This window comes from Paenibacillus sp. O199 (assembly GCF_001636635.1).
GTDB lineage: Bacteria > Bacillota > Bacilli > Paenibacillales > Paenibacillaceae > Paenibacillus > Paenibacillus marchantiae.
Genome location: NZ_LGRP01000002.1, coordinates 348,600 through 406,270, shown reverse-complemented (window position 1 = coordinate 406,270; position 57,671 = coordinate 348,600). Strand labels below are relative to the sequence as shown.

At 45.8% G+C, this 57,671-nt stretch carries 47 protein-coding genes and 1 other annotated feature (2 of these 48 cut by a window edge); of the genes, 11 read left to right on the top strand and 36 right to left on the bottom strand.

The features are described from left to right. On the bottom strand, positions 1–732 hold the 5' portion of the coding sequence (locus tag A6049_RS04985; protein ID WP_063563546.1) for an NAD(P)/FAD-dependent oxidoreductase. Its footprint begins 198 nt before the window's first position; the window shows 732 of its 930 coding nt (coding positions 1–732); the start codon lies at positions 730–732; the stop codon falls past the left edge of the window. 398 nt (positions 733–1,130) lie between these two features. Here A6049_RS04985 and cyoE point away from each other — a divergent pair, with 398 nt between their 5' ends. Then, entirely contained in the window at positions 1,131–2,054 is a 924-nt protein-coding gene (cyoE, locus tag A6049_RS04980; protein WP_371121420.1) for a heme o synthase, read from the top strand. Between the two features lie 102 nt (positions 2,055–2,156). On the opposite strand, the gene A6049_RS04975 is transcribed toward cyoE, so the two are convergent. From A6049_RS04975 to A6049_RS04960, 4 genes are all read right to left on the bottom strand, one after another. After that, positions 2,157–3,926, bottom strand: a complete 1,770-nt coding sequence (locus A6049_RS04975; RefSeq protein WP_063563544.1) for an ABC transporter ATP-binding protein — start codon at positions 3,924–3,926, stop codon at positions 2,157–2,159. Continuing rightward, positions 3,923–5,668 carry an ABC transporter ATP-binding protein gene (locus A6049_RS04970; protein ID WP_063563543.1) on the bottom strand — a complete coding sequence of 582 codons (1,746 nt, stop codon included), beginning with the start codon at positions 5,666–5,668 and terminating at the stop codon, positions 3,923–3,925. The genes A6049_RS04975 and A6049_RS04970 overlap by 4 nt, the downstream gene beginning before the upstream one ends. A 136-nt stretch (positions 5,669–5,804) precedes the next feature. Beyond that, the gene (locus A6049_RS04965) at positions 5,805–6,536 is read right to left on the bottom strand and encodes a Stf0 family sulfotransferase (protein WP_063563542.1); all 732 of its coding nucleotides are present in this window, start codon (positions 6,534–6,536) and stop codon (positions 5,805–5,807) included. 483 nt (positions 6,537–7,019) lie between these two features. Continuing rightward, on the bottom strand, positions 7,020–8,240 hold the full coding sequence (locus A6049_RS04960) for an MDR family MFS transporter (RefSeq protein WP_063563541.1): 1,221 nt from the start codon (positions 8,238–8,240) through the stop codon (positions 7,020–7,022). A 147-nt stretch (positions 8,241–8,387) separates the two neighbouring features. Here A6049_RS04960 and A6049_RS04955 point away from each other — a divergent pair, with 147 nt between their 5' ends. Next, a complete protein-coding gene (locus A6049_RS04955; protein WP_063563540.1) occupies positions 8,388–10,154 on the top strand; it encodes an ABC transporter substrate-binding protein in 1,767 nt (588 codons plus the stop codon). Between the two features lie 108 nt (positions 10,155–10,262). On the opposite strand, the gene A6049_RS04950 is transcribed toward A6049_RS04955, so the two are convergent. From A6049_RS04950 to uvrA, 6 genes are all read right to left on the bottom strand, one after another. Then, positions 10,263–12,902 (bottom strand): PAS domain S-box protein, encoded by a 2,640-nt coding sequence (locus A6049_RS04950; protein ID WP_063563539.1) that lies wholly within the window; start codon positions 12,900–12,902, stop codon positions 10,263–10,265. 200 nt (positions 12,903–13,102) lie between these two features. Then, on the bottom strand, positions 13,103–15,487 hold the full coding sequence (locus A6049_RS04945; protein ID WP_063563538.1) for a polyprenyl synthetase family protein: 2,385 nt from the start codon (positions 15,485–15,487) through the stop codon (positions 13,103–13,105). A gap of 189 nt (positions 15,488–15,676) precedes the next feature. Next, on the bottom strand, positions 15,677–16,474 hold the full coding sequence (locus A6049_RS04940) for a sulfite exporter TauE/SafE family protein (RefSeq protein WP_063563537.1): 798 nt from the start codon (positions 16,472–16,474) through the stop codon (positions 15,677–15,679). Between the two features lie 474 nt (positions 16,475–16,948). Continuing rightward, on the bottom strand, positions 16,949–17,704 hold the full coding sequence (locus A6049_RS04935; RefSeq protein ID WP_063563536.1) for an SDR family NAD(P)-dependent oxidoreductase: 756 nt from the start codon (positions 17,702–17,704) through the stop codon (positions 16,949–16,951). Positions 17,705–17,770: 66 nt separating this feature from the next. Next, positions 17,771–19,300: an MDR family MFS transporter gene (locus A6049_RS04930; RefSeq protein WP_063563535.1), complete on the bottom strand. Its 1,530-nt coding sequence runs from the start codon at positions 19,298–19,300 to the stop codon at positions 17,771–17,773. Between the two features lie 27 nt (positions 19,301–19,327). Beyond that, entirely contained in the window at positions 19,328–21,832 is a 2,505-nt protein-coding gene (gene uvrA / locus A6049_RS04925; RefSeq protein WP_063563534.1) for an excinuclease ABC subunit UvrA, read from the bottom strand. A 209-nt stretch (positions 21,833–22,041) separates the two neighbouring features. Here uvrA and A6049_RS04920 point away from each other — a divergent pair, with 209 nt between their 5' ends. Beyond that, positions 22,042–22,479 (top strand): MarR family winged helix-turn-helix transcriptional regulator, encoded by a 438-nt coding sequence (locus tag A6049_RS04920; RefSeq protein ID WP_170867822.1) that lies wholly within the window; start codon positions 22,042–22,044, stop codon positions 22,477–22,479. A 144-nt stretch (positions 22,480–22,623) separates the two neighbouring features. Here A6049_RS04920 and A6049_RS04915 read toward each other — a convergent pair whose 3' ends face one another. Continuing rightward, positions 22,624–23,100 carry a DUF6376 family protein gene (locus tag A6049_RS04915; protein WP_063563532.1) on the bottom strand — a complete coding sequence of 159 codons (477 nt, stop codon included), beginning with the start codon at positions 23,098–23,100 and terminating at the stop codon, positions 22,624–22,626. Between the two features lie 141 nt (positions 23,101–23,241). Between A6049_RS04915 and A6049_RS04910 the strand changes: the two genes are divergently transcribed. After that, positions 23,242–24,210: a bile acid:sodium symporter family protein gene (locus tag A6049_RS04910; RefSeq protein WP_063563531.1), complete on the top strand. Its 969-nt coding sequence runs from the start codon at positions 23,242–23,244 to the stop codon at positions 24,208–24,210. An 82-nt stretch (positions 24,211–24,292) separates the two neighbouring features. On the opposite strand, the gene A6049_RS04905 is transcribed toward A6049_RS04910, so the two are convergent. The 12 genes from A6049_RS04905 to A6049_RS04850 form a co-directional block, all read right to left on the bottom strand. Further along, positions 24,293–24,553, bottom strand: coding sequence for a hypothetical protein (locus A6049_RS04905; protein WP_240321307.1), 261 nt, complete (start codon positions 24,551–24,553; stop codon positions 24,293–24,295). A gap of 280 nt (positions 24,554–24,833) precedes the next feature. Continuing rightward, positions 24,834–25,505, bottom strand: a complete 672-nt coding sequence (locus A6049_RS04900) for an SGNH/GDSL hydrolase family protein (RefSeq protein ID WP_063563530.1) — start codon at positions 25,503–25,505, stop codon at positions 24,834–24,836. 203 nt (positions 25,506–25,708) lie between these two features. After that, positions 25,709–26,725, bottom strand: a complete 1,017-nt coding sequence (locus A6049_RS04895; protein ID WP_063563529.1) for a sugar kinase — start codon at positions 26,723–26,725, stop codon at positions 25,709–25,711. After that, positions 26,718–27,470, bottom strand: a complete 753-nt coding sequence (gene dagF / locus A6049_RS04890) for a 2-dehydro-3-deoxy-phosphogluconate aldolase (RefSeq protein WP_063563528.1) — start codon at positions 27,468–27,470, stop codon at positions 26,718–26,720. Before dagF ends, A6049_RS04895 begins: the two co-directional genes overlap by 8 nt. Further along, positions 27,463–28,575 (bottom strand): DgaE family pyridoxal phosphate-dependent ammonia lyase, encoded by a 1,113-nt coding sequence (locus A6049_RS04885; RefSeq protein ID WP_095205967.1) that lies wholly within the window; start codon positions 28,573–28,575, stop codon positions 27,463–27,465. The genes dagF and A6049_RS04885 overlap by 8 nt, the downstream gene beginning before the upstream one ends. Then, the gene (locus A6049_RS04880; protein WP_063563629.1) at positions 28,553–29,653 is read right to left on the bottom strand and encodes an amidohydrolase/deacetylase family metallohydrolase; all 1,101 of its coding nucleotides are present in this window, start codon (positions 29,651–29,653) and stop codon (positions 28,553–28,555) included. Before A6049_RS04880 ends, A6049_RS04885 begins: the two co-directional genes overlap by 23 nt. A 187-nt stretch (positions 29,654–29,840) precedes the next feature. Next, a complete protein-coding gene (gene asd / locus A6049_RS04875) occupies positions 29,841–30,926 on the bottom strand; it encodes an aspartate-semialdehyde dehydrogenase (protein WP_063563527.1) in 1,086 nt (361 codons plus the stop codon). Between the two features lie 117 nt (positions 30,927–31,043). Further along, positions 31,044–31,321, bottom strand: a binding site (T-box leader). 191 nt (positions 31,322–31,512) lie between these two features. Then, complete coding sequence (locus A6049_RS04870; protein ID WP_063563526.1) at positions 31,513–32,358, bottom strand: class I SAM-dependent methyltransferase; 846 nt, start codon at positions 32,356–32,358, stop codon at positions 31,513–31,515. 149 nt (positions 32,359–32,507) lie between these two features. Beyond that, positions 32,508–33,380: a UTP--glucose-1-phosphate uridylyltransferase GalU gene (gene galU, locus A6049_RS04865; protein WP_063563525.1), complete on the bottom strand. Its 873-nt coding sequence runs from the start codon at positions 33,378–33,380 to the stop codon at positions 32,508–32,510. Between the two features lies 1 nt (position 33,381). Then, positions 33,382–33,819: a GtrA family protein gene (locus A6049_RS04860; RefSeq protein WP_063563524.1), complete on the bottom strand. Its 438-nt coding sequence runs from the start codon at positions 33,817–33,819 to the stop codon at positions 33,382–33,384. Continuing rightward, entirely contained in the window at positions 33,812–34,798 is a 987-nt protein-coding gene (locus A6049_RS04855; protein WP_063563523.1) for a glycosyltransferase family 2 protein, read from the bottom strand. The genes A6049_RS04860 and A6049_RS04855 overlap by 8 nt, the downstream gene beginning before the upstream one ends. Before the next feature lie 33 nt (positions 34,799–34,831). Beyond that, positions 34,832–37,081 (bottom strand): glycosyltransferase family 39 protein, encoded by a 2,250-nt coding sequence (locus A6049_RS04850; protein WP_063563522.1) that lies wholly within the window; start codon positions 37,079–37,081, stop codon positions 34,832–34,834. Positions 37,082–37,284: 203 nt separating this feature from the next. On the opposite strand from A6049_RS04850, the gene A6049_RS04845 reads away from it, so the two are divergent. Beyond that, entirely contained in the window at positions 37,285–37,968 is a 684-nt protein-coding gene (locus A6049_RS04845; RefSeq protein WP_063563521.1) for a response regulator transcription factor, read from the top strand. Further along, positions 37,968–39,494, top strand: coding sequence for a sensor histidine kinase (locus tag A6049_RS04840; RefSeq protein WP_063563520.1), 1,527 nt, complete (start codon positions 37,968–37,970; stop codon positions 39,492–39,494). The genes A6049_RS04845 and A6049_RS04840 overlap by 1 nt, the downstream gene beginning before the upstream one ends. Before the next feature lie 149 nt (positions 39,495–39,643). On the opposite strand, the gene A6049_RS04835 is transcribed toward A6049_RS04840, so the two are convergent. From A6049_RS04835 to A6049_RS04800, 8 genes are all read right to left on the bottom strand, one after another. Further along, positions 39,644–40,234, bottom strand: a complete 591-nt coding sequence (locus A6049_RS04835; protein WP_063563519.1) for an HAD-IA family hydrolase — start codon at positions 40,232–40,234, stop codon at positions 39,644–39,646. 43 nt (positions 40,235–40,277) lie between these two features. Then, the gene (locus A6049_RS04830; protein WP_063563518.1) at positions 40,278–40,853 is read right to left on the bottom strand and encodes a GNAT family N-acetyltransferase; all 576 of its coding nucleotides are present in this window, start codon (positions 40,851–40,853) and stop codon (positions 40,278–40,280) included. A gap of 64 nt (positions 40,854–40,917) precedes the next feature. Beyond that, a complete protein-coding gene (locus A6049_RS04825) occupies positions 40,918–41,466 on the bottom strand; it encodes a hypothetical protein (protein WP_063563517.1) in 549 nt (182 codons plus the stop codon). An 82-nt stretch (positions 41,467–41,548) separates the two neighbouring features. Further along, positions 41,549–42,124 (bottom strand): GNAT family N-acetyltransferase, encoded by a 576-nt coding sequence (locus tag A6049_RS04820; protein ID WP_063563516.1) that lies wholly within the window; start codon positions 42,122–42,124, stop codon positions 41,549–41,551. A 46-nt stretch (positions 42,125–42,170) separates the two neighbouring features. Then, on the bottom strand, positions 42,171–42,620 hold the full coding sequence (locus A6049_RS04815) for an NUDIX hydrolase (RefSeq protein WP_063563515.1): 450 nt from the start codon (positions 42,618–42,620) through the stop codon (positions 42,171–42,173). Between the two features lie 182 nt (positions 42,621–42,802). Then, the gene (locus A6049_RS04810; protein WP_063563514.1) at positions 42,803–43,108 is read right to left on the bottom strand and encodes a hypothetical protein; all 306 of its coding nucleotides are present in this window, start codon (positions 43,106–43,108) and stop codon (positions 42,803–42,805) included. A gap of 97 nt (positions 43,109–43,205) precedes the next feature. Beyond that, a complete protein-coding gene (locus tag A6049_RS04805; RefSeq protein WP_063563513.1) occupies positions 43,206–44,957 on the bottom strand; it encodes an ATP-binding cassette domain-containing protein in 1,752 nt (583 codons plus the stop codon). Continuing rightward, a complete protein-coding gene (locus A6049_RS04800) occupies positions 44,942–45,787 on the bottom strand; it encodes an ATP-binding cassette domain-containing protein (protein ID WP_161490547.1) in 846 nt (281 codons plus the stop codon). Before A6049_RS04800 ends, A6049_RS04805 begins: the two co-directional genes overlap by 16 nt. Before the next feature lie 130 nt (positions 45,788–45,917). On the opposite strand from A6049_RS04800, the gene A6049_RS04795 reads away from it, so the two are divergent. The 3 genes from A6049_RS04795 (at position 45,918) to A6049_RS04785 (ending at position 49,350) form a co-directional block, all read left to right on the top strand. Then, positions 45,918–46,508 carry a biotin transporter BioY gene (locus tag A6049_RS04795; RefSeq protein WP_063563511.1) on the top strand — a complete coding sequence of 197 codons (591 nt, stop codon included), beginning with the start codon at positions 45,918–45,920 and terminating at the stop codon, positions 46,506–46,508. Positions 46,509–46,704: 196 nt separating this feature from the next. Then, complete coding sequence (locus A6049_RS04790) at positions 46,705–47,712, top strand: ABC transporter substrate-binding protein (protein WP_161490546.1); 1,008 nt, start codon at positions 46,705–46,707, stop codon at positions 47,710–47,712. 90 nt (positions 47,713–47,802) lie between these two features. Then, positions 47,803–49,350 carry a helix-turn-helix domain-containing protein gene (locus tag A6049_RS04785; protein ID WP_063563510.1) on the top strand — a complete coding sequence of 516 codons (1,548 nt, stop codon included), beginning with the start codon at positions 47,803–47,805 and terminating at the stop codon, positions 49,348–49,350. A gap of 70 nt (positions 49,351–49,420) precedes the next feature. On the opposite strand, the gene A6049_RS04780 is transcribed toward A6049_RS04785, so the two are convergent. The 3 genes from A6049_RS04780 to A6049_RS04770 all read right to left on the bottom strand — a co-directional run bounded on the left by A6049_RS04780 (position 49,421) and on the right by A6049_RS04770 (position 54,084). After that, positions 49,421–51,310, bottom strand: a complete 1,890-nt coding sequence (locus A6049_RS04780; RefSeq protein ID WP_063563509.1) for a beta-glucoside-specific PTS transporter subunit IIABC — start codon at positions 51,308–51,310, stop codon at positions 49,421–49,423. A 214-nt stretch (positions 51,311–51,524) separates the two neighbouring features. Continuing rightward, on the bottom strand, positions 51,525–52,355 hold the full coding sequence (licT, locus tag A6049_RS04775) for a BglG family transcription antiterminator LicT (RefSeq protein ID WP_063563627.1): 831 nt from the start codon (positions 52,353–52,355) through the stop codon (positions 51,525–51,527). Between the two features lie 286 nt (positions 52,356–52,641). Beyond that, positions 52,642–54,084 carry a 6-phospho-beta-glucosidase gene (locus A6049_RS04770; RefSeq protein ID WP_063563508.1) on the bottom strand — a complete coding sequence of 481 codons (1,443 nt, stop codon included), beginning with the start codon at positions 54,082–54,084 and terminating at the stop codon, positions 52,642–52,644. A 622-nt stretch (positions 54,085–54,706) separates the two neighbouring features. On the opposite strand from A6049_RS04770, the gene A6049_RS04765 reads away from it, so the two are divergent. Continuing rightward, positions 54,707–56,431, top strand: coding sequence for a cellulase family glycosylhydrolase (locus A6049_RS04765; RefSeq protein ID WP_095205964.1), 1,725 nt, complete (start codon positions 54,707–54,709; stop codon positions 56,429–56,431). A 137-nt stretch (positions 56,432–56,568) separates the two neighbouring features. Here A6049_RS04765 and A6049_RS04760 read toward each other — a convergent pair whose 3' ends face one another. Further along, positions 56,569–56,964: a hypothetical protein gene (locus A6049_RS04760; RefSeq protein ID WP_145921896.1), complete on the bottom strand. Its 396-nt coding sequence runs from the start codon at positions 56,962–56,964 to the stop codon at positions 56,569–56,571. Positions 56,965–57,385: 421 nt separating this feature from the next. Here A6049_RS04760 and A6049_RS04755 point away from each other — a divergent pair, with 421 nt between their 5' ends. Then, positions 57,386–57,671: the 5' portion of a hypothetical protein gene (locus A6049_RS04755; protein WP_063563505.1), read on the top strand. Its footprint extends 161 nt past the window's final position; 286 of the gene's 447 nt are visible here — the first part of the coding sequence; its start codon is at positions 57,386–57,388; the stop codon falls past the right edge of the window.

The window sequence follows — 57,671 nt, the reverse complement described above, 5'->3', positions numbered from 1 at the left end:
CTCACAGCCTATCGTCTGCGGAAGTTCTGATCCAGCCGTTAGTTTCGGTCCAAAGAAAATCCCTGTGCACGAGATTTCGGTACCATCTTCTAACACCACTTGCTGCACCATGCCATCGCTTGATTCAATGGATTGAATTGGAGAGTCCCATACCGGAACTCCATGCTGCTTCAATTCCTCCCGCTGCTCATCCGTTAATTCATCCGGTCCATTCGTACAAATGGTAAACTGGCTTGTCCAGCCGGAAATGGTCTTGGCCATATGAACTGCCTTCGCTCCATTCACAATGATGACAAGCCGTTGATCTCTTAATTCCCAACCATCGCAGTAAGGGCAGACAAAAGCACTCTTGCCATATACCTCTTTCAACCCGTTAATATCCAGTGGAAGATCTTTTTTCCCGACTGCAAACAAAATTTTCTTCGTGCGATAGACGACTCCTTGGGCCGTTGTAACTTGAAAATCACCATCTGTTCCTGTCACTGAAGTCGCTGTGTCCCCTACAAAATGAACAGACGGGTAAGCGCTAATCTGTTCTTTCGCAACCTTCCGAAATTCACGTGGACTTGCTCCATCTCTCGTCAGAAAACCGTGCGTTTCACGCGTAACCCAATTGCGCGGGCGTTCATCATCTATGACCACAACATGTTTGCGAGCTCGTCCTAGTACAAGTGCAGCATTAAGACCCGCTGGTCCTCCGCCTATAATTAATACATCCATCTTTTGATCCATATTTAACACCCTTTCCAGATATTCAATGTCCTTTATTGTTACAAAAAAAAGCCTATACTGATTATACCTTGCCGCTTGCAGCTATTCTCTAATAGCAAAAAACGTAAGAGGAAATCACTCGATACCTTTAAAGATCTCTTATGTCTACAATAAACAAAACAAACTCAACATGCAAGAAAAATATTCTTTTCTTGTTATCGCTGCTATTTGGTTTCAATGACCTGTATCACAGAAAATCATTTTTAACAATTAAAAAAAACCGTGTTTTTAAATTGTTCACAATCAAATGACATTATTTTAAAACCTAAATCGTTAATTAATTCACATAGTGTATTGGATGCTATAATAAGACCACGAGATATATAAGAATAGATATAGGAAGTGAGTTCTTGAAAACATTGAATAAAGGGTCACGGCCCGAAATCAGCCTGGAGTATACTAGCTCGATTCCGAAAGTATTCTTTGATACGATCAAGATCGGAATTATCAAATCCAATCTGATCGCCATGTTTGCCGGTTTAAGTTTGGCTTTGTATGTATTTGATGCATCCATTTTAGCTAATATTGTACCCATTATCCTCTCTGTCATCGGGTCTTCCCTGATTATCGGAGCGGCCGGGGTGTTTAACAATTTATATGATCGGGATATTGATGCGATCATGGAACGCACCAAAACACGTCCGACGGTAACAGGTCGTGTAGATACCAAAACAGGTTTAATCCTCGGTATTGCCATTACGATTATCGGGGGCATCATGTTGTATATCGCTTCCCCTTCGGCTGCCGTATTCGGCATATTGGGACTGTTGTTGTACGTGTTCCCTTATACGATGTGGACCAAGCGGACAACGGTATACAATACGGAAGTAGGAAGTCTTTCAGGCGCTGTTCCTCCACTCATTGGTTGGGCAGCCATTTCGCCAGAACTGGGTCATTATGAAATTTGGGCTTTGGTTGTTACCATGCTGTTGTGGCAGATGCCTCACTTCTATGGCATTGCCATCCGGAGATTTGACGAATACAAAGCGGCTGGCGTTCCCATGCTTCCTGTTGTAAAAGGAATCAGACGGACATACATCCAGACGAATGTTTATCTGGTATTGTTGTTATTCTCCAGCTTCTTGTTCTGGCCGCTGAGTCCGTTCATTGCCATTGTTGCGTTTCTGGTAAGCTTGGCGTGGCTTATTCTTAGTGTGGCAACTTTCGATAAGAAAGAAACCAAGAAATGGTCACATAAAATGTTTATTTTCTCCATTAACCACATCACGATTATCTTCCTGGTTATCATTGCGTATTCATTGATTGCACAGCTGATCAAATAAAGATTGACCCAATGAGGAATAATAAAGCCGTACAGATCTTAACTCTTTCAAAAAGAGTTGTCTGTACGGCTTTTTTCATTTTTATATATCGTATATCTTATCTTATCCCACTTTAACCGGTGTTTGCTCACCTTGCCATAGTAATTGCATCTCTTCATTTGTAGCAAGCAAATCTGATAAGCTGCCCTCGGCCTCAATTCGTCCATCCTTCATGACGATGATATGATCTGCCTTCGCAAGTGCTGCTCTGCGGTGAGACACCGCAATACATGTAACATCCGGCTCCTGGAACAAACCTTCCCAGACCTGTTGCTCGGTTTCCACATCCAGTGCACTGGACAGATCATCGAAGATGAACAAGTCCGCTTCCGTCATCAGCATGCGCCCAGTTGCTGCGCGCTGGATCTGACCACCAGACAACATGACACCTCTTGGACCTACGGATGTTTCGAGTCCTTGATCCAGGTTTTGAATATCCTTATCCATTACAGCCAATCGTATGGCTTTTGCAAGTGCGACTTCCGTACGGCCCTGTTTGCCCTGAACAATATTCTCTTTCAGCGTATCACTGAACAGTCGAGGTACTTGCGGCGTATATGCTGCTCTGGGCGGCATCAGGAAGGTAGCGGGATCTACATCTTTACCATTCCAGCGAATCGTGCCCTCTTGTTTGGGCAGCAGTCCCAGAAGTGTGCGGACCAGAGTCGATTTGCCAGAACCGATCCGTCCAGTGATGACCAGAAATTGTCCCCGCTTCACACGGAAGCTGATATCCTGTATTCCATTTGCAGAATGTGGATATTGGTACGCCAGATTGCTGATCTCCAGCTCTCTTAGCTTCTCTTTGGGATCTCTCTGTTCATTAGGAAGCTCAGGCGGATCTTCATTCAGATAAGTCTCTCTGAAATCCATGATCCGGTCTTCCTCACCAGGACGAAACAGGGTTCTCATCCGGTCAAATGATACTTTGAGCCGTTTATGCTGAAATACCATATAGCCAAACAATGAGATACTAAAGCCAATATTCGCTAGATAACTGGTGAACAAGGCAAAATTACCTACGGTGAAATTTCCAGATTTCATCTCAGCTGCACACATCAGGAGAATGAGACCTGTACAGATACTGAGCACATGCTGATTAAGTGATCTCATCCACTGCTTGAACAGATTATCCCGGAGTGCGGCTTGACGACGTTCTTCATTGAGTTTGTTAAAACGAGTAGAGACATGCTCTTCTGCCTGCCCAAGTTTCAGTGCCTGCACCGCTCCAAAGGTTTCGGCAATGAAACTGGTAATTCTCCCTGTCGACTCACGATTGACCTGAGCATATCGACGAGCCCGATTACCTGACAAGTTATTCAGCAACGTCACGACTACTAGGGGCAATACTGCAACTAGAGTGATTTTCCAGTTAATGTTCGCCATGATGACGATGGATACGATAGCGAACACAAGCCTTCCCCAAAAATCCACCCAGGATTCTACGTACTCAACCACTTCATCTACATCATCCCGAAAGCGACTCATCGCCTCCCCCGGTGAAGCTGGCAGATTACGTCCTGGCCAGCGCATAATCCCAGCGAGCATGTTGGTACGCAGAATGGCCTGAATATGGTAGATATACGTGATCCATGCATAGAATGCGGCAAAAAACGTGCCTACTCTTACCGCTCTGATCAAAGCAATGAAGATCAGCGGAGCAGCCAGCCACATATAATCACTGGAACCCGCCGTTGCCCGGTCAAAGAACCATTGCATGCCGATCCCTATTGCCAGCGGCAAAGAATGAAAGATGCACCATGACAATCCGTTAATCAAAAATAGAAAAGGCCTGAATCGAAACAAACGGCCTATAAATCCTGTTACATTCACGCCAATTCCTCCTCTCGCCCTGTAATCAGCAATCTGGCATAATGTGAAGCCGGATCGCTGGCGAGTGCTTTTCTGGCTCCGAATTCCAGTACCTTGCCATCACCCAGTACCATAATCTGATCGACCTTCTCTAAAGTAGCCAGGCGATGCGCAATAATAATTCCCGTACATTGCTTCATCAACTGATCGATGGCAGACTGAAGCATGCTCTCTGTAGCGGCATCCAGCCGTGAGGAAGGCTCATCAAGAATAACCAGGCTAGGTTCAGTCAGAAATACTCGCGTCAAAGCAAACAATTGAGCTTCCCCAGCGGACAATGAAGAACCACCTGCCTTCAGATGTGTATCCAACCCTGCCGGTTGTGATTCAATCCAATGACTTAATCCTAGTCGATCCGTTGTCTCCTTAATGATCTGATCCGAGACATCCTGGTTGAACAGCGTTAAATTATCTCGCAACGTACCGTCGAACAGCTGTACATCCTGCGTAACCATACCAACCCTGCGGTAGAGTGCAGGTAAGGTAAGCTCTGTAATATCTTTGCCACCCACACGAATTGTTCCGCTATCCAGATTGTACAAGCGTAGAAGTACCCGACTGAGACTTGATTTTCCGCTACCAGTACGACCGATGATGCCCAGCCGTTCGCCAGGTTTAATGGCAAAGTTAATATTCTGCAATACAGGTTTATCCTCGTTATAACTGAAGTTCACCTGCTTGAATTCCAGACCAAGCGGCCCTTCTGGCAGCTGATCCTCTCTTCCGTTTTCGATCTCACTGCGCAAAGACAACAATTCTCTCGAACGAAGCATACCTGATTTCGCCTTCTGAAACTCTTGAACCTGATCACCCAACATCTCAATCGGATCATTAAGCATCTGTGTGTATTGATATATCAGAAACAGCGTTCCGATGCTGATGATGCCTTGCATGTAGTAATGAACACCGAGCAGAAGTACTGCCGTGACTGCAAGGGCGAACAGAATGACCGTCGTATTCCACGGAATAACCCGAAGTAGCCAGGCTTTTCTTCCTTTTTGAAATACAACACGCATCGTCCGATAAAAACGATTCATCACATACGGGACATGCCCGTTCGCTTGAACATCTTCAATTCCCGCAATACGCTCTTCAATTAATCCGAACAAGGATGCACTCGCTTCCCGCTCATTTTTGGAAGAGTTTACTCCCAAATTCCGAATGAACACCATAAACAGAATCGATAATAATGTAAACACCGTCATGACGATCGCAATCGGTACGTTTACGCTGAACATAAATCCGAGGATTCCGGCAAGCAAGACAAAGCTCCCAACCACTTGCACAATGAACATCGCGAAGAAGTTGGAGATACTCGTCACATCACCATCCACCCGTTCAATCATCTCTCCCGGTGTCTTAACATTATGAAACCGCATATCCAGACGCAGACAATGCTTCAGGAGATCTCCCCGTAATCGGTTCGTTGCCCGCCAGGCCACATCGTTACCCAGATAACTTACGGCTACTGTAATCAGTTGATTTACAACGGCAACAACCAGAAACAATCCGGCAAGCTGGAACAGGTTAGAAAGGACTCCCCCACTTGCGGCCGTATCAATGAATCGTTTGATAATTTGTGGATTCAGGAGCTGCAGTCCCGTTGACGTCAGCAACATCACCATAAGCAAGGCCAATCGTCCTTTGACTGGTTTTAGATATTGTAGCAGCCAGGACATGGAGCGTTTCTCTGTTTTGGGCATAGCCCCTCACCCCTTCGTATAACATTTCTATTTTATTTTGTGATTCAAAGCATTTTAGTTCCTCGCTAAGATGAATCATACATAATAACAATAAATGCAACATTTCCAACCCGTGGATGAATCTTACCAAGTGTGTTTACCATTTAACATTCTCCCAATCCCTCTGGCATTCTTCCCGAAATCTTTGCACCCATTGTTCAGAAATCTCGTCTGCGATCGGGTCAAAGAAAGGGGGCGATACGGCAACACCGGCAGATTGAACATCCAAAAACTCTAGCACTTTCAGGACGGTCCCTTCGTAATCTGCTATAAAATCCTCATAAACAATCGTCAGCGGCACAATACCTGACTCGGACAAGAAATCTTCAATTGCTGCTTCGCACATGTTACTCTCCACAAGCAGATGTTTAATCACATCAAAGTTATATTGATCTGCAATATCTTGTAACTGAGGACTGTCCCCATGCTTGCGGTGCCATTCACCCGAGACGATGGCTCTCCACCAAGACACAGCCAATCTGACTTTGTTGCGACGCGTCATGTAAATATGCTTGGTGCAATTAGGGAAACCCGTACTCCATACCTCCGCCCGCGATAACGCTGTTGGCAGACTATAGAGACTGCGGAATACGTCAATCCATCGTTGTTCAAAATTAATTTTGATTCCGAATACTCCGTTCGACGTTGTTCCCTGATCCCAGATCTGCTCCAGATCTTCACGCTTTAATGTGTCTGGGCTCTTATGCTGATAATGCAGCCACTCCCTCGGATATCCTGCCACCCCCGTAGAACTTAATGCTTCACCCAGCAGAGTACTGCCGGTTCGTTGGGAAAACCAAATGGTATAACTTTGAGTAGGTTGTTTCATATCGCTGCCTCTCTTTCTCCCCTTAGGGGTAGTTTCATACCAAAAAGCACTACAAAATCTCCCTTCTATGTGCAATAAATTGGGTGGAATGCATGCAAAAAAGCCATAGATGAACTAATGTTCATCTACAGCTCGTAACAATAAGAGAATCATATGAAATAAGAAGCGTTTCCGGATTTCTCCTCTGCACGCAATAATGATGAGCGTCCACGACAGGGGTGCACAAACATGACTGTCCAAACGCCAACACCAAAAACATTGGTTAAGTCACTTGCTCATGCGTATTCAGTTATCGATTTAGAATTCGCCCTGTCTGGAACATGTTCATCTTAACCACCCGTCACACATATTTGTTGTTTATTGTATTCGCTCCACCGTAATCCGTCAAGATAATATTAACTCAGTTGTTATTTTCTTCATATCACTGAACATCATATGCTGTGATTTCAACGATCATAACCCAAATAGGGAATTTCTCTGAGATTAAACATTAACCTCCCTCTCCCTGACGACAAGGCGTTTATGCGCTACGATAAGAAAAGGCAGTCCAAGTGCAGTGGTCAGTGCCAGCGGTACAAAAACGAACAGGCCATTCCCCGTCCCATATTGAGTTAATAGGAGCCCTCCAAGAATCGGTGCCATGACGCTTCCCAAGTTGTTGAATCCAATTGTGCCAAAGTAGGTCCCTTTCCATTCAGGTTTGGCAATACGGTCAATCAGCACATCCATCATGGTGAACATGAGCACTTCCCCAATGGTGAACAGAATGACACTAATCATCAGCAGCATAACGCCTTCAGCTATGCCAAACAGGAACAAGCTTGTTGCGACCAGCACGTTTCCAAGAATGAGGGGCACAACCGGCGGGAATTTGCTGGCTACCCGCACAATCGGGAATTGGATTACAAGCACAGTCAACGCATTGAGTGAAAGCATATAGGAAAACACTTGACTTCCATGTTCAAAAAGAGGATTCTGGGCCACATACTGAGCCAGGGTCGAGCTAAAATGCCCATACCCGAGCACGCAAAACGTAGTCCCGATAAGTACTGGCAAAAATACACGGTCGCGTCCCGTAGTAGCGAGTGCATCTCGTAAACGAGGTGCACTGACCTGAACATGTTCCGGCAGATTTGCGCGTTGCAATCGAAATTGCAGGAACAAAACGAGGCCGTAAACGATGTATACCAACCCGGAGATCATAAACGGAAACGTAGACTCCGCTGATCCAAGCTGAAGACCGATAATCGGTCCAAACACAACCCCCAGATTAATGGCTGCATATCTGAGGTTGAAGACAAGCAGTTTATTTTGCGGTGGAGTAATATCCGATAGAAGTGCACGTGACGTGGGCTCAAACACGGCGCGGCATAATCCGTTTAACGTATTGGCTACAAAAAATACCCACAGATGCTCAGCTGCTGAAAAGATGAAGAAAACACAGGCCCAGCCAAATACGGAGACCATCATGACCACTTTGCGGCCGATTCGATCCGAAATATAACCTCCATAAAAGCTGACCATGACCCCCGCCAGAGAACTGACCGCGACGGTAATTCCAGTCTGTGTGGGTGTAGCTCCCAGTACCTGAGTCAGATAAATGGATAAAAACGGGATGCTCATGGACGTAACAAGACGTCCAAACATCGTTCCAACAATAATTGTCCAAGCTAAAGGGTGAATTTGACGTAAATGTTGCTTCATGCGTATGGTTCTCCTGTTCTAGATGTTTTTGTCTCAGATGGGCTACCTTTGCCCTATCCCTTTATGTATAATTGTATGGATAAAAGGGGGAAATAAAAGTGTAAGAAAACGTGAGCACATTTCACCCTTTAAGAAGGAGCACTTCATATGGATACAGCAACAACCCATTATCTGCGTCTTGCCACAGCAAAAGAACTTTCTCTTAAATTTCATGAAGCGGTTCCGGTAACGATTGAGAGCCTTTCTGCTGCCCTATGCTGTACTCCACGCAACGTGAAGTTTATTCTGCGCAAGCTGGAGGAACAAGGCTTTATACACTGGCAGCCCGGGCGTGGCCGGGGTCATCATTCTGAGATGACATTGCTGCGCAGTGTGAATGAGGCGCTCGAGGAGAGTTTTTTGGAGCTCATGGGCAGAGGCAAAATGAAGGAAGCGATCGAGTTGATCGGCAGCACAGAGAAGAATGATGCTCTCCGGGAGCGACTGCTGAATTCGTTAAATAAACAGATGGGATTCCACAGTCATGCCGAGAGCTCTTCCGGTCAGGACGTGCTTCGCATGGTGAGGTCACGAAGGTTGGCAGAGCTGGACCCTGCTTTTGTGTATACTGCTTTTGAAACCTATCTGCTTGGGCAGGTATGCAGCACGCTAATCACCTATGACGCCAAAACAGGAACCTTCCTGCCGGATCTGGCGCATATGTGGGAGTACAACGAGGATCAAAGAGTTTGGATTTTCTATCTGCGCAAAGGTGTGCGATTCCACCATGGTCGGGTAATGACATCCCGAGATGTCCAAGCTACATTAGAGCGCTTGCGCACTGTAGACAGTCCATTCATTTGGCTGTACCGGGATATTGAGCGTACCGAAGTTGTCGGGGATTACTGCATTCGTTTTTATCTAAGTCGGCCTAATCGCTTCTTTCTGCACTTGCTTAGTTGTGTCTCCATGACGATTCTCCCCTATGATGTCGATGTAACCCAACAATTAATCGGTACCGGACCTTTTCGGATCAATGAAATAAATGAAACGGTGTTGATCATAAGCGCATTCGATGCCTATTATGGAATCCGTCCTCATCTGGATCGAGTAGATATCTGGTTTGTGCCCAATCTGGGTCCTTATGAACGTCATTATGAGTTACCAGGAACAGACCGACTTAAATTGGCTACAGACGATACGGGGAGCAACAGTGTTGATTATCCAGCAACAGGATGCCGATATATGCTGATTAATTTTCGTAAAGCCGGTATTCACCATCAACTGGAATTTCGGCAAGCCATGCGCATTGTTTTCGATCCAGTCGCTTTGGTGAGGGAACTTGGCAGCAATCGAATTACACCGGCAAACAGCTTTCTTCCCTGGAAAAGCGCAGAGCATGCTTGGCGCGAGTCTTCACTTGAGGATGCCCGTGAGCTCCTGCACAGCAGCGGATACCAGGGAGAAAAGATCATACTTGCTTATACTGTAGCTAAAGATCAAAAAGAAGCAGAATGGCTTAAACAACGCGGAGCCAGCATCGGTTTATGTATTGAGTTGCAACCCTTCGTTGAATTTCCCAATGTGAGAGAAACAAGCGAAGCCGACTTGATTATCGCAGAAGAAGTTTTGGAAGATGACTGGCAATTTGGCATGATTAATTTTTTCATCAACAAACGTAACTATTTTCATATTTGTTTATCACCCGATTTACAGTCCATATTTTATCGAAAGATGGAGAATTTCCTTCAGCAGAATGAAGAGCAAAGGTCTGTGATGCTCAATGAAGCCGAGGATTTGCTTCGCGATAACTGCTGGATATTGTACGGCTGCCACATGAATAAAAAAGCCCTGCTTAATCAAAGTCTCTTTGGCCTTCATACCGCTGAGTTTGGGTTTATGGATATCTCCAAACTATGGATCAAAAATCAGTAATTTAGTCATTCCCGGAATGGGACAATAGCAAAAAGGCCGTTAACTTATCCATGGATAAGTTAGCGGCTCCATTGCCAATCAAGAATCCGTTCCTACGGAATGTTGAATTCAATTGTAAGTAGTGGGATATTTCTTTATTTTGTAGAATTCCTCCATCACTTGCATAATGGATTCACTTTTAATTGGTTTGCTTACATACGCATCCATTCCAGCCTTCAGACATTTGTCCATATCCCCACGAACTGCGTTCGCAGTAACCGCAACAATATAAGGGCATGCCTCTGGCCGCATTAATTCCTTAATGGCTTTGGTCGCTTCGAATCCATTCAGTCGAGGCATGTGCACATCCATAAACACAATATCGTACGCACTTCGTTTGACAGCTTCCACTGCCTCTATTCCATTCACTACATAATCGACAAGATGTCCCTTCTTCTCAATCATCCGACGCAGAACAAGCTGGTTCACCTCATTGTCCTCGGCAATTAGAATTCGAAGTTGATCTGTTTTATTCTTTTTCTGTTGTAAATCGTATCTGTTGAATTCCTCCATGTTGCTGGCTTTAAACGACACCGTAAACATAAATGTAGTCCCCGGATCGTCGGACTCTTCAATCCAGATATCACCGTGCATGAGCTCTACAAGCTTCTTGCTGATGGCCAGTCCAAGTCCAGTACCTTGAGGCTTGCGCGTCATGAAATTCTCCAATTGGTAGAAGGCTTCGAATAAATGCTTTCTTTTCTCCACTGGAATTCCAATCCCTGTATCCTTCACCTTGAACTGAAATTGAACGTCATTGTATTCTTGTCCGGTAACCTTCACCTCGATCTCAATACTGCCTTCCGGGGTGAACTTTACTGCATTACCAATAATGTTGGTTAGGACCTGTTTTAGACGGTAAGCATCTCCGAACAAAGGAACAGGAATGGCTTCATCCAGGCTTAAACGAAGATCCAACTGTTTCTCCCGAATCATTGGCGTTACGATATTAACCGTCTCTGTCACAATTTCCTTAAGATCAAAGGGCTCATCCACCAGATCGGTTTTACCCGACTCTATTTTGGAAAAGTCCAGAATATCATTGATAATCGCAAGCAACGAATCCCCACTTTTTTGGATGATTTCAATGTATTCCTTTTGTTCTCCGCTAAGACCAGGCGTATCCAGAAGCAAATCCGTCATCCCAATCACGCCGTTCATAGGTGTACGGATCTCATGGCTCATCATCGCCAAAAACTCACTTTTGGCCTTATTCATTCGTTCGGCAGTCTCTTTGGCTACAAGAAGCTTTTTCTGTTCTGTTATATCTTTGGCAATCAGGTAGAACCCTACGTTTTTCTCATTAATAATGATTGGCGCAAGCGTTGCCAAAACTTCTGTCTCAGAACCATTTACGTGCTGAACGGCATTGATTTCTTTTTCAGCCATCTCATACTGGCTATTGAGAATAAGTCCGAGATGATACGGTCCGATAAACCGACAGATACTTGTTCCAATCATTTCCACAACCGGGCATCCAGTCATTTTCATAGCTACCGGGTTGGCATTTATGATATTGCCGTCCATATCAAAAGAAATGATGGCATCATGATTATATTTTTTGAGTGAAGTATAACGTTCCACCGATTCCTGAAGTTTAAATTCGACGAGTTTACGCTCCGTAATATCCTGCAAAGTTCCGTTCAGCTGAATCGGTTGTTGATGCTCATCAAAAGTAACTAACCCTCGCAGATGAATATACTTTTCTTTACCAGCTGAGCCCAAATGCCGATATTCAAAATCAAGCGGTTGGCCTGTTTTCACCCATTCAATACAGTCCTTCAACCGCTGCTCCTCCGCCTGTTCCATGAATGCAAAAATATCGCTAGCCATATACTGCTTGTTGTTATCAATTTCAAACATCTCGTATATCTGATCGGACATGGAAACATGGCCACTCAGCATGTTCCACTCCCAACTGCCGATCATGGCTATCCGTTCAGCCTCTGCACTAATTTCCTCATGTTTCTTTCTCTCCGATATATCGCGACCAATGGCAAGGATTTGTTGTTCTTGCCCAGGCTCCCCGATAACCTTATAGGTGGTCTCAAACCAAAGAGAATGCCCATCTTTATGGCGAGCCTGCAGATTCAACATATGACCTGTGCTCAAATCGATTTGCGAGACACGTTCCAGGTCCTGCGAGTGGAAAACAGCGGTATTGTTCTTGCCCACCACCTCTTCTGGTGAATAACCAAGCAGATTATAAATGGAAGGAGAACAATAGCGACAAATCCCGTCAATGGTCGCAATATAGATGATTTCTTGTGCATTATCAGAAATGAGTTTGAACATTTCTTCCGTTTGAAGCAGTTTTAGTTCGGTTGTTTTATGATCCGTAATATCTACAACGTGGCAAATAAAATACAACGGTTCACCGCTGACCTCGTTTCGAGCCAATGATATATGCAGTGATATCCATAAAATATCTCCATTTTTCTGAATATAACGCTTTTCGTATTTGTACTCACTCAATTTACCTTCACACAGTTCGCGCTCGTACATCAGATCCTGTGCTAAATCATCGGGATGGGTGATCTCCTGGTAATGAAGATGGATTAATTCTTGAGCTGTATAACCCAGCATACTGCAAAAAGCAGGATTCACTTTCATCCACTGTCCTGTTGGAGCAACAAGTGCAATCCCAATAGGTGCTTGATTATAAATCTGCTCAAACAATTCGTGATGATCGACCTTTTGAACCTGCATCTTAAGCTCTCCTTTTGGTGTATAAACACAATATTTGCTTAATACCCGAATTTTTAATTGTTGAAACATCTCATTTTCTAAACGTTTGTGTCATTAAAGCAGAATAGACCTGGATTCTATTCGCATGGAATCCAGGCAACTTTGTTTCATTTCATATAAACCATGTTGAACATGGGAATGGGTTTTAGTCAGAAACGATTTTACCGCTCCCGTCCAATGATGTAATCCAACAGATGTCTTAGAAAAGAAATCGGCTTCGGCATTTCGTTCAGCGCATCGGTTGCGAGACAATAGTGCTCCCACATCTCTTTCTTCGCGCCATCTTCACCCAGAATGGATACAAAGGTTGAGCTGTTGTTCCGTACATCCTGACCTGCCGGCTTACCGAGTACCCGATGATCCCCTTCCAGGTCCAGCAGGTCATCCTTAATTTGAAAGGCGATACCCGCATGATACGCAAACTTCTTTAAGGAGGCAATCTCCATTTCCTTCACCTGAGCCAGAATGGCTGGCATCACAAGTGCAGCCTCGAAAGCAATACCTGTTTTGTAGAAACAGATCATGTTCAATTGTTCCAGGGTCAATGCTTTGCCTTTGGCATTCAGATCCATCGCCTGTCCCATACACATATCTTCTGCTTTTTCAGCGGAATATTGAATCAGGGTAAGCACGGTTGCGGCATCAAACTGATTGAGGGAAGATTGCTCGCCAATGGCTTTTTGAATGAGAAATAAACCTGTCAATTCTGCTGTTGCGCTGTTATGCACCTGATGTAAGGTAGAGCGCCCCCGCCTGGTCGAAGCATTATCCTGGGTCGGCAGATCATCAAAGATCAGTGAAGCCGTATGCATGTATTCCAGTGATCTTAGAAGAGGAATGATAGATGATTCATGCAGACCATATTCACGCACACCCATCACCCAGGTCAGGATCGGCCTTAGCCGTTTTCCATCTCCTTGTAAACTGTAATTCGCTGCATCAATAAGTGTGCCTTTCATCTCCGGAAGTCCACCCGGCTTGGATATCTGCAATTCAATATTGATCTGTTCACGAACCGTGCGAATCGTATCCAGAAAATCCTGTTTTTCCTGCTTGTCATTCTGCAATTGAAGGATGACCTGATCCCGCAGCAATTTATCCAGGAAATCCACATCATCGGCTTTTCGCACCATTTGCTGAATGAGGCGATTGAATTCAGGTTGTCCGGAGGCAAAGATGTTCATCACTTCGTTGTATTGTTCTTGACCCAAACGCTCTCTACAACGCTTAAGACCATTAATAGCCCGATCCAGTATGACCTCCTGGGTCTTCGCATCTGAATGGTACACCTCATGAATCAGATAAGAGATAACCGCCCAGTATAGTTCATACGGATTGATCAGATCGGGCCGCAGGTCACGATACTTCAGATAGTAAGTATAAGGAGTTACTGCCTCCTCCTCCATATCGTCAAACATATCAGCGAAATCGTCCGCGAGCTGATTATAAATGCCATAGTAGAATGTCCGCAGATCAAAACCTTCATCCGCAGATGCACTGAGCACGGAACGAACAATGAGTCTGGAGGATGAGGATTTAATAATGATTGGAATATAAAGTTCTTCATTAGAATAATTCGCGTTCGATAGTTTCTTGGCACGGTCTATTTCCTGAGATTGAAAGAATACATAGGATTGCTCGAAGAATGTGCGCTGCGTCTCAGGGCGCTGGTAGTTCTTGATATACTCGAACGCATCACGCAGCTCGGCATGAACATATTGAATGACTTTGAGATTGTCTCCCTTCCATTCGCCGATATCCGGCACAATCCCGGTGAGAAGCGCATTGCGAATTAAGAGAGAATACTGTTCCTTCTCTTGCGCAGTCAACGCCTGCGAATCAAGTAGGTCATCAATAAATGGATAGGTCAATCCGTAAGAATAACCGAGCCTAATCGCAGCGTCCAGCCTCTCGGAACGTTCTACCTGGGGAGTCTCATCATTCATATCATCGTTCACATGCAGAACAACACCAAGAATGATCTTGAGCAGCTTGCGCTGTGCCTGTTCTGCATCCAGTTCTTTGGGAATATTGGAAGCAACATTTTTCAATTTGCTGATGACCCAGATAACAGTTGTTTCCACGTTCTCCTTCTGGGCCCAGCGATACAAAGCGGCCAGACTGATATAATCCGGGCTTCCCTTGCGGTGGGTTGTATTTGAACGCATAAAATACGCTTTGGTATCCTGAGCGACACGCTGAATGCGTGCTTGGGTATCCAAGGAGTCCAGGGCTTTGCCCAGATCTCGCATATAAATGTAAGAAATACTGCGATCCAAGTAATCATCCAGTTTGCCTGTAACATTAAGCCAATGGATATATCTATGAGCATCCCGGGAATCCGGTTTTCTTTGACTTGGTGATAAAAAAGATAACCAGGAAAAAGGTTGAATATGTTTTTTTTGCCACAAGTGAATATCTTGCGTAAGTGCAGTGGTATACGTGTTATTCAGAAGTTGTTCATGAAGAGAAGTAAAATACTGAGCTGCCTTCTGCTCAGCCAACCGATATCCTGCATCAGCCTGATCTGTGAGTACGTTATTCATAGGATGGATACCTCAAGTTCTCATAATGTTAAACATGTATCCATGAAAGGAGTTTGAGGGTGCTCCATGGACGAAAACTGATGTGAATTCATGCAACAACAAATTCGCCAGCTCATGTTCATAACCTTTATACGGCATTCCATCCGTTTGGTTACGAAATCGTCATGGACGCTTCAATCCTATGTGGTTTTACAAAATCGAAGACCATACCTTCACTGCTGTAATGGCGATAAGAACCATCAGTCCATACCGAAGCAGTCTCACATTAATCATTGAACTCACTTTGGAACCGAGTGAAGCACCGAGCAGACTCCCGATAACCGTATAAATGATGGGCTCCAACGGAATGTCCCCACCCAGAATTTTTCCCACCACCCCACCAATGGCGGAGATGAACACAATCGCAAGCGAAGAAGCAATGGTCGTCCGGGTAGGGATCTTAAGCACGGTGAGCATGATCGGAATCAATATAAAAGCACCACCCGCACCGACAATTCCCGACACGATCCCTACGGCAAAAGCCGATCCCGCCGCAACATATGTGTTAAATGTCACCTGACCAGCCGAGCCTTCTGTTCCCTTACCGGGAATCAGCATAAGTACAATCGCGATAATGGCCAGAATGCCATAGATCAGATTGATGACTTCTCCATTCAGGTGACCGGATATGAAGCCGCCAATCAGGCTGCCGACCAGAATACTGGAGCCCATGTAAGCCACCAGACCTTTATGAATGAGAACTTCGCTCTTTTTCCCGTTCCCTGTTCTTCTAATGTAGGCAATCACACCAGCGAGCGAGGCAAAAAACACCTGAAACATGCTGATCGACGACACCTCATGTGCCGAGAATGGTTCCAGCCCCATGAGAGAAGGTACATACAACAACAGCGGGTAATTAATTATGGCTCCACCTATACCCAACAAACCGGAGAAGAAGGAACCGACCAGACCCAGTATAAACATGATGACAAAAAGCAGAGTATCCATCGGTTTTTCTTCCTTTCTTGCGGTGTAAAAAATGATGCAAAAAACAGTATACGCAGTTAAAATAATCGGCTATAATAAAAACCAAGTAAATTAATCCGAAATGAGTGATTAAGCATGTTTAACGTGTTGAAGACTCTTTTTGAAAATAAATGCCCGCAGTGCAACGAAAAATTACAAGTTCACAGTGATGCGTTATGCGCTACAAAAACATGCTCCCAATGTCACTACAAAGAAGAGAGCTATGGCTCTCTCGGTGTGCGTATTGTCTATGACACCACAAAATGATAAAAGACGCATGCCTGCTTATTGTATCATGATCTCTGAACTCCCGGGATGACTATATAGAATTATTTTCATAATAAATACTCTTCTTATATTGATTGCAAAAAAAACGGTGCAGAACGATTTATTCGTTCTGCACCGTTTTTTCTTTTATTTTTCAGAGACGGACTGCACTACCTTACTGCTCAAATCTTATTTTGTTTTGAAGCTGAGGAATCCATCATCTACCGCAACCGTTGTACCATTCACTGCACTGGCAGCGTCACTGAACAGGAAGGCTACAACACTCGCAACTTTCTCCGGTTGAATGAGCTCTCCGCGCATATGTTGGGTGGCAAGCGCATCCTTCATCGCTCTGTCATCACCCAAAATCGGTGTCTCAATAAAGCCTGGCGCTACACCAACCACACGAATGCCATGCTCGGCAAGTTCCAAAGCACCGGATTTGGACATCATCACGACAGCTGCCTTGGCTGCATTGTAGTTAAAGCTTCCCACCGCAGCAATACTTCCATAGATCGAAGCTGTATTTACGATGGTGCCTTGTACATTCAGTTCAACCATTTTTTTGGCGCCATAATACATGCCGTAATACACACTGTGTTGGTCAACATCGATTACTCTGTGATAGGATTCCGGGTCCATCTCCAGAAATGGCTTCACAAGTCCAATGCCCGCGTTGTTGAAAATACCGCTCAATGTTCCGTATTTCTCTACGGTCCAGTCGATCAGGGCTTTGATCTCGTCTCCTTTAGACACGTCCACTTTGTATGCTCCGGCTGTGCCACCACCTGCTTCAATCTCAGATGCAAGCTTTTTGGCACCCTCTTCGTTATAGTCTGCTACAACAATCGTTGCACCCAGATCCGAAAGCTGAAGCGCTGTTTCTTTACCAATACCACTCGCTCCGCCGGTGATAATGATTACTTTTCCATTTTGTTCAGACATAACGTAGGTCTCCTTTGATAAGAACATATTGTCATATCGTGCACACAAATCCATTACATAGTCTTGCTAGTGTGAAGCTAAATATTCATCTGACTCGGATGCAGGGTCAAATTTTTCCTTACTCATAAACCAAGCAGCCAATAGAGCAATAACGGCCGGAATGATGGCCCAGGCAAACGTATGAACGATGGATGAGGACAATGCTTCTGTAATCTTATCCAACATTGGCGCAGGAATATCAGCACGAGTGTCCGGTTTTAGGACTAAGCTAGGATCACTCAGATTCACGCCACCACCCTGCTCACTACCATTACTATTTCCAAAGAAGGAAACCAATTTACTCGCAAATACGTGACTCTGTACGATACCAAATACCGTAATTCCCAACGTCATACCGAGTTCCCTATTGAAGTTAAGGGTTGAGCTGGCAGAACCGCGCTGTCTTGCTGAGAAACCGTGAATGGCTGCATTGCTCAATACAGAGAACGAAGACCCAATGCCCAGACCAACCAGAATCATGAAAATGGTCACCATAAATCGGGAGGAATCCGTCGTTAACGTTGTCAGCAAGGCGATACCAATGACCAGCAGCGCAAGTGTGGGTAACATGATGGAGCGGTATCTGAGCTTGGTAAGCATGGCTCCTCCACCCGCAGCTGTTACAACTGATCCAAGCATCATCGGCAGCAGAACCAGACCGGAGTTGGTAGCTGATCCACCAAGTACGCCCTGAATATAAATGGGGATATAGATGGAAGCTGTAATAAAGGCTGCACCGCTAAATATAGCCATTAGATTGCTGGTGGAGTACAGCCGGTTTTTGAACATGCTGAATGTAATAATTGGTTCTGCCACACGCCGCTCTATGAACACAAATGCAGTTATCAGCACGGCGAACGAGGCAAACAAACCCACGATCATACTGGAATTCCAGGCATATTCCTTGCCTCCAAGTTCAAGTGCAAACATGAGACACACGATGGAAGCTACCAGTGTGAATGCGCCAAAATAGTCAATTTTCTGTTTGGAATGCTCTACGGATTCTTTATAGAAGAATGCAATCATGACAAAGGCGATCAGACCAAGTGGCAGGTTGATATAGAAAATCCAGGACCAATGAATGTAATCAGTGAGATAGGCTCCGAGAAGTGGTCCGAAAATACTGGATAAACCAAAGACTGCACCAAATAGTCCCCCCACTTTACCCCGTTTGTCTGCGGGAACGACATCGAACATAATGGTAAATGCGATCGGCATCAACGCTCCGCCGCCGATTCCTTGAATCGCACGATAAATGCTGAGCTGAATGATAGAATCCGCTGTCCCGCACAATGCAGAACCAATCATAAATACAATGATTCCAAAAATGAAAAATCGCTTGCGGCCATACATATCCGATAGTTTACCGAAGATCGGCATACCCGCCATCTCCGCAACCATATAGGCAGAGGTGACCCACATTAATTTATCAAATCCGCCAAGATCACCCACAATGGTACCAATTGCAGTGGCTACGATGGTGTTATCCATCGAAGCCATGAGAATGGCAAGCAGCAAGCCTGCAAGAATAACGCCTAATTTATTGCTTTTTACCATGATTATTTTTCCCCTTATCCATTCTGATTAAAGCCCCTCGGCTAATATACGCTTCAAAAATTGTCCTGTATGGGAGGCTCTGACCTCCGCCACCTGCTCCGGCGTGCCTTCGGCTACTAGCTCACCACCCGCTGCGCCACCTTCTGGGCCAATGTCAATAACCCAATCGGATTCCCGAATCAATTCCAGACTGTGCTCTACAACGACAACGGTATTCCCCGACTCAACCAGCTTATCCAGCAAAATATGGAGTTGCTTGATGTCTGACGGATGAAGGCCGGTTGTTGGCTCATCCAATAGATAGAGCGTGTGTTTTTTGGTCTTTTTACTCAGCTCTTTTGCCAGCCTGATCCGTTGACCCTCACCGCCTGACAATGTTTTGACGGATTGCCCCCATTGGAGATAACCAAGTCCAACTTCACACAACATCTCGACGAGATCGGCGATTTTGGTCTGACTTTTCAGGACAGGCAGACTTTCGGCTACTGACATATTCAGTACATCGGATATCGAGAATCCTTCGTATTGAACCTGTAACACCTCATCCATGAATCGTCTGCCCTTACAGTCATGACAAGTTACCTCCAGATCAGGCAGGAAGTTCATGTCCACAGACAACACTCCCAGGCCTTGACAGGTTTCACAGCGCCCTCCGGGTGTATTGAACGAGAAATGCTTCGCAGTAAGCTTTCGTGCCTTGGCATCTGGCAAACCAGCGAACAGTTGGCGCAGGTGCGTAAATACATCTGTGTAGGTGGCAACATTCGACCGTTGCATTCTGCCCATTGGCGTTTGGTCAAAAATAACGATATCACCTACGTTCTCCAACCCTGTTATCTCTTCACAACCTGATGGTTTCTGAAGTGATTCCATTCCCTGTGCGAGGATATCAAATACAAGCGTAGATTTGCCGGACCCTGAAACACCCGTTACGGAGATCAGCGTGCCTAATGGAAAAGATACAACCGGAATATCAATGTTGCGCAAATGCGCTCCCCGAATGGCAAGATGCTGCCCCGTACCTGTTCTTCGGTTATAAGAAGGAATAGCCACAGATTCATTTCTCAGATAAGCTCCCGTAACCGAAAGCTCACTTGCCATTAAATCCTCCAGGCTCCCTTCACCAACAACCATCCCTCCATTGACTCCAGCACCAGGTCCAATGTCGATCACATGATCAGCAGCACGCATCATCTCAATATCGTGTTCAATGACGAGGATCGTATTGCCCAGATCACGAAGCTCCTGAAGTACGCGAATCAGGCCAATGGTATCTTTCGGATGAAGCCCTGTCGTCGGTTCGTCCAGAATATACAATACGCCCGTTAAACCAGAGCCTAGAAGCGATGCAAGTCGTAATCGCTGAGCTTCACCACCAGATAAAGTTACGGTCTGACGATCCATGGAGAGATAGCCAAGTCCAACATCCATAATGCGTTTCAACTTGGTGGGCAGATCATGAAGGATTGGATCAAGCAGGTGATGTGCCTCGGGTGAGATCACTTCTTGTAGGCCTACCGTCCATTCCAGCACTTTACTGAATGACCAGTTGGTTACGTCGGAGATGGATGCGCCAGCTACGCTTACCAAAAGAATTTCTTTTTTCAAACGAGCACCCTGACATTCAGGACACTGCTGTTGATGAAAAAAACGTCCGTCTTTTTCCGTTCCGCCACCTTCTCCTTCCTTTTCTTTATATCGTCTCCACAATCCGGGGATCACACCTTCGAACTTGGTTCCCTGAATGGGCTTGATATTAGGGTAATGCTGCTTAAACGCTTCGCTCTCGACGCCGTAGTACAGCAAATCGCGCTCGATTTCACCAAGGTCCTTCAATGGACGATCCGGATCGAATCCGAATCCAAAATGCTGTCCAGCTGCAACCAGAATTCGGATCTGGATATCCCGATGCACACCATTTAACGAAGCAACACCTCCATCCCGCACACTAAGCTCAGGATTGAATACAGCCGCTTCGTTGATTGATGCCACATGACCAAGCCCACTACATACATCACAAGCACCCTCCGGTTTGTTGAACGAAAAGTGTGACATGCCCAACTTCTCAAGCACGGCATTGCAATGTGGACAATGTATAGTCTGATGACCCATGTATTCGTCTTCCTCGGTTAAATGACCAGCCGCTTCCCACGATGGTGATATGGTGCCATTACAGGATGGACATATACGCTCCCCAAGTCTGGAAAAAATGAAACGAACGTAAGTGTAAATGTCTGTCACTGTTCCTACTGTTGAGCGTGGATTCCGATTAGTAATGTGCTGTCCTACGCTGATGGATGGAGAAAGACCTGTGATGGACTCCACTTTCGGTTTGCTGATCGAATCCGATGTTAATCCCATCGATTCCATGTATTGTCTCTGGCATTCTCGCTGAAGGGTATCCATTGCCAGCGTGGATTTGCCGGAGCCGGACGGTCCCGTTAGAACAACCAACTTATACTTCGGAATCGAAAGTGAAATATTCTTCAGGTTGTTCTCCCGTGCTCCTTTAATCATCATTGTTTCTCTCAAAATCGATCGTCCCCTTTGCAAATAAGTACAGAGTTCGTTAAAATAAGTTAAAATTAATCATACGTTAATCTAGTATCTCCAAAATTTATTATCTCGTTAATCTAATATCTCGATAATCAAGATATATGTCATCTTAAGAGGAGGGTTATCTTTTGTCAAGAGAACATCAACAACAACCTACCGAATTACAGGAGAATTTTACGTTGCGAATGCGGAGCCTGGGTACCCGAACCGTTTTATATCAGCAGCATGTGGCTGCCTCTTTGGGCTTGTACAATAACGATTTCATATCCGTGGATATCCTGCGCGAGAAAGGTCCAATCACTGCAGGTGAACTGTCAAAACTTACCGGTCTGGCCACCGGAAGTGTTACGACATTAATTGACAGGCTTGAGAAGAACGGCTTTGTCCGTCGAGAAAATGACCCCAATGACCGCCGTAAAGTCATCATTGTGCCTTTGTACGAAAACAAGGAAGAGGTCAGCAGCACCTACCTCACCCTTCATGCAGCTATGGTTAATCTGGCTTCCACATACACAGAGGAAGAGCTGGAGCTTATTACAGGGTTCCTGAGTAAAGCAGGAAATGTTCTGGATGGACAGATTGAAGATCTAAGCTCCAAAATTCGTGGCAAATCATCATCGTGATCCATGTTTATATTTTGTAAAAAATATGAGTTATATTAGAAAAACAAAAAGGACGATATCCGCAAGTGATCAAAATCACTCCGGTATATCGTCCTTTTTGGGGATGAAGCCGCTTTATACTCAAGGCATTTCCTGGTTTAAATCTTAATTGGCCTCGATTCCAAGACCGCTTAACGGATCTTTTAAACCATTAATATTGGTGATCAATTCAGGAATACCTGTCTTCTCCCAGTTTTCTGCCGTAAAACCCTGCGCTGCAAGCGTGTTCTCAAATTGATCTACAACTTCGGTTAATTGATTGTTGTAACTGACCAGATTTTCATGAATGCTTTCCCCTATCGCTGGTGCTGTCAGCTGAGAAAATTCGTCGGCTTCCGCCTGAATCTGATCTATTTTCTCCTGTACCTGAGTTGTTATTTCAGGGTTACTCACCGCTCCTGATGCGAGTTCCTGCAGATCGGCTCCGGCGTTCGATACTTGCTCTATATAATCAGTAGCCCCACTAACGTAATTCAAACTTTGATTCGCTTGTTCTACAACGGAACAGGCCGATATCATAAGAATACTTGACGCAATGAGGCCTGCCATCATCATTGTGTGCTTTCTTTTCCGTTTAATCATGACCATCTCCCCTTCTTCATATTGAAGTGTTTCTTCCAGATTTATGATAACTGCTCCGTATGCTTCATTGCAAATGGGTCTACATTCAGCGTTATTAACATGTATAATAAAGGAATCATACGGTAAAGGGATGTCATGAATATGCTTCAGGCCTTAAATGTACGCTTGAACCGCATCATGCCACTGATTACTCCAATCAGCATTATTATTGGCGTTCTTTGCGGGAGTCTTCTTTCTTCTTATACCTTTTTGTCGCCATGGCTTTTTGCGTTCATGACGTTTGCGGGAAGCATCAGTCTCGGGATACGGGATTTTGTGAACGTGCTGAAGAAGCCTTTTCCACTGTTCGTTTGTCTGTTTATTCTGCATCTGGCGATGCCTCTGATTGCTCTTGGCATGGGTCACCTGGTCTTCCCAACGGATGCCTACACGATAACGGGCCTTGTTCTGGCTGCAGTTATTCCGACAGGTGTGAGCAGCTTTATCTGGGTCAGTATCTATCGGGGCAATATCGCTCTGACGCTGTCGATTATCCTGATTGACACCATGCTTGCTCCTTTCGTGGTACCCGGCGTATTATCCTTGCTGATTGGCACTAGCGTATCGTTGGATATAGCAGCCATGATGAGCAGTCTGTTCTGGATGATCGTTGTTCCCTCCTTGCTCGGGATGCTTTTGAATGAATGGACCAAAGGGGCCATTGTTCCGGTCTGGGGGCCAAGACTGAATCCGTTCTCCAAATTGTTCATGGCAGCGGTTGTCGCGATTAATGGCTCTGTTGTTGCGCCCTATTTAGCTGACTTTAACTGGCAGCTCGCTGGTCTAGCAGCCATCATTATTTTTCTGGCCTCATTTGGCTATGCTCTAAGTTACTTCGTTGCCCGATTACTCGGTTGGAATGAAGCCGATCAAGTCGCACTTGTATTCAACGGAGGCATGCGCAATATTAGTGCGGGAGCGGTGCTTGCCGTATCGTATTTCCCTCCACCGGTTGCCGTCCCGGTTGTACTCGGCATGGTATTCCAGCAGATGTTGGCCTCGCTTGCAGGATATCTGCTTGGCCGCCGCTCGCAGACTCTTCACAATGCTGATAAGACGTCCGCAGCCTAGTACAAAATAAACAAATCAAAAACGCCGACAGTATTGTCGGCGTTTTTTTGATTAAACTTTATCAAGCTACGTATTCATAAACCTAGTAATCCGAGAGCGAAATTCCAGCTCCAATGATAAGTACGAACACAAGAATATACACAACAATCCCGATTGCTGCCCACAGCAATGCTGCTTTGGCATAATTGGCTTTCGAAGGATTCGAATCTCCAAATGCCCATACAAACAACATAATAATGTTTACAAGCGGAATCATCATAAGGAACAACGTGAGCATCCAACTACCGAAACTTACTGGCTGTGGTCCTGGCTTATGTACTCTTTGACTAGCAACTTCTGACATAATATTTCTTCCTCCTTTCTCCTTCATTTCAATTGCTACCTGCTAAGACAATCTACTTCTACTTTATAAATAAAAGTTTGCCGTTAATAAAAATACCGGAAATATCATGAATTTACAATGTAATATTTACCATATTAGTTTCAGCATAAAATTTTTATAATATATCCTGATTCTGTATAACACAAAGGACCTGCAATAAGTGACACTTATGATTAAAGTGCCTACCCTGCAGATCCCCATTCACTCTATTTCTCTTTTCCTCACACTAATTCACAAAGTATCACAACGATTTCAAAAAGCCCACGATTCTGGAGGCAATTCTTTCATGTCCAGCCTGGTTGGGATGGAGCCCATCCGGTACACCATTATCACCTGTAAAATATAATTCTTTGTGGATTGGCAATAATGGCTGGATTCCAGCAATGTTCCACAGATCACAGACCGGGATGGAGTACAACGACGCGACCTCTCTAATCGCAGCGACATAGTCACTGTATATCCGTCTGGTTACCGTATTGGGCAGGTCTTCTGGGACAGCTTCACTTGATCCATGGGGCGGAGTTAGAAACACGATCAGCTTGGTTGGATAGCGCTGGATCAACTCTTCTGCTATATGTTTAAGCGCCCCATAAAAGGTATCCTTCGAATTGGGCGAAGTGCTGATATCGCCAAATGCAGTCATACCACTGGAGAAGTCATTTCTTCCGCCCATGAAAAAGATAACATCCGCTTCCGCGTGCATCTGCCCAATGCGATTACACATCGGTTCAAACCCTCCGTCCGCCACACTGCTTCCGGAAATGCCATGATTCTCATGGGATTGAAATCCCAATGCGCTGCAAACCAGCTCCGGATACGGATGTTCCCCTTCCTGAAGTCCATATCCGAAAGTTATGCTGTCTCCCAGAAAAACAGCCTTTTGCCCTTCATAGGATGATGATTGTGACGACATGAGCAGATCCCTTCTTCCCTTGTAACAGATATGTATAGTAACGATGTCATCCAAATACCGAAGCAAAACGGCCTTTCCAGCCTTTCATCGTTCGCTACACTATTGTAACAAAAGTTTTCGTGCCACACGATACCGAGACAATCTTAATAGAGAAGAAGATCAGCATCTATCGCTCTACGTTCCAGGCATTCTCCACTAAAATATTACCTTGTTACATCACGCACGGTGCTGTTCCTCGCCTGGATGATGTCTCCAGTGGAAGCCATTGGTGTATCACCTGCTACGGTATGCGCCAGCATTCCGGCTGTTGCAGCAAAAGAGATTGTCTCCGCTGGCATCCACCTCTCCAGTTCACCATACATGATGCCGCTCGCAAACGCATCGCCCGCGCCGATCCGGTCATAAACAGAAAAGGTCAGCGGCTCGGAATAAGCGAACACCCCTTCCTTGAACATATAGCCCTGTAGGCAGTGTCGGTTATCGCTGTATATGGTACGATGCGTTCCAGCAAGGGTACGCACGCCATACCGTTCGGCAACCAGGGGAATGAGCTCAGTCAGTTGCTCTTCCCTTTGTACTTTGTCCGTATTTAACCCCAGAATATGAAGAGCATCCCGCTCATTCATCAGGACGATATCTGACAAATGCAACATTTCCTCATAATGCGGCTTCGCCATGGCATAACCCTGATCCCCCCATAAAGCAGGACGATAATTACAATCAAAAACAACTGTGCCGCCTTGTTCTTTGACCGCCTGTGCCAATTGTTTCATCGCCAGTCTCACCGAATCATTCATCGCCAGCGTGATTCCGCAGAAATGAATAGCGTCCATGCCTGATGCAACTGCCGCAAAGGGATACGTGCCTTCAGGCGCAATATTAAAGCTGCTCTCCAGCCGGTTAGAGTAAGTCACCCGCCCAGGTCTGGCCCCATAACCATTCTCCAGAAAGTACATCCCGATATACTGCCCTCCGCGAAGCACATACTCGGTGCTCAGGCCCAGTCCGCGCAAGTAGGATTCGGCGGCATCACCCAAGGGATTGACTGGAAGCCTCGACACCAGCAGGCCTGCATATCCGTAACGTGTCATCGCCGATACTACATTGACCCCACTGCCCGAAAAGGAGTATTTCAGCCGATTACTCTGAATCAACAGATCATGTCCCGGAACTTCAAGTCGCATCATGACTTCGCCAAAAGCCCCTACGCGTTTAACCATACTTCTTCGCCAGCGTCTTCATTGATGCATATAACGACTGCACATCACTTACAATGGTCAGACCCTCCTGATCAATAATGGAGGAATACACATGTGGAATAACTTGCGGAACCCCCGCCTCCAGTGCGATTTCGAGAATCGCTTCAAAATTATCCATATCGATGCCACCGGTAGGCTCCAAAGCAAAGTCCGCTTCTGCACATGCTTTCGCTACCGCTCGCAGTTCATCTTCCCTTTTTAGCCCCTGCATCGGGAAATACTTCAGTGCATTGCCACCCATATCCCGCACCAATGCAATGGCCGCGTGTACAGGCACCACGGCAAGCTCGGATTGGGCAGCACTCACTGGACCCGTCGAAATATTGACAAAGCCCGGCTGACCAGTCGGGGAGACGAGGCTGTTAATCCAGCTGTCCCGGTCTCCGAGATTCGCTCGGGTAGCGCCAACTGCCGGAAATACCTGATTGATATGACTGCCCGGAAAATGCTTTACGATTTCGGCGACGACAGCAGCCTGTCGATTGTCTCCGGCACCTAGTCCAATTGAAACGGCATTGTCAATTTCCCGCCCATAGGCTTCCATCGCTTCCACCGCTTCAGCCACAGTGGCATAATCCTTGGAAAGAACGCCGACAAGAACATGGCCCTCAGCCGCATCAAAAACCTCTTTTGCATTCGTAATGTCCTTGGCGAGCACATTCAAAGCCACCCGATTGTTATAAAATCGTTTTGCAATCTCAGACATTTCCTTCTCCTCCTGTCAATTGTCGAATTCGATCTTCAATGACCCGCATGTCATCCCCCATCAACGGACGGGGATCGATATCGAAATAACCTTGCCTTACGCCATAATCACGAGTATAAATGGCGATAGGACCGCCTCTCAGCTCCTCATTAAGCTGTTTGGCACTGATCCCCGCCTTCGCTTCGTCGACCTGGATGCGCCCCCTGTAAATCGCTCGGCCCGCTTCGTCCTGGACAATCGATACCTGAATCCCGGCTATCTGATTGAGTGACATTAACTCCTGCAAGGAAGCCTTTTCCTGCTCACTATGGTCAGCTTTGACTGCATATTCATCCAAAGCCTGAAGCAGGCCAAACGTAGTTTCTTTACCAACTTTCATGCTGCGCCCAATCCCGTGAAGCTGAACCTTCAACCATTCGATATAGGTTCGTTTACCTGCCACAATGCCGGAAGTTGGGCCTTCAATGGCCTTGGAGCCGCTGTATATGGCTAAATCCGAATACTTCACATATTTGTGCAGGTCCTCTTCCGCAGCCGCATCGACAATGAGGGGTACCTCACACTTCTGGGCAACCTGCCAGGCTTCCTCTATGGAAATCATGTTTTTCTGTACCGCATGATGGGATTTGACGTATAGGATCGCAGCCGTTTTGTCTGAAACCGCATCCGTAATATGCTCCGCCCGACCTTCATTGGCATATCCGGCTTCGATCAGCTTCCCACCACCAAGGTAAACCATCGTCTCCACGGGTGCTCCGTATTGTACATTGTGGCCTTTCAGCATAACAATCTCATTGTTCGAAATGACTTCCTGATGTAGCTTCAAACTTGCGTGGCGGTTGCCCTTTGTTACCATGGCAGCTACGGCGAGCGCGATGCCACTAGAAGCGGAATTGACAACAACGGCCGCTTCGGCACCGATTAGACGGGATACATAGTCCCCTGATTTGTCTACAAGATCTGCGATCTCCACATAACTCTGCCCGCCTTGCTTCATGGCATCCATGACTGTGTCCGTCGGTGCAGATACGCCGAGGATACTCATCCGCCCGCTGGCGTTGATAACACGTTTCAGTCCATATTTAACATTCAATGAATTGGTCACCCACAATCACTCCTTTTACTTCAATTTGACGGCTGCCTATCTTATTTACTCCCTCGGAGTCCACAAGCGTTACAGGCTTGTCTACTACTTGGAAAAGAGTCAAATTGGCTTCATCACCTGCTTGAATCCTCCCCAGCTGCGGTCTGCCCAGCCACTCTGCTGCCCGTACGGTCACCCGATCTATCGTCTCGTTCAACGAGTAGCCAAGGGCCAGAAACTTACTTAACAGATTAGCCATGCTGTAGACCGGACCGTTCAGACGATTGCCCCTGTAAATATCCGTACTGATCGTATCCGGGTCAATGCCATGCTTCTTGGCAGCTTCTGCAACCTGAAATGAAAAACTCGCAGTCCCATGTCCCACATCCAAATGCACACCGCGCTTGATGGCATCGTTCAATACATCCAGCGGCGCGCCTCTATCATCGAACAAATTATTGTTTTTTCCATTCAAATAGTGAGTGACCACATCACCACCCTGTAAGAGCGGCATGACCTCACGAATATCAGGTGGGGCTGATCCAATGTGAACCATAAGCGGCAGGCCTGTTTCCTGCGAAAACTCTCTTGCCAAATACAGCGGCCGCAGTCCGCTTTTGCCAACCACACTCCCACTGATTCTTGCTTTTAATCCCACGATAAATTCAGAATATGCCCGGGTAGCCTGTAACAGCTTGTCCCGATCAATCCAGTCCAGATTCGACAATTCGTCAGTACGCAGTAAGCCGAGGCAAGATATGTTCAAAAAGGCAAACACCCGTGTAGCCGCCTTATGAGTGCTTATCGCCAGATCGCTAATTCGATCAGCACCGCAGCTGCCTGCGTCCACAATCGTAGTAACGCCCTGTTTTACACCGATTTCATCAATGTCGTCCCCGTAAGGATCAAACTCTGGAAAAGCATGCACATGCATGTCGATCCATCCGCTGGATATGTAAGCTCCAGGCGATTCCCATATCCGATCTCCGGTTGCCGTTCCACCAGGAGCGAATTTCACAATCCTGCCTTCATTGATAACCACATCCACCTCTTCACCACTTGTAAGACGGACTCGACGCAATACCAGCTGACCGTCCATCACAATCCCCTTCCTGTTCTGGAATATTGGATTCACGTGTTCCTGCTTCATATGTATTGATATGAAAATACCCCTCTGTTCAACAAAAATAAATTCATCTTCCCAGATGCTCATACTCTTGTCTACTAAAAGGGGTAGCCTGTCAGTAATATTCTATTACTTCTATTCCTATTTCCACAATGCCTGTTTATTTCGGCTGAATATATCCTTCAGCTTTGAGCAATTCAGCGATCAGAACAGCACCGCCTGCTGCTCCGCGCAGCGTGTTGTGAGACAGTCCTACAAACTTGTAATCATATAGGGAGTCTTCGCGCAGTCTGCCCGTTGAAACGCCCATACCGCGCTCGATGTCACGATCCAGCTTCGTTTGTGGTCTGTTCTCTTCTTCAAAATACGTAATGAACTGTTTCGGTGCGCTTGGCAGACCCAGTTCTTGCGGACGACCTTTGAATTGCAGCCAACGGTCCAGAATTTCTTCTTTGGATGGTTTTTTCTCAAAGGATACAAATACTGTCGCCAGGTGACCATCTGTTACCGGAACACGAATACATTGTGTTGTAATTAATGGTGAGGACGCTTTTACAATCTCATTATTTTGAATGCTTCCCCAGATGCGCAGCGGCTCCTGTTCACTTTTCTCTTCCTCGCCACCGATGTATGGAATCACGTTATCCAGCATTTCCGGCCAGTCGGTAAAGTTTTTACCTGCGCCTGAGATCGCTTGGTATGTGGAAGCCACCACTTGAGTTGGATTGAACTCGCGCAACGCGTGAAGTGCAGGTACATAGCTCTGAATCGAGCAGTTTGGTTTAACTGCGATGAATCCGGTTTTCGTTCCGAGACGTTTGCGTTGAGCTTCAATCACGTCCAGATGTCCTGGGTTAATTTCCGGAATAACCATGGGTACATCCGCTGTCCAGCGGTGAGCCGAGTTGTTGGAAACAACCGGAGTTCCCGTTTTGGCATAAGCCTCTTCGAGCGCTTGAATTTCATTCTTTTTCATATCTACAGCACAGAATATAAAATCAACCTGGCTTGCAAAAGCTTCCACTTGGGAAGCATCCTGCACAACGATGTTTTTCACTGCTTCCGGGATCGCAGCAGCGAGCTTCCATCTGCCTTGTACGGATTCTTCGTATGTTTTGCCTGCCGAGTTAGCACTTGCTGAAATAGCCGTTACTTCAAACCATGGGTGTTCATTGAGCAGATCCACAAAACGCTGACCTACCATCCCCGTTCCTCCGACGATACCGACTTTCAATTTTGCTGACATAAAATCATCATTTCCTTTCGGTGTGAGTTTCCCCTTATTAAACACTATTCAGGCATTTCCAAAGCGTGTAGCTAACATCCCGGAAAAACCAAAAAATCCCATCCCCAAGACAAAAGTCTCAGGGACGAGATTGTTACACTCGTGGTACCACCCAGATTCGCCAATATGTCGCCATACCAGCCTCTTCGAGTTAAGGATAACTGCATTCAATTATGCCGCATCCGCATATACTCTCGCTCTGTAACAGGAGCTCCTGTCACACCATCCCTCAAGCCTTAAAGTTCCGATGTGCTGCTCTGAGTCTTTATTCAATAAAAAATTCTTTACCCCTTTTCAGCTGCCGGAGCTCTCTGTAAAAGAAACCTTTTATCTACTCATCTCTTCGTCGCATTTGATATTGCGATTATAATATCAAAATTACCATCGTGAAGTAAACACATTTTTTTAGATAATGGAATTTATACGTTTTCAGCGGAGCTGAACAATTCAATTATCGCAAGAAAAACTTCAGCAAAACGCGGTCTGTCTTCTGTGAAAGTACGTCGATAGACGTTTTTCTTATAAATTACTGCAAATGGCTATTTCTTTACTGCTTTTTGGCAACAATCGCATACGTTCCCAGTGGGCTCTCAGGCCCCGAGGCATGATGTGTCCTAAGTAATTTCAGTTCGGAAAGAAGAAGTGTTTTTACCTTATTCGGAATCGGAAGCATCTGCAGTTCCATAGGCGCTTCTGCCAGTGTCATTTCGGTTTCCCAGCGACCGTCCTGCAGCTCGGGAGAATGGATCGAAATCTCTTCCTTAATCGTCCAGCCCGCCGCAGAGACAAGCTCTTGAATATCCTCCGGTGTAAAAAGCGTGCGCACATTGGAGAAGCTGTTCTCCTTGTAACATTCGACCTGGGACTGAATCAGAACGGATAACCAATGTGAGAGCTGGCTCACATCTGTAACTCGTGCATCCCATTCGGCGAAACATAACTGATGCCCCCACTTCCTAACCTTGCTAAGAATCTGGGCGAGTTCGTCAAATGATTTCAAGTACCAAGAACAATGGGAAAGTACAATCACATCAAACTCATTTTCGCCGAATTGGGCCTGATCACTTAGAATGTCAAAATCATAATCCATTCGAATTCGGTCACCCAGCGGAGATTTCCGCAGTTTGGCTGCCGCTTCACCTACGGTCAGTGGTGCACCATAATCCTCTGGTGCAATGTCTACACCATGAACATACCCGTGCTCCCCCACCAGATGTGCAAGCACGGCCGTTGTATCTCCCTGACCACAACCGATTTCCAGAACGCGGCTGCCTTCCCGGATCCCCCAAAAGAGTCCCAGTTTCATCCGATGCTCGGTCTGAATGTATTGAATGGCGGCATTGTCCTCCACGTCCATATACTTAATAAGGTCACTGATGATAGCCTCACTCATGATTCCTCACTCCTCAAAGAGCAACTTGAACTTCTTGCTCATTGTATCGTGACAGTCACCATTGTACAATGCTGGAGTCTATGCCAGAACCATGACACAGAGGAGACTCCGTCCTACAGCAGATATAAACTTCTGCTACATATCAATCCCTATCCCCACTGCGTTGCAAGCTTCTGAAGATATGGTGTCAGCATGGGCTGTAGTTCCTTACGCATCAGTCCAATCTCTAGGATCGCCTGAATATATCCAAACTGATCACCAATATCGTAGCGACGCCCCTCCAGCTCAAGGGCCAGCAGCTCTTCCACCTGGCTTACTTCTTTCAGCGCATCCGTTAGCTGATATTCCCCTCCAGCCCCTCTCTCGATTTGATCGAGAATTGGAAAGATGGAAGGTTTCAGAATGTATCGTCCCATCACGGCTGTTCGGGAGGGTGCTTCTGCCATTGAAGGTTTTTCTACCAGATTGGTAATTCGGTGAACCCGATCCTGTGCGCCCTGTGAATCAATAATTCCGTATTTACTCACGTCAGCATCCTGCACTTGCCGTACGCCGACAATCTGGCTGCCTGTCTTTTCATATAAATGAATCATCTGTGCGAGCGCCGGAGGATCAGACACCATAATATCATCTCCAAGCAGTACGGCGAACGGATCATCCCCCACAAACTGACGAGCACACCCAATCGCATGGCCCAATCCAAGCGGTTCTTTTTGACGGATAAAATGAATACTCGCCATTTCGCTGATCGCTTGCACTTCTTCCAATAGAGCTTGCTTGCCTTTGGCATACAGGGAATGCTCCAATTCAACCGATTTGTCAAAATGATCCTCGATCGATTTTTTATTGCGCCCGGTTACGATAATGATATTTTCAATGCCCGATTGTACCGCTTCTTCCACAATGTATTGGATGGCTGGTTTGTCCACTATCGGCAGCATTTCTTTGGGTTGAGCCTTGGTTGCTGGCAAAAATCGGGTGCCAAGCCCCGCTGCCGGAATGACTGCTTTTTTAATTCTCATATCATGAAACACTCCTTTCATTAGCATCAGATAAAGGATCAGATCCTTGAACGGGCTCTGCCCGGAACACCCAATACCGACTGGCAATATAGTTTATAACCATGCCTGAGAGAGTCGCCAGTATTTTACTCATTACAACACTCCAACCTAATGTGCTATTGCAGATATACAAAATCAGGGAGGATAAAGACAGTACCACCAGATTGGTGATTACAAAACGCATGAATTCGTTTTTTTTGCCTTGTCTTCCCGCATCCTGGAAGGTCCACCTGCCGTTCCACCAGTAACTGTTCACGACCCCACAGCTATACGAGATCACCTGAGCAATTAGAGCAGGTGCGCCTGCGGCAGCGAGCAACGTGAATACCATTGCATCCACCGCCGTATTCAGGACACCCACAATTCCAAACTTAAATATAGTGACCAAACGATTAGTCATGATGAGCAACTCTGCCCGTTAACCGTGACTGACTCGACTGACTTTCCACCTGATATACATCTCTTACGATATATAGCGGACGCGCCTTCGTTTCATCATAGATTCGGCCAACATACTCGCCAAGAATGCCCAGCATGATCAGAATGAAGCCGTTAAAGATCAGCATGATGCTGACCATTGAAGGCCATCCTTTGATCGTTGAATCTGTAAATATCGCTGAAGCGATGACACTTAGCATATAAATGAAACCGCCGATGGATAGAACAGCTCCTACGTAACCTGCCAGCTTGAGCGGTTTGTGTGAGAATGAGGTAATGCCGTCCAGACTCAGCTTCAACATGCGTTTCAGCGGGTATTTTGTCTCCCCTGCTAAACGTTCATCCCGTTCGTACTCAATGGCCGTCTGACGGAACCCCACCCAACTGACCAGTCCGCGAACAAATCGATTTTTTTCCGGAAGGCGTTTCATCTCATCACATATCTTGCGATCAATCAGACGGAAATCCCCGGTATCTACTGGAATATCCGTATCCGTCGACGCACGCAGTACGCGGTAGAACAGGCTTGCCGACCATTTCTTGAAGCGGGTCTCCCCGCTTCGTCTGGTCCGACGGGCATAGACAACCTCATAGCCCTCTTTCCACTTGTCGATCATGTCCAATATCAGCTCGGGAGGGTCCTGAAGATCCGCATCAATAATGACGACCGCATCGCCTGCTGCATAATCCATCCCTGCTGTAATCGCGATCTGGTGACCGAAGTTGCGTGCAAAATCAATCAGCTTCACACTCTCGTCCCAACGGGCGTAGTCACGAATCATCTGTGCACTTTGGTCCACGCTACCGTCATTGACAAACAGCAGCTCGTAGCTCTCTCCCGTACTGCCCATCACTTTTTTCAGACGCCGATAAGTCTCCTCAATCACCGCTTCTTCGTTATACATCGGAATGATAATGCTGTAACGGCACTTTTGAGCCATGTTCGTTCCCTCCCTTATACCAATCGATCACGCTTATAATTTCACTTCATATAAAGTGGTTTGACCACCGAAACCGGAACCGCTGTCCGTAACTGTCTTCCACTCTGAAGTTGGAATTTCGGTACCATGCTCCTTGATCCAGTCACCGATATCAGAACTTCCACCTCGGCCGCCCATGCCACCTACCATGAAGTATTTCACTTGTCCACTCTTCACAAGTTGTTCCAGTTTTTCCGTGGTATACACCGGATCTGAGCCCGAGAACCCCCCAAGCGTAATGACCGCTTCATTCTCATCGATGATATATGGAGCTGCCTGGTTATAGTCCGTCGTTGCGAAGAGATAGGTTTCACCTGTGTTATGCTCTCTCAGATAACTCAGTGTAGTGGTGTCCACTTCTTCGTTGCGGTTTCCCGCTCCACCTCGCCCACCTGTCGTAGGCATGCCTGCTCCGCCATTCATGTTTCCGCCTGAATTCGGAGGTGTTCCCATGCCCGCATCGTTCGGGTCAGTTTCATCGGATGATGGGAAAGCCTGATCGGTGTCGGTGTCATTTGATGCATACGGCGGAACCATACCGCCACCATTGCGACCACCTTGTCTATCTCCCATCGCCATGCCCATTCCACCGAACATCCCATTGGAACCTGTCGGTCCAGCCGCCGGAATCATGCTGTTGCCTCCATATGTGATAGGGGTGAATGCCCAATAGGTTGGACCGATCAGCATGACCATGAAGCCTGCGATAATCAAACCCTGTTTCCATGGGTGTGAACGATTAAGCATCACAATCAGAATAACCGTGATCAGAATGCCTGCGATCAATTCACTTATGGACCAACCTGCCCCGATCGTTTCGTTATACACCTGCATGATGTACCAGCCGAAGATGGTCGTAAGCAGTACGGATATCGGAAGCAGCCAGGCTTGCCAGCCATTGCGTTCACGATACGCCGTCCACATGGCTGCAAATCCTGCTCCGGTTAATGCCGCTACTGGAGGGGCGAGCATAATCAGATAATATTGATGGAAGAAACCAGCTACACTAAAGAAAGCAGCTACCGGAAGCAGCCAAGCCAGCCAGAACAAAGCTTCCTTGTGCTTATCTGTTATATTTCTCCGTCTTAATCCTGCAAAAATCGCGAAGCAGCCAAGTAATACCATCGGCAAAAGCCAACTGGCCTGGCCGGACAGTTCGGTCTGGAATAAGCGCAGAGGACCTTTTTCCCCTGTACCAAACATGCCACCCATGCCTCCACCGCCGCCATTACCGCCTCCGAAATTCCTTCCATTAGGCATCTCGCCACCGTTTGGCATCTGACCGCCCGGGAAAGTCATTCCGTTCATACCACCCATTTCACCATTTCCCGGTGCATTGCCTGTTGGAGCCGAGCCGCTGCCCGACTGATCGGATGCTGATGTTTGGGAAGTTGCGTTGCCACGGACCTTGCCTTCATCAGAGGCGTTTGGCATGCCTGCATTCGCTGATCTGTTCTGTTGTCCCGTGAGACGGGATAAGCCGTTATATCCAAAAGCCAGCTCCAGCACCGAATTGGTTTCACTGCTGCCGATATAAGGCCGTTCATCTGTCGGTATAGAATCCACGGTAACTGCCCAGGATAAGGAAACAACTGCCAGCACTGCCGTACTTCCGATCAGCAGGATGATTTTTCTTCTCCACTTTGCATTGAATGCAAGCAGATAAAACAAGTAGAAAGCCGGAAGAATCATGTAGGCTTGCAGCATTTTCATATTAAAAGCAAGTCCAATGAGTGCAAAGGCAACCAGGATGCGCCACGTACTACCTTGCTTGCTTCCCTTGAACAAAAACCATGAACCCAGCAGCAACGTGAATACCAACATGCTGTCAATATTGTTGGTACGGCTGACCGCTGCCACAACAGGAACAGTCGCCATCGCAAGTGCCGAGATTCGCGCCGCGGCAAGACCAAATGTAGGCTTGACCATGAAATATATCAGCAGCACCGAACCGATCCCCGCTAACGCTTGCGGTAAAATAACACTCCATCCATGTAATCCAAATACGTAAGCAAAAGCGGTTTGAATCCAGAAGACAACCGGTGGTTTGTCTACGGTTACCGAACCAGCCGAGTCAAGCGATGCGTAGAAAAAGTTATGGAAATTTCTCAGCATGCTCCCGACAGCGGTCGTATAATAGGAATTGGCATATTGGTCGTTCCAGATGCCATACCCGTTCAGAAATGCCGCCAGTAAAACAATCGGCAGAAGGACAAGGTCAATCCTTCGTTTGGCGTTATTCAATCTCAATCACTCCTTCAAGTTCTTCATGTCTACTATTGTGACATGCCAAAGTAAAACTGGGATGAGTGCCCGCTGAATGTTGCCTGAGGATAACTTGCAAACTTTTCAGCTAATTTTCAGTTTGGCGAGCGATAATACAGCATATAGACCTCTAGATTTGAGGGTATGTAATCGATGGATTTAACGGGAGGGAACGCCTGCTTATGAAGCTAAGTACTGGCATTAAAATACTATTGGCAGATGATGAACCACATATTTTGCAATTTCTGGAGCTTGGGCTAAGCAACGAAGGATTTGACGTACGTACGGCCCCGGATGGAGCCGCTGCGCTTGAATTGGCACTAGACTTTCGTCCACATATGGCCATTCTGGATGTCATGATGCCCGAGATGGATGGGTTTGAGGTTGTTGAGCGTCTGCGCAAGAGCGGGGCTCAGGTCGGGGTGATCATGCTGACAGCCAAAGATGAAGTCGAGAATCGGGTAAAAGGCCTATGGCTCGGTGCTGACGATTATATGATTAAGCCTTTTGCGTTCGATGAACTGCTTGCACGGATTCAGGCAAGGCTGCGTAATCAGTTTCCTTTATTAATAGGGGCAGTGACTCATGGTCCATTCCGAATTGATGATCAACGCAAAGAGATTACCTATCACGATCAGATTCTGGAGTTATCTCCAACCGAATATGAACTATTAAAATTCATCGTGCTTAATCATGGCATTGTCCTGAGTAAAGCGACCATTCTGAACCGCGTGTGGGGATACGATTTTGGTGGAGAAGAGAATATTGTGGAGGTGTACGTCCGCTCCTTGCGTGACAAACTGGGGGATAAAGAACATAAGCTCATTCGTACACTTCGAGGTGTCGGATACAGGGTGGATCTCTAATGACCTCTTTATTAAAGAAAGATAAACATTTTTGGACATGGCTTCATCAATGGATATCGCCACATTCGCTCCGCTCTCAATTACTCGCGCGATCCCTTTTTATTATGGCTGCTCTGTTATTGTTAATTGGCATTCTTCAATTCTGGATTATGGAAAGCTTTCTGTATCGCAACCAGGCAAAAACTATGGAAGAACAGCTCATGTCCATGCCTCCTGTGTGGCTCGGATCGTCTTCACGAAATGGTGCAACGAACAATCCTTTTGGTGGGCAATCTGGATCAGATCCAAGAGGATCAGGCAATCGTTTCTTATACATTCCTGACCGTTCACTGGCTTTATTTGATAATCAAAGTGGCTTCGAGGACATTTTTGGTGAAGACGGTCTGACCGCTCCTCGCTTGACATCAGTTGAATATCAGAACATTACAGATCGGATCAACGATAAACAACATGTTCCGTACCGGATTGTAACGGATAACCAAGGCAATGAGCAGCTAATCGTCTTCTCCTCGCCTGGACCGCGTAATCGCGGCTTACCCATGGTGCAGATGGGCACTGCTACGAAACCGCTAAAAGATTTGATTGTGAAACAGCTTCTGATCTTCTTGATGTTATCCCTGCTGGCTATGGTGGCTGGACTCGTTCTATACGCCAAAGCACTTCGCCGGACACTGATTCCCTTGTCCAGTATGGTAGATACGGTGCAACGAATCGATGCAGGCAGCCTGGCCGAACGCCTTCCTTCTGTCCAGGGACAACAGGAAGTGGATCAGCTGGCGCTTTCATTTAACGGCATGCTCGAGAGGCTTGAAGACTCGTTTGAAGCAGAGCGGGAGTCGAAAGAACAGATGCAGCGTTTTCTGTCTGATGCTTCCCATGAACTGCGTACCCCTCTTACCTCCATTCACGGATTTATTGAGGTGCTCAAGCGCGGCGCAGCTTCCAACAGCGAGCAATTATATAACGCTTTGAACAGCATGTATGGTGAATCGGTGCGGATTAACAAACTTGTAGAGGATCTGCTGATGCTGACCAAGCTGGATCAGGCGCCTCAGCAGGAGCAGGAAGTCATCCAACTTGACAGTCTGCTGCTCGAAATGCAGCCACAGTTGATCATGATGGCTCAGGAAAGACAGGTTCATCTCGACCTGACCGCTGAAGTTCATGTAATGGCTGATGCTCACAAACTAAAACAGGTTGTACTCAATCTGTTCCACAATGCAGTGCAGCACACCGATTCAGATCGGGGAACCATCAGTATTTCGTTGTATGCCGCTCAGCATAAAGCCGAGTTAACCGTCAAAGATAACGGCTCTGGGATTGAACCGGAGCATCTCCCTCATATTTTTGAACGCTTCTATCGGACAAGCTCTTCCCGTTCCAGAAAACAAGGGGGCGCGGGTCTCGGCCTTGCCATTACCCGTTCGATTGTGGAATCGTATGGGGGGAAAATAACAGTGCGCAGCCAACTAGGAGCAGGAACGGAATTTACGATTTTGCTGCCATTGGTCAAGAGTGAATCCTAAGCTGAACGAGGCTTGTAAGATGCAGCCTTTCGTTTTATTGCGGCTCTTATCACATGACAAATGCCCCTTTCATTTCTGCGGAGAAATGAAGGGGGCATTTGTTTGGTATCGGATTGGTAGAATGGTGAAGAGTGCATATGTATCAAGGATTATCGTTGGTCTGCGAGCCATGCGTCAATTTCAACAATCCATTGATGCTGTTCATCCGCAAGTAATGTTTCCCATCCCAGCTCAGCAGCAGGCTTCAAATTTTTAGCCTGATCATCCACGTATATAATACGTACATCCCTGTCTAGATGAGATTGTACAAGTTCATATATCTCTATATTGGGCTTGCAATATCCGACCTGATTGGAAATGGTTATGCTCTTGCAGTACGGTTGGATCAACGGCAAAATAGATTGAATCCATTCATGACAATGATTGCTCAAGAGATGAAGTTCTGCCTGCTCGCTCCATCGTTCAAGACAATGCATGGCAGGTAGCAACTCTGTTGTTTGTTCAAGCAATTCATAAGCATACATCTTATCCATATTGGGATATTGGGTTTGCATCCAGATCCAGAACTGTTCCTCTGTCATCCTCCCTGTCCACAAGTCCTTGCGTATACCACTCAATTGCTCGATTAATACAGGAAAAGGCGCACCCGCATACCTAGCAAGCTCCTGCCAGAATGAAGAGGAAAGATTGTTGATCAACACACCCGCCAGATCTAAAACAAGCTGCGGTTTGGAATCCATGGGATCACTCCTGTACAGTCATCTTGAGCCAATTACAGTAGGGTTATCGTTGGTGCTTCAACAGTTGATAATGGTTGTACGGTTCATTTTCGATTTCAATCATATTCAGATATTCAAAATTGCATTTCTGTATTACCTTGTTGGATGCCTGATTCGTTAATAAAGCAATGGCATTCAATACCTCAACGTTTGTATTTTCAAATAAATACTGTGTTATTCCTTGTACTGCCTGCGTTGTATAGCCACGGTTCCGGAAGTGTTTCGAAATGCCGTACATAATCTCCCGATTGGGCGCTGGCAGTTCGTCCTTGATCCCCGAGCAGCACCATCCAATAAACTCATCATTTTCTTTGAGCACGATAGCCATACGTAAATAGAGGTCTCCAATGTCCCCTCCCGCCAAAACAGCTTGTTTAAAATTCTGATTCTCAGGGATTTCGTATTGAGTCAGCCAAAGGGCTCTCTCTTCAACTGTAGCATTCCATCCTGGCAAAAATTCGTAAACTTCGGGTTGCCAGGTGATCTCCTGCAATTTCTCCAAATCCTCAAGTCGATACTCGCGCAAATAAATATCTTTGCAATCAATGATTAATTCATCACTTTGGTTGGATTGTTTCATAATGCCTCCTGGTGTACATCTTATCTACCCTTATGCGTTCACTTTAAAGCTCGATAACAAAAAATCAATTCAAATTATAAGCTCGTATTACGTTGTTCTCTTCATCAAGAGCATACACATTCGTGAACGTTGTCATTAACATCATTTTGTCTTCACTCTGGTAAGCTTCCGGCATTCTCATGATAAACGTATTATTGTTTGACTCAACCTCCTGAGTTTCACCGTTTGTATATTCAATCTTAAACTTGTGTACAGGCATATCCGAATATAAAGCGCCCCATATAAAATTCCCTTTGTTGTTCTTCGGTTCCGCTTGTACCAAAAAGGCAGGCCCCACATCTGAACTCGCTGTCCAACCTGATTCACTATCGGTATCATAGTGATATCTCCCATTCTTCAGTTCATAAGCAGCGAAAACATATTGTGTTTGGTCCAGTGACAAAACCAGTTCATTTTGTTGATCTACATTAACCACTTGAAGGGGGTATTTCCATGTAGACTGAACAGCCTTCTCTAACGTTTTATATCCAAAAATATCATTCCAGAAGAATACACAAATACTAACCAGTACACATACAACAAAGCACGAACTTATCCATAACAGCTTCCTCATATTCCCCCCCTTGCACATTGCCAGTTACCCAACTAACATTGGCAGACCATAAACACCGTACCACTTTGATTTAAAATGGGACTCACGCAAGTCCCTCCTTTTTCATGAACTCGTCTTTGGTTAATCCGAACAGGATCATATCCTGGTATTTCCCATCGGTATAAATCACCTGACGACGCACGCCCTCCTGCACACATCCAAGCTTTCTCATCATCGCTGCAGAAGGTTCATTTCCTTCCAGAACATAATCATTGAATTTATTAAGCCTGCGCTCGAAAAAGGCATATTTCAACAATATTCGAATGGCTCTCGTCCCGTATCCTTTTCCGCGATGATCCCTGTCAATTTGAATCCCAATACTGAAGGTTCCATTCCGCTCATCGATGCTGTTCAGGTTCACGCCCCCAACATTCTCACCATCCATATTTTCAATCGTGAACATGATCCGCCCTCTGTCTAGAGAGAAATCGGAAAAGGCTTCCGTAAATTTCTTTGCCTCAGCATTCGTAGGTGGCAGCTCTACTGCACATTCCAGTAAACGACGAGCGGGTGAATCAAACCGGTTATAATAATGATCCTCCCAATCTTCCTCACGCAAAGCACGTAATCTGACCTTATCATCCTGCCAAAAATAATCGCTATAGTTAATCTCTCTCATTCTGATATCCCCCATTATTTTAATTTTCTAGCTCTACAAATACATCTTATTTGTTCCTTAGATCTTCAATAATTTGCTTGTGTGTGGGTAAGAAATGTTCTGGTATGGAATGTATATCAAAAAATCGTGTTTCTATGGACTCTTCACTCTCTTTTATCGTTCCACAAAAGTCGTTGCTTTTGAACATTACTTGCACCAATGCAACTTCATCTCCATTACTATAAACGACCTCGTATTCAGGACCTGAGTATATCGAGAATAATTCTATTGAATTCAGTGTTAAACCTGTTTCTTCATATACTTCTCTTTGTGCTGTCTCCTGAACGGTTTCTCCTATCTCCATAAATCCACCTGGAAACCCCCAGAATCCATTATCCGATCGTTTTTGTAATAGAACTTTGCCAGTCTCATCGATTACGATAGCCCCTGAAACCACCATGATAACTTTGGCGTTCCCCACAAATGACCGCATATACTGAATATAGTCCTGATCCATGGTTATCTCCTTATATTGTTAGAAAAATGATATATCAGAAACTTTTTTAATACGAACTACGCCTATGATAACCCATATTGTGGAATTTGAGGAGATTTGTTTTCATAAACGGTACAACTAAAAATAGCCCCCGGTCAGGAAAATCCTGCCGAAGGCTATCATCTATTTTATATAATACGTCATTACAATTCTTCTTCTTCCGGGTATTGAGGCTTGGTTACATTATCGGGGACCGTTTCATCGTAGACGTCCTGACCGGGATAATCCCGAACTTCCCCTTCGTGCAGCTCATGATTTTCATAATCGAAACGATGCGCGGTCCTTTGATCCACTCGCCATGGCGAGCTTTTGCCAAGAGATTCAGACATTAGAGATGAGCCGTAAGGACCTTCAGGGAACTCTTCGAGTGTGATATCATTTCGCTGCGACTCCACCGTGGACACATCGGTATATTCTTGTCTTTCTTCTTGCAAAAATTTATCCTTCATCGTTCGTCCCTCCATATCTGCTTCGAGGTGATCAAAGCATGTTTATTTTGAGCGGAAATGAAAGGATTTATGCATGATCCATGGCAAACACTGCTTTTCAATCTCTGATCCAGATATAAAATACAAAAACAATAAGTCCGATTATGCAAGTCCATGTATCTCGTTTGGACCATACCAATAAGGAGGAACGTGCTCCAAGCAGGGAATTCTCTCTAACTTTCCGCATTTCCATCGCAATCGTCATATCTTCTGCACGCTGAAACAACGCCATGAGCAAGGGAATGACCATTGGGCCAAGATCACGTACCCGTACCGTATTCGGTCGTAATGCAGCTTTGCCGCGTGCCCGGACGATCAGCGAGAATCGCTGCCATTCACTCCAGATCATCGGGATAAAACGAAAGATTAAAGACACGGCGAGTGCAAACGACGACACGGGCAGCTTGATTTTTTCGCCGATACCAAGTACCCAATTCAGTCCCTCGACCATACGGCCATAAGGCGTAGTCAGTGAAAACCAAAGACTTGCTAACGTAACGATAAACAAACGGTAGACATTCATTAACGTCCCCTCCGCCTGTATCAGGGAAAATCCGAACTGTAGGCCGCCACCTTCTGTAGAAAGAGTTGTGCCCGACAACGCGGTTGATACGAGAAAGAACAGTACGAGCGGTTTCATTAATTTCAAGCATCCCATCAGAGCCTGCCGTGGCAGCATAACGAGCGCCAAGATGACTGGCACCAACGTAAGAGATAGACCTAACCAGTCGTGTTGAAGCATCGCAGCGGTCACTAGCAAAATGTATAAAACCCATTTCAGACGCGGGTCCATGGCACCATACAATCCTCTGTTGGATCCTGATTCTGCGTGGGTGTGTATGACCCCCTGTGTGCCTTCTCCTCCCAAAGTGTCGGAGCTTGAAAAGGCAAGCTTCGCTTCATCTGTGAATTGATCCTCATTACCAATAACATCAACCTTCTGCTCTAAAGGCTCATTGACGGACTGAACAATACCTTCAGCCATTTCCTCCGGGGTCAACGCAGTAGAAGGAAAATGAATGCCCGCCGCCGCAAATTGTTGTGCCAGCTGCATGGAGGGTGGCAGACCAATTCCGGCAAGCTCCAGCAGATCTGGCCTTGTATGAAGTTCCCTTGGTGTGAGATCAGCAACTAGACGTCCCTCCTGCAACAAAAGAACCCGATCTGCATGCGGTAAAAATGTGTCCAGGTCGTGTGTAGCCACAATGGCTCCCTCACCTGCAGTTCGATGCTGATTCAAAGCATCCAGCAGTATAAGCACACTTTGTGCTTCCAATCCGGCGCTGGGTTCATCGAGCAATAGCCATGAAGGCTGCGTAGCAGTTCCCAAGGCAAGCCCCAGTCTTCTCCGTTCCCCCCCACTTAGTGCAAAGGGTGATCTGTTCGAATTGAATCGTTCTTCCCCTCCCTGACCCGCTGGGGAGTCCCAGCGCTCAAGCGCTTCGGAAATCTGCTTTTTCTTTTGTTCATCCGGTAGACGATATGGACGCAGGGAATAAGCAAATTCACGGCCAATGCTTCGGGCGAACAGCTGTTGCTCTGGGAATTGAAAGACCAACCCCATTTGCAACAGAATGGACTGCGGCACTTTCCCGTTCTGCCAGAAAGGCTCTCCGTCCAGCTTGAGACTACCCTCATCTGGAGGTTTTAGGCCAGCGATCGTTTGCAGCAGTGTGGTTTTGCCTGATCCTGTGCAGCCTAACAATAAAGTGATTTCGCCACGGTTCAGTCGGACAGTGATATCTTGAAGCAGCGCTCTTTTGTCAGCCTGTGACGAAGCTATACCTACATGTTCTAGTTCGATTGCCAAAGGGCTACCTCCTTAACCAACTGCTCTGGTCGCAGAGGTGTCGCATGTTGCAGCAGACCTTTCCGTTTTAGGAGTAGAGCCGTCTGCACTGTAAAAGGTGGAGCAAGCCCAAGCTGTTCGCAGGGTGATGGTTGTTGTGCTTCTTTTCCAGCGTCAGCCGTCGTCTCTTCCTTATCTTTTCCATAAAAGAAAGCCGCAGGCACTCCATCGTAAACACAGCGTCCCTGTTCCATGGCAATAATTCGATCGCACAGCGTCGCTTCCTCCAAATGATGCGTAATCCAGATTACCGCCGTCCCTTGCTGGACAATGGCTTGAACTACCGCCTCCATTCGTTCTCTGGCTCCCGGATCAAGCATGGCCGTAGGTTCGTCCAGAATGAGTACATCCGGTTTGGCCGCCAGCGCTACCGCGATATTAAGCAACTGCTTCTGTCCTCCAGACAGCATCGATATTGCCGCCTCCGGCGAGTGCTCAAGTCCTACCGTATGTAATGCGTGCTCTCTCCGTCGTAATTGTTCATCAGGAGATTCCAGCAGCGAGGATAAGGAAAAATGAAATTCCTCCTCAATGGTGTCTCCAAGTACCTGCGCATCAGGCTGCTGGAGGACTCCACGAACAACCAGTTCCGAAGAAGCCATCCTTTCCCCACCGGATAGCGGAGTGAATCCGATTAGCAGCCCTGCCAGCGTACTTTTGCCGCTACCATTGGCTCCCACAATACTTATCCATTCTCCCGGAGCTAATTCCAGCGAAACTCCATCCACTGCCTTACGAACAAGTCCTGACTCCGACGCATAATGAACACGGACATTCTCTAGTTTTATCAAAGGTGTAACGTCTTGCATCGCAAATTGGTCCTTTCCCTTTTGAATCTTTTGTGGTACGATCCAAATCGTTAACCACATCCGTTTAATCGGTTAACAATAAGATTACCAAAATTGAAAGGAATGTTCAAACATGAAATTATCTTTGCGAGGTATTGTATTCAGCGCACTGATGGCAGCCATACTTGTTCTTTTTGGTTACATAAGTATTCCCATTGGTTTCTCTCCTGTGCCGATTACGCTGCAAACTCTTGCGGTTATGCTGGCAGGCGGACTGCTTGGCCCATTATATGGTTTTCTAAGTGTCGCTTTGGTCGTGGTCCTGACTGCAATTGGCTTCCCGCTTCTGCATGGCGCAGGCGGACTTGCAGTACTCCTTGGGCCTACCGGGGGATATGTTATGATGTGGCCCTTCTCCGCATTGCTCATTGGACTATTGCTCAGCAGAATCAAACTGAACGGATTCGTTGGTTATTTCCTGGCCTTTATTGTATTTGAGATGTTTGGTTCAATGTTGATCTATGTCTCGGGCGTTCCTTGGCTGGCCTATGCTTACAAAATGTCTTTACCCGAAGCGATGATTCAAGGATTCTATCCTTACATCATCGGTGATCTGATCAAAGCCTTGTTCGCTGCGATCATCATCGCACCTGTGCGCATGGTCTTCCCTCCGCAACGACTGACAGGCAATATGAACTCAACGGTTGTGCGAGCAGATTCTTAGGACATCATTGGATCGTGAATAAAACGAAACAAATGCCTCCAAAATTAATTTTTGGAGGTATTTTCTTTTGTGCCAGAACGTCATGTCCATATTTTCCATGCTTCAAGTCCATATTCAACATGTTCTTCAAAAGAAGTCTTGACTATAATAATTGATAATGATTATCATTATAAAAGAAAAAGGGGATTTCATTATTATGTTGCGTCATCCAAATAAACTCCAGCTTTCGTACATTATCCTTGTGCTAACCTTGCTTCTCTCCGCTTGCGGTCAAGGGAAACAAACATCATCACCTTCTACTGAAGGTAATTCTGCACAGCAGACAGAAACGTCAACCGATACTGCCTTAGAATCGGCAACTCGCGTATATAAGGATGCTCTGGGCCGTGAGGTAACGATTCCAGCCCATCCCCAACGTGTTCTCACTACACAATATTTACCGGAAATGCTGGCAGCAGGACTTAAGCCCGCTGGGGCAGCATCTCATCTGCTTAACAACTATGTCTCGATTCAAGATCAATTGGAAGGGATCGAAGATATCGGGGTCTCCAATAAGCTGAATTTGGAAAAGGCACTCGAACTGCAGCCGGACCTCATCATTGCTGCAGAGTGGAATGAGGATCAATTGGAGCAGCTGTCCAAGATTGCCCCTACGGTTGTTGTTCAATGGGAAGGTGCCGATGCATTCCAACATTTCAAGTCAGTGGCTGACGTTATTGGCAGAAGCGAACAGGCAGAGGAATGGATTCAAGCATTTAATCAGAAATCCGAAGAGGCACGGACCAAGCTTTCTTCCTTCGTTTCACCAGATGAGACATTCGGTGTTGTGGTTATTGGCGGATTTGAAAAAGGTCAACTCAGAGTGTACGGGAACGCTAATGTCGGTTATACCTTATATGATGCTCTGAAGTTCAACATGACGGATACCGTCAAAGAGGAATGGGCAAAAGGGAATCATGAACTCGGCATCAACATCTCTCTTGAGAAACTGCCGGAATATGCTTCAGCAGATCGACTGTTTGTGGTAAGATTCGATAATGATCCTGATTTCCTGAAAGAGGTGGATGATAGCCAGTTGTGGCACTCACTGCCTGCCGTCAAAAATAATAAAGTTTACGTGGTTGATGAGAGCCTATGGTTCTCTTACGACGTGATGTCTCTCAGTGCTCAATTGGATGATGCCGTTCAATTGCTCACCAAATAAAAGATATTAATCACATCATATACAATAGAGGAGAAGTTCTTCAGCGATCCTGCCTGAAGAGCTTCTTTTCAGCTTTTGAGGAGGGATACCATGATTTCGCTGGTCTATATACTTACAGGGACATACTGCGATGCGATATCCGGTCCGTGTACAAAATCAATACACCGTCATACATTGATGATCATCACCGAAGGGCGTGGTAAAGTCCATTCCATGGATAGACAGACTGAGGTTATGCCAGGAAACTGCTTTCTATTTCATCCCGGTATGGAAGTGCAGCTTGAGAGTCTGTCAGATCTTCCTCTGCAAGTATATAGCGTTGAATTCGAACCTCTGCCCGTGACTGTTCAGGGTACGCCCCGAATGGCTGCATTAGCGCAAGGACAAGTATACCCTGAACATGTTTCTCGCATGATTCAATTGGTACACTTGCTGCATCCCGTGGAGGATCTTTGCGATGAAAAGGAAAACTACAGCAAACATGTGCTGTTTCAGGAATTGATTTTACTAGCCATGAAAGCCGACACGATGGATAAAGAGTATCGCAGCATACAGGCCGTAGATACACTCCTTCAACGGTTGGAACAATCCGTTACACTTGACTATACTTTGGATCAACTTGCCGCAGAGACTGGGCTATCCACACGCCATTTTTCACGTCTTTTTCGTGAGCACACCGGACAGAGCCCTATCCAATATTTGAATGCCTTGCGAATGAATCGTGCCAAAAAACGTCTGCTGGAATCAAACGATTCGATTCAGGAAATTGCAGGACACATCGGATTCCGCGATCCTTTTCATTTCAGTCGCAGCTTCAAGCAATATACCGGTGTATCGCCGCGTTTATATATTCATTTAAGAAAGCATACAATGCGTGTCGCCTCCTTTCAGTTCCTGGGTGAGCTGCTGGCGCTCGGCATAACACCGATTGGTGCACCTTACCAATTGCTAGACTGCCGTTATTACCAGGGTCATGTGCGAGGTGTTCCTTCGATTGGAAATTCCGTGGTAACGCCATATATGGATAAGATATCGGAGCTGAAACCCGATCTCATCGTGACTTTTAACGGGCATCATTATGCCGAATACTCCAAAATTGCTCCTACACTGGATGTTCCCTGGTCCCTGCCCTTCTTTGAACGCTTTCGTCTTATTGCGGATTTGACTGGAAGGACATCTGTGGCAGAAGCCTGGATGGAAAGCTATATGAACAAGATCAAGGAAACCCAAAGAGTCTTGTCTCCTCTTCAAGATGGTGACCAAACAGTTTCATTCTTCTGGATGAGAGGACTTCCCGCTACCTTCCAGGTCTACTACGACGTAGGTGTGTTATATCGTGATTTGCAATTAAAACCACCTGCTCCGGTGCTGGCAGCCCAGCAAAATAAATCTCATCCGTTCAAAGAAGATATTCCTTTGGATCAATTGCATAAGTATGCGGGTGATCATCTCTTTATCGTTGTGTCGGGCGACCCGGAATCCATCAGACAGTTTGAACAGCTTGAACGCAGCAAGTATTGGCAGCAGCTTCCGGCAGTGCAGAACGGTCAGGTTTACCGTATGACGGAAGACTGGCTTCGGGAAGATCCAATCTCCATGATGGGACAGGTTCAGGATCTGATGAATTTGATTGGGTAACAGCAAAAAAAGCCGCGTCCACGTAAACAGAAATCGTTCTGTTCCACGTCGGACACGGCTTTTGTTATTTTTACTCTTGTTCCTGTCCCTTTCCTCCATACAGGGTAAGTAAAGGCTCTTGAACCCGAACTTGTCCCGTAGTCAAAGGAACCACTTCCTCATAATTCGCAGAATTCGTTACAATTATAGGGGTTACCGTATGATAACCAGCGGCCTTGATTGCAGCGATATCGAATTCCAGCAGCAAATCTCCTGCTTTAACCCGATCACCTTCCTGAATATGTGATGTAAAGTGCTGACCATCGAGCTTGACGGTATCCACCCCAACATGAACCAAAATCTCCGCACCTGTATCCGATACAACAGCTAGGGCATGTTTCTTTTTGAAAGCCACGGTAATAGTACCGTCAAAAGGAGCAACGACTCGGCCAACTGCTGGCTCAATCGCAATGCCTTTGCCCATCGCGCCGGATGAAAATGCCGGATCTGGCACCTCAGTCAGTTCAACAATGGTTCCCTCAATCGGGCTAAGAACTTCTTGATCCAAGGAATCCGCTGTTCTTACTGATGCATTGGTGGATTCCGTGCTTTTTTCTTGTTCTTCCTCTTCCACCGGATCTTTGAATCCCATAATGTACGTCAATGCAGCCGAAACAACAAAGGATACACAGATCCCAAGAATCAGTCCAGGGAAGCCCTCTCCACCTGGTCCATAGAAGATAGGCAAAGTCAGTAATCCTGGAGCGCCCGAAGCAAATGCCTGAGTACCTGCCTGACCAATGATGGCCCCACCAACAGCACCCCCGATCACTCCTGCGATGAATGGACGTTTGAGTGGCAGAGTGACACCATAGATGGCAGGCTCGGTAATCCCGAACAAGGCCGTCAATGTCGATGAACCCGCCAGCGTTTTCAGCTTCTTATTTTTGGTTTTCAACATAACGCCGAATGCAGCTCCGGTCTGTGCGAAGATGGAAGCCGTCGCAGCCGGTTTGACACCATCGCGTCCATATACAGCAACGTTGTTAATAAATACGGGAATGAGTCCCCAGTGAATTCCGAAAATAACGAGCAGCTGCCAGCTTGCACCCATAACTGCTCCTGCTAATAGAGGACTGAATCCAAAGGCGGCCACAAGTCCTGATGCAATGGCATTACCTACATACACTCCAAATGGACCGAATACGAGCAAGGTAAGAGGTACCATAATAACAAGCAAAAATAATGGAGTGACAAAATTTTTCACACTTTCGTGAAGAACTTTATTGAAGAATTTCTCCAATTTGCTCATAACGATGACTGCCAGAATAATAGGGATAACGGTAGATGAATAATTCATCAAAATGACAGGAATACCGAAGAAATCGGTTGGCGTTCCCTCCGCCTTGAGCGTGACGATGGAAGGATAGATTAATGCGCCAGCAATGGTCATTGCTACAAACATGTTACCCTGGAATTTGCGAGCGGTTGTAACCGCTAACAGCAAAGGCAAGAAATAAAACAGGCTGTCTGCTGCTGCAAATAAGATCTTATACGTGGTTTCCGTTGTTTCCAGCCAGCCGACATTGCTTGCAATGAGCAGCAGCCCTTTCAAGATACCGGCTCCCGCCATAACGCCTAGCAGCGGTGCAAAAATACTGGAAATCACATCGATAATGCCGCCTAAACCTTTCGCGGACTTCTTCGGCTTTTCCTTTTCGGAAGAGTCATCCAAAATGTTGCTGATCTGACCAATGGCGCTATATACCTCAGGCACCTTATTGCCCACGACCACCTGAAACTGACCCCCATTTTCCTTGACTGCGATGATTCCTTCTGTCTTTTCTAGCTTGGCTTTGTTTGCCTTCGCGTCATCCTTCAATACAAACCGCAAACGTGTTGCGCAATGTACCAGTGATACCACATTCTTTTCGCCGCCGACCAGCTCGACGATCTCTTTTGCGAGTTTTTCCTGACTCATGATGTGCACCCCCATATTTACTAAAACAGGCACCTTACCGATTTTTTTGCACGCAAAAAACCTAAGCCTTGAGTAAGGTTTGGACACATTGGTCCTGCCTTCTCATGACTTAGGTTTTGCCTGCATAACCAGTAACAATCCCAGTTAAATCGTATTAAATTCCTGTTAATCTCATATTATTATGATTTAACCAAATTTGTCAACATTTTAATTATTATCGATTAACGACCCGTTCAATGTGGACGGTCAGATACAATTTCTCTTCGTTGGTAAGCTGATGGTTATATTCCTTGTTGACGAACATTTCGATTTTCTCCGTACATGCCGCCGCTTCCGGGTGCTTCTCTTTGATCATGTCGTAAAAGTGGTCATAATTATTGTCATAATGCGTCCCGCTTAATACCCTCTGGGAGAAGAATTTCAGATGCGTAATGAAGCGAAAATAGCTGAGAGACTCTTCATCGAATTCCATCTTGAAGTGATACTTCGCTATATTAATAATCTGCTGAATAAACTTCGTGATGTTCATCGTTGTAATGACTTCTTCATTCATCTCCGCATTGACAATATGCAGGGCAATATACGCTGCTTCATCCGGTGGAAGCTCGATATGAAGTCTGGACTTAATCTGCTCCAGCGTTTTCAGACCCAGTCCGAACTCAGCCTTGTACAGCTGTTTGATTTCCCACATCAGTGCATTCTTGATTTCAACTCCTTCACGATATCGTTCAATCGCAAAGTTAATATGATCTGTCAAAGAAACATAAATATTTTCATTCAGGTTACGGCCCAGATTCTCTCTAGCGTAGGTAATAATTTCTTCCACAATTTCGATCAGTTCCATTGGCACTTCGCGCAGCAACATTTTGAAATTGTCGGATGTCTGCTTGTTTTTAAGCGCAAATACTTTCTGGATGCGGGTCTCGTCTACTTTATCCCCGAGCTTTTTCTTAAAGGCAATCCCACGCCCCATCACTACAAGCTCTGCTCCATCCGCCTGATAGATGCTAATGACGTTATTGTTGATAACCTTTGCTATTTTCACTTCAATCCCCCCGTCACGATCCACTCTCTTGGCAATCATACATCGCCTTTTGGGCATACAAAAAAAACCTGAAGCATCACAAAATAAACAAGACATGTACGTCTGTTTTTTTGGTGCTTAGGTTTTGCCTACTTCAAGTAGTAACAATCCCAAAACGATATAATTGCGTCAAGTATAGCGCGAAGAGACACAAATGTCAACGCTTTCAACGAGGGGACAATCGGAAGTTCCATGAAAAGTGGTCCTTCCGATATGATCATGGAGAATGTCCCTGTTTTTTCCCTGCTTATTCCTGTTCTAAATTGCTGCCATCTGATTCAATCACATTTTTGTACCAATGGAAGCTCTTTTTCTTGATCCGCTTCAAGTCACCCTTACCTTCATTGTCACGGTCCACATAGATGTAACCATAACGTTTTCTCATCTCTCCTGAAGAAGCGCTGACAATATCAATTGGCCCCCAGCTTGTATAACCAATGATCTCTACACCATCCTGAATAGCTTCACCCATCTCGGCAACATGGCGTTTCAGATAATCAATCCGGTACGCATCATCAACCTCACCTTCAGGGGTAACCACGTCATTGGCTCCAAATCCATTCTCTACAACAAACAGCGGTTTTTGATATCGGTCGTGCAGTTGATTGGCTGTAATACGGATGCCTTTGGGATCAATCGTCCAGCCCCATTCCGATTTTGCCAAATATGGATTCGCTACAGAACCAAATACATTGCCGCTCGTCATGTTTTTGACGACTTCCGGGTCTGTGGAGGTTGTACGACTTGAATAATAACTAAATCCGATATAATCAACCGTATGGTTTTTCAGAATTACCGCATCACCAGGCTGCATGTTAATATTCAACCCATGATCCTTGAAGAAACGTTTGGCATAGCCCGGGTACTCTCCACGCGACTGAACATCAATGAAGAAATAAGACTCCCTGTCTTTCTCCATGCCCTGGAACACATCATCCGGATTACAGGTATAAGGATAAAAGCTTCCTGCCGCAAGCATACAGCCGATCATTGCGCCCGGGATGATCTCGTGACAGGCTTTAACCGCCAGTGCACTGGCCACCAATTGATGGTGCGCTGCCTGATACTGAATCTCTTTCACATGATCGCCATCCTTGAAAACCAGACCCGCACCAAGGAATGGCAGATGAAGCAGCATATTAATTTCATTGAACGTCATCCAGTATTTCACCTTGTCCTTGTAACGGCTGAATACGGTTTTCGCGTAGGTTTCGAACAGAGTCACCAACTCACGGCTTCTCCAGCTGCCATATTTCTCAATCAGATTAACCGGTACATCGAAGTGAGCAAGTGTTACTACAGGCTCGATACCATGCATCAACAGTTCATCGAATAATCGATCATAAAACTGCAAACCCGCTTCATTCGGCTGTGCATCTTCTCCGGTTGGGAAAATCCGCGCCCAGGAAATGGATACACGCAGCGCTTTGAAGCCCATCTCGGCAAACAGCGCGATATCCTCGGGATAACGATGGTAGAAATCAATCGCTTCATGCGAAGGATAAAACTCGGTTTCCAGCGGGGTTAATGCAAGGACATTACCCTTCATGATGCTTCTGCGATTCTCTCCTGTCGGCAGCAAGTCAACAATGCTCAGCCCTTTGCCATCTTCCAGATAAGCACCCTCTGCCTGATTGGCAGCAATGGCTCCACCCCACAAAAAGTCTTTGGGAAACTTAAAATTAGTCATCCGTATTCTCCTTCCAAATATGTAATTCTGTTATCCGCTCAAATCGCAAGAAACATTAAAAAAACAAAATAGAAAAAACCCGAACCAGCCCGGATACACGTTGCAGTGTATACAAGCCAGCTCAGGTTATGCCCATATCGGTAACATTCCCAGATCACAATTATGCGGATTGGATAAAACTTTAGCAAGAATTAGGGCCATTGTCAATTTAATAAGCGTGATATATATTCTGCATCTGCATGGAACGTTGTCCCTGCAACATTCGAAGACGCATCGAATACTAAGCGAAGACTAGAAGGATCAGTAATCGATCTCAAGTAGAGTTCATGCTATTGTCCACGGAGGTTTTTCATGCAAAAAAACCCGTTTCGTGCACCACATATAATATTCCAAAATTGTAATAACCACTAATTTTTATATGAAATATCAACCAATTATACTGGTATTATCTTCTATTAAAGCATGATATATTTCAATTCAGAAAACGCTTTCAGTAATTTTGATTTGGAGGTGATCCGCGTTTTTAACAAGCTTACGGCTTGTTTTTTGTTGAGCTTTATTGCCAATCTTTGCAAGCATTCTATTTTAGTTCAACGATTATAACTCAAAGGAGAATATGTTAATGAAAAACAACCGCAAATCGGCTCTCTCACTCACGCTCGTGACTGCGATGATCCTGTCCCTCTTCTCATCCACCATCGCTTCTGCTGCTACTGATAACTCGATTCAGGCAAGTGCAGCCACTGCTCCAACCAATATTCAGTCTTATGTCACTGCGATGGAGCCGGGCTGGAATCTGGGTAACTCGCTGGACGCTGTTGGTGCAGATGAGACGGCATGGGGTAACCCGCTAATTACTCAGCAACTGATTCAAAATATCGCTAATCAAGGCTATAAGAGTATTCGTATTCCAGTGACCTGGCAAGCTCATATAGGCGGAGCTCCTAACTACACTATTGATACCGCTTACATGAACCGTGTACAACAGGTTGTAAACTGGGCGCTTGATGCCAATCTGTATGTCATGATCAATATCCATCACGATTCATGGCAGTGGATCAGCTATATGGAGAATGACCATGCCAATGTCCTTGCACGTTACAACTCTGCCTGGACTCAAATTGCAAACAAATTCAAAAACTCATCTACTAAGCTGATGTTCGAAAGTGTAAATGAACCACGCTTCACCGAAGGTGGTACAACGAATACCGCTACAGCGTATGCTTTGCTGGATGAGTTGAATGTATCTTTTCATAACATCGTGAGAGCATCCGGCGGCAACAATGCAACACGTCCATTGGTCCTCCCAACGATGCATACTTCTTCCGCTCAACCAGATCTCGATGCATTATCTCAGACAATTGCGAAATTAAATGACCCTAACATTATCGCTACCGTTCACTACTATGGTTTCTGGCCATTCAGTGTGAATATCGCAGGTTACACCAAATATAATGCTGAAGTGCAACAGGATATTACGACTACATTTGACCGAGTGTACAATGAATTCACAGCCAAAGGTATTCCGGTTATCGTCGGTGAGTATGGCTTACTCGGCTTTGATCAGCACACAGGTGTCATCGAGCAAGGTGAGAAACTGAAATTCTTCGAATTTATCGGCCAATACCTGCGTCAGAAACAGATGACCACCATGTTATGGGATAATGGACAGCATTTTGGCCGTACCAGCTTCACCTGGTCTGACCAGGATCTGTATAACACAATGAAAGCAAGCTGGACAGGTCGTTCCTCCACAGCTGAATCTGATCTGGTTTATCTGAAAAAAGGGGCTGCAATTCAGGATAAAACAGTAAAACTGAATCTCAATGGCAATACATTTAGCTCTCTTGCTAATGGCAGCACTACCCTTGTTCAAGGTACAGATTACACGATCAGTGGTGATGTGCTGACATTGAAATCAAGCCTGTTAACCAGACTGACCACCTCAGGCAATCTTGGGGTTAATGCCAAGTTGACCGTCAAATTCAACAAAGGTGCAAACTGGAACCTGAATATCGTCAAGTATGACACGCCTAAACTGAGCAATGTAACGGGCACAACGAGCTCGTTTGCGATTCCGACTACCTTTAACGGCAATCAGTTGGCCACCATGGAAGCAACTTATACAAGTGGCGGAAACGCGGGTCCGCAAAACTGGACTTCATTCAAAGAATTTTCCTACGCTTTCAGTCCGAATTATAGTAGCAACGTCATTGAACTGAAACAAAACTTCTTCAACGAAACGAATAATGGAGAAGTCATTCTCAAGTTCCACTTCTGGAGTGGAGAAGTAATTACGTACAAAATTACAAAGAATGGTTCCAGTGTTGTCGGAATCTCTTCCTAATTGGATTTTACAACTCAATCTACAGCATATTGGAATTCACGAAACGTTCTGTCCAGGGCAAGAGGCTCTGGGCAGAACGTTTTTCATTATTATCCTTGGTTAATCTGACTGGCGACGAGAACCCACTATCAGTGCCTTTACAATAAAAATGAAACATCTCCACTCCGGCTGTGAATGACATATGTTGCTCCCAGACCTTTATAAACAAGCCCAACAGGTGCCCTGTTGGTAGAAACGACATAGAGTTGTTGCGGACACAAGCTGCGACACAGCTCAATGTCCTGGCAGCACTGCGGCAAGCTATTTTCGAATACAAAGGCGTTTTTCACTACAAATTCTGGCGGAAGCTGATTACGGAATGCCATTTCCTGAATGTAACGCACGGTGACTGCACCAAGCGACTGGAGTTGTTCCCCCTCTTCTTCGCTGTGTACAAGCACGACAACTGCAAATCCCCTCTTCAATAATACATCCACAAAATTCATTCCCGCCTCACCGTGTCCTGTCGATACCACCATCATTGCTTCATCCATTGCTGCCAACCTCGCCTTCACATCAGATCCTGCAAATGCCATCTGGAGTACGTTATGTGCGAATCATAGTCCTCTGTCTGCATCTCTGCAATTCAACTGCATCCGATTTCTGCACCGTTCTGATCGATTCCAGGCAATTCTGGTGAGCAATTCTTGCCTAATCTCCTCTTTTCGCAGTCATGCGGCATGTTGCTCGGTCTGTCATGAGGGGAAGAAAAAATCGAGATAATGGAGTCCAAAACGAAGATATATCTCTTGTTAATCGCTTACATGTGTGAATTTTATACCAAAAATCGGAAAATCAGGCGTATATCCATTCCGGTTGATTTTACTTGAGCTGTATTCAGTCGTAATATAATCGGCAGGATAACAAAAACAATAGAAAACAATAAGATGATTTTGCCTATGGAGGTTGGAGCGTGTGATTGCAGATTGTGATGTGGAAATTCGAACGGAGATTCGTGTTGATACCCGAATTAGTTCCATGGAGATTATTCGGTACGATATGCGAAAATTACCTTTCATAGCGCAGGAACGTTCATCCTGCTACTGTGGATTGTTCAAAATCTCATGTGGGAATGTTCATGGTTTTGCCGAATTTGAATTGCCTGTGGGCTCCCATCCCTCTGATCTGGTAAAATGGGCTTCGGTGTTCAGGGCCTTAAAAGGTATGGAGCTGTCACAGGTCATGCATTATATCCAGAAGC

Coding starts and splice junctions, on each gene's coding strand:
- A6049_RS04840 (WP_063563520.1), top strand. CDS start 37,968: ATGACCTCTTTATTAAAGAAAGATAAACATTTTTGGACATGGCTTCAT.
- A6049_RS04765 (WP_095205964.1), top strand. CDS start 54,707: ATGAAAAACAACCGCAAATCGGCTCTCTCACTCACGCTCGTGACTGCG.
- asd (WP_063563527.1), bottom strand. CDS start 30,926: ATGTCAGCAAAATTGAAAGTCGGTATCGTCGGAGGAACGGGGATGGTA.
- A6049_RS04820 (WP_063563516.1), bottom strand. CDS start 42,124: ATGAGAGAGATTAACTATAGCGATTATTTTTGGCAGGATGATAAGGTC.
- A6049_RS04855 (WP_063563523.1), bottom strand. CDS start 34,798: ATGGCTCAAAAGTGCCGTTACAGCATTATCATTCCGATGTATAACGAA.
- galU (WP_063563525.1), bottom strand. CDS start 33,380: ATGAGAATTAAAAAAGCAGTCATTCCGGCAGCGGGGCTTGGCACCCGA.
- A6049_RS04905 (WP_240321307.1), bottom strand. CDS start 24,553: ATGTCAGAAGTTGCTAGTCAAAGAGTACATAAGCCAGGACCACAGCCA.
- A6049_RS04915 (WP_063563532.1), bottom strand. CDS start 23,100: ATGATTAAACGGAAAAGAAAGCACACAATGATGATGGCAGGCCTCATT.
- A6049_RS04950 (WP_063563539.1), bottom strand. CDS start 12,902: ATGCAGGTTCAAAAGGTCGATCATCACGAATTGTTTGAGCAGATTTAT.
- A6049_RS04930 (WP_063563535.1), bottom strand. CDS start 19,300: ATGGTAAAAAGCAATAAATTAGGCGTTATTCTTGCAGGCTTGCTGCTT.
- A6049_RS04815 (WP_063563515.1), bottom strand. CDS start 42,620: ATGGATCAGGACTATATTCAGTATATGCGGTCATTTGTGGGGAACGCC.
- A6049_RS04785 (WP_063563510.1), top strand. CDS start 47,803: ATGATTTCGCTGGTCTATATACTTACAGGGACATACTGCGATGCGATA.
- A6049_RS04935 (WP_063563536.1), bottom strand. CDS start 17,704: ATGTCTGAACAAAATGGAAAAGTAATCATTATCACCGGCGGAGCGAGT.
- A6049_RS04795 (WP_063563511.1), top strand. CDS start 45,918: ATGAAATTATCTTTGCGAGGTATTGTATTCAGCGCACTGATGGCAGCC.
- A6049_RS04835 (WP_063563519.1), bottom strand. CDS start 40,234: ATGGATTCCAAACCGCAGCTTGTTTTAGATCTGGCGGGTGTGTTGATC.
- A6049_RS04920 (WP_170867822.1), top strand. CDS start 22,042: ATGCGGAGCCTGGGTACCCGAACCGTTTTATATCAGCAGCATGTGGCT.
- A6049_RS04910 (WP_063563531.1), top strand. CDS start 23,242: ATGCTTCAGGCCTTAAATGTACGCTTGAACCGCATCATGCCACTGATT.
- A6049_RS04895 (WP_063563529.1), bottom strand. CDS start 26,725: ATGGTTAAACGCGTAGGGGCTTTTGGCGAAGTCATGATGCGACTTGAA.
- A6049_RS04845 (WP_063563521.1), top strand. CDS start 37,285: ATGAAGCTAAGTACTGGCATTAAAATACTATTGGCAGATGATGAACCA.
- A6049_RS04825 (WP_063563517.1), bottom strand. CDS start 41,466: ATGAGGAAGCTGTTATGGATAAGTTCGTGCTTTGTTGTATGTGTACTG.
- A6049_RS04830 (WP_063563518.1), bottom strand. CDS start 40,853: ATGAAACAATCCAACCAAAGTGATGAATTAATCATTGATTGCAAAGAT.
- A6049_RS04960 (WP_063563541.1), bottom strand. CDS start 8,240: ATGAAGCAACATTTACGTCAAATTCACCCTTTAGCTTGGACAATTATT.
- A6049_RS04970 (WP_063563543.1), bottom strand. CDS start 5,668: ATGCCCAAAACAGAGAAACGCTCCATGTCCTGGCTGCTACAATATCTA.
- A6049_RS04870 (WP_063563526.1), bottom strand. CDS start 32,358: ATGAGTGAGGCTATCATCAGTGACCTTATTAAGTATATGGACGTGGAG.
- A6049_RS04955 (WP_063563540.1), top strand. CDS start 8,388: ATGGATACAGCAACAACCCATTATCTGCGTCTTGCCACAGCAAAAGAA.
- A6049_RS04860 (WP_063563524.1), bottom strand. CDS start 33,819: ATGACTAATCGTTTGGTCACTATATTTAAGTTTGGAATTGTGGGTGTC.
- A6049_RS04810 (WP_063563514.1), bottom strand. CDS start 43,108: ATGAAGGATAAATTTTTGCAAGAAGAAAGACAAGAATATACCGATGTG.
- A6049_RS04965 (WP_063563542.1), bottom strand. CDS start 6,536: ATGAAACAACCTACTCAAAGTTATACCATTTGGTTTTCCCAACGAACC.
- A6049_RS04940 (WP_063563537.1), bottom strand. CDS start 16,474: ATGGATACTCTGCTTTTTGTCATCATGTTTATACTGGGTCTGGTCGGT.
- A6049_RS04900 (WP_063563530.1), bottom strand. CDS start 25,505: ATGTCGTCACAATCATCATCCTATGAAGGGCAAAAGGCTGTTTTTCTG.
- A6049_RS04780 (WP_063563509.1), bottom strand. CDS start 51,310: ATGAGTCAGGAAAAACTCGCAAAAGAGATCGTCGAGCTGGTCGGCGGC.
- A6049_RS04790 (WP_161490546.1), top strand. CDS start 46,705: ATGTTGCGTCATCCAAATAAACTCCAGCTTTCGTACATTATCCTTGTG.
- dagF (WP_063563528.1), bottom strand. CDS start 27,470: ATGTCTGAGATTGCAAAACGATTTTATAACAATCGGGTGGCTTTGAAT.
- A6049_RS04945 (WP_063563538.1), bottom strand. CDS start 15,487: ATGAATAACGTACTCACAGATCAGGCTGATGCAGGATATCGGTTGGCT.
- A6049_RS04880 (WP_063563629.1), bottom strand. CDS start 29,653: ATGGACGGTCAGCTGGTATTGCGTCGAGTCCGTCTTACAAGTGGTGAA.
- A6049_RS04770 (WP_063563508.1), bottom strand. CDS start 54,084: ATGACTAATTTTAAGTTTCCCAAAGACTTTTTGTGGGGTGGAGCCATT.
- A6049_RS04760 (WP_145921896.1), bottom strand. CDS start 56,964: ATGGATGAAGCAATGATGGTGGTATCGACAGGACACGGTGAGGCGGGA.